The organism is Rhodococcus koreensis (assembly GCF_017068375.1).
Classification (GTDB): Bacteria; Actinomycetota; Actinomycetes; order Mycobacteriales; family Mycobacteriaceae; genus Rhodococcus_F; species Rhodococcus_F koreensis.
In genome coordinates this window covers 6,603,950-6,661,620 of the sequence record NZ_CP070609.1, presented here as the reverse complement: position 1 = coordinate 6,661,620, position 57,671 = coordinate 6,603,950, and the positions used below count along the sequence as shown (strand labels likewise).

Genomic DNA, 57,671 nt, shown 5'->3' with positions numbered 1-57,671 from the left:
AGCGCATCGCGTCGCGTTCGACGCACTCAAACACAGCTACGAGAAGGTCGGCGACCACTGGGAGGCCAAGGCCGAGAAGGGCCCCTCCGACGAACGTGCGGAGAGCGGCGGCCCGAACCCGTCCGGCGAGACCGCCGAGGGCGTCGACGCCAACGCGAGCAAGGAGCACCTGATGCACCTCGCGCAGCGACTCGACATCCACGGCCGCTCGACCATGACCAAGGACGAACTCGTCGAGGCCCTCGTGAAGGCGAACCGGAGAGCGCGATGAAAGCCGTCACCTGGCAGGGCAGGCGGAAGGTCAGCGTCGACACCGTGCCCGACCCGGTGATCGAACAGAAGACGGACGCGATCGTCGAGATCACCACCACCAACATCTGCGGTTCCGACCTGCACCTGTACGAGGTGCTCGGCGCGTTCATGAGCGAGGGCGACATCCTCGGGCACGAGCCGATGGGCATCGTCCGCGAGGTGGGGTCCGAGGTGACAGACGTGAAGGTCGGTGACCGGGTGGTCATCCCGTTCCAGATATCCTGCGGCAGTTGCCACATGTGCGACCGGAAACTGTTCACCCAGTGCGAGGTCACGCAGATCCGGGACGAGGGCATGGGTGCCGCACTGTTCGGGTACTCGAAGCTGTACGGGAGCGTCCCCGGCGGCCAGGCCCAGTATCTCCGGGTGCCGCACGTGAAGAACACCCACATCAAGGTCCCGGAGGGCCCACCGGACTCGCGGTTCGTGTACCTGTCCGACGTGCTGCCGACGGCATGGCAGGCCGTCGAATACGCGAACGTGCCCGAGGGCGGCTCCGTCGTCGTTCTCGGGCTGGGACCGATCGGCGACATGGCGGCACGCATCGCCGCGCACAAGGGTTTTCGTGTCATCGGCGTGGACCTCGTGCCCGAGCGGCTCGCCCGCGCGAAGGCGCGGCAGATCGAGACGGTCGACCTGAACGACGCCGGGAGCGAACTCGGCGGCGTGATCCGCGACATGACCCACGGCCGCGGTCCCGATTCCGTCATCGACGCCGTCGGCATGGAGGCGCACGGCTCCCCCACCGCGAAACTCCTGCAACAGGTCACCTCGTTCCTTCCCGACGCCGTCGCGGCCCGGCTGATGTCGACGGCGGGAATCGACCGCCTGCACGCCCTGTACTCGGCCATCGACATCGTGCGGCGCGGCGGCACCATCTCGCTCAGCGGGGTGTACGGCGGGATGGCCGACCCGATCCCGATGCTCACGTTGTTCGACAAGCAGATTCAGCTGCACATGGGGCAGGCCAACGTCAAGCGGTGGGCCCCGGAGATCCTGCCGCTACTCACCGACGCCGACCCTCTGGGTGTGGACACGTTCGCCACTCACGAACTGCCCCTGGACCACGCACCGCACGCGTACGAGATCTTCCAGAAGAAGCAGGACGGCGCGGTGAAGATCCTCCTGAAGCCGTAACACCTTCTCGTCGAAAGGAATTGCCCAGCGTTCTGCGCGAAGATCGTCGAGGAATTCGCCGAGGGCCGCCACCCGCAGTGAACTCGGCGGGCGTCATCGTCAGGGATCCGGGACCGTCACCACCACCCGGGTGCCCGATCCGGGCGAGGACGTGACGTCGAAGGTGCCGCCGAGACTCTCGACCCGCACGATGTGCGACGCCAGTCCGATGTGTCCCTGCGCCACCCGTTCCGGGACGACGGCGGGATCGAATCCGGTGCCGTCGTCGGCGACCGTCAACGTGGTCTGCCCGCCGGCGCGGGTGAGTGCGAGTTCGACCTTCGTGGCACCGGCGTGTTTGGTGACGTTGGTGAGCAGTTCCCGCGCCACCCGGTAGAGCAGCTCCTGACAGTCGGGGTGACCGACGTCGTCGAGGCTCACCGACATCTCGATCTCACCGCGCCGGGAGAACAGGTCCGCGAGTTCCCGCAGCGCCGCGGTCAGGCCCAGCTGCGCGAGTACCTGCGGATGCAGGGTGGTGACGGTCGAACGCAGTTGCGCCGCGGTCTCGCGGAGCGCGGATTCGGCGGCGTCGAGCTGCGCGTCCGGGTGCCGCTCCAGCGCCTCCTCCACGTCCAGCCGCGCCGCGAGAACATTCTGCAGGGGCCCGTCGTGGAGGTGCTCGGCGAGTTGCCGCCGCTCACGCTCCTCGGCGCCCATCGATTCCGCGATCAGCTGCCTGCGCACATCCATCAGCGAGATGACCGTCGCGGAACGCCGCACCAGCACGTACGACAACGCCGTCGTCGCGGCCGCGAGCCACAACAGGAACCCGAAGTAGAGGTACACCTCGTCGGGGAAACCCACGAGGTCGTCGCGTTTCGAGTAGACGATCCACACCACCTGGTACCCGACGGCGGTGCAGACCCCGACGATCGCCGTCAGCCGCGGCCGGTACTGGAACGCCACCGAGATCGGCAGCAGGAAGAACACCGGCAACAGCACCGACGTCGCGCCGCCCGACGCGATGCACAACGCCACCACCGCGGAGACGTCCGCGGCGGTGGACACCCAGCCCGCCCACGGTCCGACGTCCCGGACGAGGACGAAGATCAGCCAGCCGGCCGAGAGCAGCGCATATCCGATCAGCAGCCCCGCGAACACGTCGGGCTGCCAGTGCGTCACGCTGATCACCGGCCCGAGCAGCGCCATCAGCCCGATCAGCGGTAACCGGAGAATGGCGGTCACCCGGACCGCCTCGGTGGTGTAGCGGCGGACTACGCGACTCTGCGACGTCTCGCGCACGTCACTCCAGCAAACCGCGTCGCATCGCCTCGGCCACGGCGGCCGCGCGGTCGCTCACCCCGAGTTTCTCGTACAGCCGCTGGACGTGGGTCTTGACCGTCGACGGCGCCAGGTACAGCTCGCCGGCGATCGTGGGGATGCTCTGGCCGCGCGCGATGAGCGCCAGCACCTCCTTCTCCCGGCCGCTCAGCACCGGCCCGACCGGTTCGCTGCGGCGCCGCACCTCGCCGGCCAGCCCGACGGCGAGGGAGGCGGGCAGGACGTCGCGTCCCTGAGCGCAGTCGAGGACGGCCTTCACGATCTCCGCCCGCGTCGACTCCTTCGGCAGGAATCCCGCCGCCCCCTCCTGCAACGCGTGGTAGACGATCGCGGACTCGTCGTGCGCCGACAACAGCAGCACACGGGTGGCGAGTTCGGCACGCCGCACGGCCGCCGCCACCTGCGAACCGTCCAGTTCCGGCATCCGGTAGTCGAGGAGCGCGACGTCGGGGGCGAGTTCGCGGATCAGGGCGAGCGCCGCCGCACCGTCGTCCGCCTCACCGACCACCTCGATGTCGCCGCTGGCGAGGAGGGCACGGACGACACCGTCCCGGAAGATCGGGTGGTCGTCGCCCACCACGACCCGCACGGCGGTCACGGCGCGGTCCGATCCGTGTCGACTCCGGCGAAGTCCATTGCTCACTTTCTCACGTGAGCGGGCCCGCGCGGAGCACTTCGCGGCGCCGGTGTCCCCCGATCGGGGGACACCGGATTCATCCCGCCCTCGGTCCTGTCGGTGGACAGACTGCGGCGCGCATTCGCGACATAGTTGGTGCACACCGGAAAACGGGGAGATCGGAAAACGAAACCCCCACGGCCCCAGACGTTCCCCCTCAGAGCCACAACTCAGGAGAAGCCATCATGCGCACCAACGCCCGCCGCCGCGTCGCCCTCTTCATCGCACTGCCCGCCACCGCACTGGCCGTCACCGGATTCGCCGTCGCGGCCGCCGGAGTCGCCACCGCAGGCACGATGCCGACGTCGGGACCGACGATCGCGATGACGATCAGCAACGACACCGACCTGCCGATGGTTCTCGCCGGATCGTCGAACCCGTACGGGCAGTGGATGCAGGCGCCGTCGGACTACCTCGCCCCGCACAGCAGCCAGATCGTGAAGGCATACTCCAACGACCCGAACGGCGTCGAGGTGGACGCCACCTACGCGCTGCCCGGTGGTGCGCAGGCCGTGTTCCGCGCCGACAACTACAACAACATGACCGACGTGGACGGGACCCGCATCGACGGCAACTTCGGCCACGGCTACGGCATCAGCAGCTGGATCGACTCGGGCTACCCGAACATGAACGCCGGCTACCACCTGTACGGACAGCCCTGATCGACGACCACAACCATCCACCGAACACTCGCCGAAAGACCGAGACCATGATCATGCACGTCACCCCCACCCCCACACCCACCGTCTCCAAGGCACTGTGGAGCACCGAGGAGATCAAGGCACGACTCGAGCAGATGGACATTCCACGCTCACACACCCGCCGCGGGCCCCGCTGGGGCAGCCGCGACCGATAAGCCGGGGGCCGGGGGCCGCGGGCCGGGGGCCGGGGGCCGGGGGCACGATGTCGCACTGATCCACTCCGACAGGATCAGTGCGACATCGGTTCCGGTTCACACGGCGGAACGCCCGGTCAGCGCTGGTGCCGCGGCTTCCACACGACGAGCGCGTTGCTCCGCGGAATCGGCACGAGGTCGCGCCGGTAGCCGGCGTGGACCTTCGAGATCTCCTCCGCCAGCTCGCGAACCCGGTGCTGCAGAGCCTCCACCTGGTTGGTGAGTTCGATGATCCGCTTGATCCCGGCGAGATTGACACCCTCGTCCTGGGAGAGGCGCTGCACCTCGCGGAGCAACGCCACATCCCGCGGCGAGTAGCGTCGCCCGCCACCGGATGTGCGGTGCGGGGTGACGAGCCCGAGCCGGTCGTAGTTGCGCAATGTCTGGGCGTGCATGCCCGCGAGTTCCGCGGCCACCGAGATCACGAAGATCTGGGCATCCGGATCAACGGCGGTTTCGCGTGGATCCCCGGTCGTGTCGCTCATCAGGCACCAGCCCACCCGGCCCTCGGATCGAATCCGCTGGCCTTCTCTGCTTCCAGATAGGTCTTCAGTGCTTCGGTGGCCGGGTCGTCGAGCTTCTGCGGAACCGCGACCTTGACCGTGACCAGCAGGTCACCGGCGCCACCGGCACGCTTGGGGACTCCCCGACCGCGTACGCGCAGGATCCGGCCGTCGGCCGTGCCCGCCGGAATCTTCACACCGACCCGACCCTCCAAGGTGGGGACGGAGACGGTGGTTCCGAGCACGAGCTCACCGTAACTGACGGGGACGACGAGGGTGAGGTCGTCGCCGTTGCGGCCGAACACCTTGTCGGGACGCACCCGGACCGTCACGAACAGGTCGCCGGACGGCGCGCCGCGCAGGCCCGCCTCGCCCTGGCCTGCCAGCCGGATCTTCTGTCCGTCACTGACACCCGCGGGGACGCGGACGGTGATGGTGCGGGTCCGGTTGGTGACGCCGTTGCCGTGGCACACCTCGCACGGCGAGTCGATGATGGATCCGGTGCCGCGGCAGTCGTCGCACGGCTCACTGAACCCGAACGCGCCCTGGTTGCGGCTGACGATCCCGGTCCCGTTGCAGCGCGGGCAGACTCGCGGGCTGGTGCCCGGCTTGGCGCCGCTGCCGTGGCAGGTGGTGCACGGCGACGGGCTGGTCAGCCGCAGCGGAACCGTTACACCCAGCGTGGCCTCGCGGAATTCGAGGGTCGTCTCCGTCTCGACGTCGCTGCCCCGGCGGGGACGGTTGGTGGTGCGGGTTGCTCCGCCACCGGCGCCGGCGCCCCGATTGAACAGGCCGCCGAAGATGTCGCCGAGGCCGCCGTCACCGGCCGCCGCGCCGCCGCCGCCGAACAGGTCGTTGATGTCGAATCCGCCCTGGCCGAAACCGCCGGCTCCGGGGTTGAATCCGCCGCCGCCCTGACCGAAGCCGCCGCTCGCGAACAGCCGACGGGCCTCGTCGTATTCCTTGCGCTTGGCCGGATCGGACAGCACGGCGTGTGCTTCGCTGACGGACTTGAAACGCTCCTCGGCCTTCGTGTCGCCGGGGTTCGCGTCGGGGTGCAGGTCGCGGGCGAGCTTGCGGTACGCCTTCTTGATCTCGTCCGCGGATGCGTTGGACGAGACGCCCAGCTCCTTGTAGAAGTCCTTTTCGATCCACTCCCGCTGGCTCACTGGGCGTCTCCTCCTCTCGCTCTTACTCTTGTTCCGACGCGGCGGGCTTCGCCGCCCCGTCGGGGGTGTTCGCGTCGGCATCGCCGGCGCGGTCGATCACAGCTACCATCGCATGCCGCAGGACGCGATCACCGAATTTGTAGCCCTTTCGCATCACCGTGCCGAGAACGGGGTCGTGACCCTCGCCCTCGTGCTGCACTGCCTCGTGCAGCGCCGGGTCGAATGCGTCGCCCTCGGCACCGAACTCGCTCAGACCGAGCGAGGTGAGGGTGCCGGTGAGCTTGTCCGCCACACCCTTCAGCGGCCCCGAGTCGAGGTCGCCGTGGCTGCGGGCGCGGTCGAGGTCGTCCAGCACCGCGATGAGCTCACCGACGACGGACGCTTTCGCGTTCGCGATGTCGGCCTGCTTGTCGCGCTGGACGCGGCGACGGTAGTTCGCGTACTCCGCCTGCAGTCGCTGCAGGTCGGCGGTGCGCTCCGCCAACTCGTCCGTCTCCGGTGCCGCCGTCTCCGACAGGGCCCCTTCGTCCACCGAGCCGGGCTGCGGAGCGGCAGCGGCGCCCGCGAGGGGCTCCACTACCGGTTCCGCGTCCCGTGTGAGACCGGTCTCGGGGTCGATCTTCCGCTTGTCCACGAAAGTGACCGGTTCCTGCTCGGTGTTGTCGGACGTCACTTCTTCTCCGCGTCGGACGGCTCGTCCACGACCTCGGCGTCGACGACGTCATCGGCACCGCTCGCGCCGGAGCCGTCGGTGTTGGCGGCTTCCTCGGCGGCACTGGCCTCGTAGATCGCCTGGCCGAGGGCCTGCGACTCGGTGGCCAGCTTCTCGACCGCAGTCTTGACGGCCGCGATGTCGGTGCCTGCGAGAGCGTCGTTGGCTTCCTTGATGGCAGCCTCGACCTTCTCCTTGACGTCGGCGGGCACCTTGTCCTCGTTGTCCTTGATGAACTTCTCGGTCTGGTGCACCAGCGACTCGGCCTGGTTGCGCACCTCGGCCTCCTCACGGCGGGCCTTGTCTTCCTCGGCGTGCGCCTCGGCGTCCTTGACCATCCGCTCGATCTCTTCCTTGGACAGACCGGAGCCGTCCTGGATCTTGATCGTGTTCTCCTTGCCCGTGCCCTTGTCCTTCGCGGTCACGTGCACGATGCCGTTGGCGTCGATGTCGAAGGTGACCTCGATCTGCGGCACGCCACGCGGGGCGGGCGGCAGGTCGGCCAGCTCGAACGAGCCGAGCAGCTTGTTGTGCGAGGCGATCTCGCGCTCACCCTGGAACACCTGGATCTGCACCGAGGGCTGGTTGTCGTCAGCCGTGGTGAAGGTCTCGGACCGCTTGGTCGGGATGGTGGTGTTTCGCTCGATGAGCTTGGTCATCACGCCACCCTTGGTCTCGATGCCGAGGGACAGCGGGGTGACGTCGAGGAGCAGCACGTCCTTGACCTCGCCCTTGAGCACGCCGGCCTGCAGGGCGGCGCCGACGGCGACGACCTCGTCCGGGTTGACGCCCTTGTTGGGCTCACGACCACCGGTCAGCTCGCGCACCAGGTCGGAGACGGCGGGCATACGGGTGGAACCACCGACGAGCACGACGTGGTCGATGTCCTTGACGGCGATGCCGCTGTCCTTGATCACGGCCTGGAACGGCGCCCGGGTGCGGTCGAGGAGATCGGACGTGATCTTCTGGAATTCGCTGCGGGACAACTGCTCGTCGAGGAACAGCGGGTTCTTGTCCGCGTCGACGGTGATGTAGGGCAGGTTGATCGACGTGCTCTGCGACGAGCTCAGTTCGATCTTCGCCTTCTCGGCAGCCTCACGGAGACGCTGCAGGGCCATCTTGTCCTTGGTCAGATCGATGCCGTTCTGAGCCTTGAACTTGTCGACGAGCCACGTGACGATGCGCTCGTCCCAGTCGTCACCACCGAGGTGGTTGTCGCCGGACGTGGCGCGGACCTCGACGACGCCGTCGCCGATCTCGAGCAGCGAGACGTCGAAGGTGCCGCCACCGAGGTCGAAGACCAGGATGGTCTGTTCCTTGTCGCCCTTGTCGAGGCCGTAGGCCAGTGCGGCCGCGGTGGGCTCGTTGACGATGCGCAGGACGTTGAGGCCGGCGATCTGGCCGGCTTCCTTGGTGGCCTGACGCTGGGCGTCCTCGAAGTACGCGGGGACGGTGATCACGGCGTCCGTGATGTCCTCGCCCAGGTAGGCCTCGGCGTCGCGCTTCAGCTTCATGAGCGTGCGCGCGCTGATCTCCTGCGGCGTGTACTTCTTGCCGTCGATCTCCACGTTCCAGTCGGTGCCGATGTGGCGCTTGACGGAGCGGATGGTGCGGTCGACGTTCGTGACGGCCTGGTTCTTGGCGGGCTGGCCGACCAGCACCTCACCGTTCTTGGCGAAGGCGACGATCGACGGGGTGGTGCGTGAACCTTCGGCGTTGGCGACCACTACGGGCTCGCCGCCTTCCAGTACAGACACGACCGAGTTCGTTGTACCGAGGTCGATACCGACGGCACGAGCCATAGTGTTCCTCACTTTCGTTTTGCAGTCCTGTGGGCAGGTTGTTCAGTACTGAACTGCGATGTCGGCGCTTAGTGAGCGCCCTCCGCTCAAGTTTGCACTCCGACACCGTCTGGAGTCAATTCGAACTTGAGTCTTGCACGCTCAACCTTGTCGTAAGGCTCAACGGAGGGGTGCGAAGATTTGTTCCCGGGCGCCCAGATCTTGTTTCGGCACCTTGTGTCGGCGCCACCGCCCGGATTTTGTGTCGGCGCCGCCGCCCGGATTTTGTGTCGGCGCCGCCGCCCGGATTTTGTGTCGGCGCCGCCGACGTGGCCCGTGCGCGTCGGCCAACCTACACGCGGCCGCTCGATAGGATCGCAGCGTGACGACACCCGAACAGCCGCCACGCCGGCCGGAACCGCCGCGACCCGTACCGCCGCGTCCGGAGTTCGCGGTCACCCCGCTGCGTGCCGCCCCCACCGATGCCACCCCGAAGGCGGTCGCGGTGTCGCTGTCCGCCTGGGTGGGGTCGTTCGTCGTCCTCGCCGGAATCGCCGGGGCCATCGCGCTCGACCTCGGCGCCGTCCGCGACGCCCTCGAGGCGTCGGTCGCCGCGGACAATCCCGGAGACTCGGCGACGGACATCACCGACACGGTGAACCTCACGCTGATCGGCAGCGGCGCCATCGCCGTCGTCCTGATCCTCCTCGGACTACTGGGGATACAACTCCTGCGCGCCCGGAAACCGGCGGGCCGGATCACCCTCGCCGTCGTCGGCGTCCTCAGCGCCGCCGGCGGGGTGGGCCTGTGGACCCTGCTGTCCGACGCCGGGGACGCGACCGCCGGAGTGCTGCAGTGGGCGCCGCTCGCCTACAGCGCCCTCGTCGCGGTGGGAGTGCTCGCCCTGTTCGCTCCCGGCGTGTCTCCGTGGCTGCGCCGGAGCCGCTGAGACTCTCACTCGGCACTCGTCGGTGGCCGGGAAAGTGTTCCGGGCACGTTGACGTCCGGTGCGAGTAAGGGAACCGTCAGCGCTCGCCTGGATTCCATCTGCCCGCCGGTGTCGATCTCGGCGGCGGTCGAGGCGTACGCGACCGTGCCGACTCCCACCGTGACGGCGACGAGAACGGGCGACACCATGCCCGCGAGAACGCGGGGCCATCTGCGTCGGCGCGAAGGCCGTGGCGCCGGCCTTGGAGAGTCGAGGTTCATACCGAGAATCCTTCGCGGCGGCCGCTTTCCGCACATCCAGGAAGGCACCCAACTTGGACCCCGAGAAAAACCCTGAGAAGACCTTGCTAATTGAGGACCGTTTCTGACCTCAATCGCTTCTATCGTTCTTCTCATGACCACTTCGCAGAAGTCCCCCGTCACCGGTGAGCGCGCCGACCTCCTCCAGATCCTGCAGGAGCAGCGATCCACCCTGTTGATCACCGTCCGCGGCATCGACGACGAACAGGCACGGCAGCGCTCGACCGTCAGCGACCTGACGCTCGGCGGACTGATCAAGCACGTGTCCCACACGGAAAAGCACTGGGTCGAAACCATTCTCGAACCCGACGAGAACGCGGAGTTCGACATGGAGTGGGCCATGGAGAAGTACTACATGCGGGACGACGAAACCCTCGAGGGACTGCTGGCCGAGTACGCCGAGGTGGCCCGCGCGACGGAGGCCGCCGTGGCCGGCCTCGACGACCTGGATGTGCTCATCCCCCTTCCCACCGCACCCTGGGCACCCGAGCGGCAGTGGTGGACGATCCGCCGCACCCTGCTGCACATCATCCGGGAGACCGCCCACCACTCCGGTCACGCCGACATCATCCGGGAATCCCTCGACGGCGGAAACACCACGATGCAGATGGGCGCCGACGCGGGCATGGAGTTCTGACCCACCCGCGGCACAGACGAAAACACCTCACCGGCTTCGGGTTCCGGTGAGGTGTTTCTCGTCCTGTGGCGGGTTCGGGTGTTGACTGACGTCCTGCGGTTCAACGTTTCGCCGACTGGTGAGAACTATGGTGCCCCGGTGCGTGGGCACCGGCTACCACCCCCAGGGTGAATGTTGCCCACCTGGTTCTGCGGCTACGCCTCCGCCGTGACGGAGAGCACGACCACGTCGTCGGGGAAGGACGCGGGTGTCTGCAGACCCACGACGGCGAGGGCTCGTCCCGTCATCGACACGCCGGGAACCTCGCTGCCCGCGGACAGTCCGTCGGCTCGTCCGCCGCCGGGCGGGGTGGTGACGGTCGGCTGATGCTTCGGTGGCACGTTGAACCACGCGGGCGGTTTCAGGCCCTCGTCCGGTTCACCGGCGAAGACGGGACGCACCCGGTAGCGTCGGTCCGGGTCGAGCCCGGGCAACGTGAACCGGCCCCGCGGCGACACGTCGGACCGCCCCACGTACGCGAGGAAGAACAGTGCCTCCGCCCGGTCGTCCGCGACCGCACCGTAGACCAGCAGGGTGGGGTCGATCTCGTCGGCGCGCACCATCGTTCCCGTGTGCAGCAGTTCCCGCTGCCGCTTGTACAGGTCGATCCACACGGCGAGCTGTGCGTTCTCGTTTTCGGTGGCGGTTGCGAGATCCCACTCGATCCCGAGATGCCCGTACAGCGCCGTCCCCGCCCGGAACGACAGTCGGTGGTACCGGCCCGTCGTGTGAGAGATGCCCGACGCGATGTGCGAACCGAGCAGCTCGGGCGGAAGCAGCTGCATCGTCCACCGGTTCATCTGCTGGCGTTCGAGCGGATCGATGCAGTCCGAGACCCAGACGCGGTCGGTGCGCTCGAGGATGCCGAGGTCCACCCGCGCGCCACCCGACGAGCAGGATTCGATCTCCAGTCCGGGGAACCGGCGCTTCAGCTCGTCCATCAGCCGGTACGTCGCGAGGGTCTGATCGTGGACGCCGGCGCGCCCGTGCGGAGCGGTGCCCGCGTCGATCAGGTCTCGGTTGTGGTCCCATTTGATGTAGGCGATGTCGTACTCGCCGAGAATCGCGGACATCCGCTCCAGGATGTGGTCGTACGCCTCGGGGATCCCCAGATTGAGCACCTGCTGGTTCCGGGACGGCACCGGCGTGCGCCCGCCGGTCGCCATGACCCACTCCGGATGCTCCCGTGCGAGATCGGAATCGAGGTTGATCATCTCCGGCTCGAACCACAGGCCGAACTCCATGCCGAGCGAACGCACGTGATCGATGATCGGGTGCAGACCGTCCGGCCACACCGTCTCGTCGACGTGCCAGTCCCCCAGCCCCGCCAGATCGTTGCGCCGGTACCGGAACCAGCCGTCGTCGAGCACGTAACGCTCGACGCCGAGCTTCGCCGCTCGATCCGCCAGGTCTTTCAACCGGGCCAGGTCGTGGTCGAAGTAGACGGCCTCCCACACGTTGATCGTCACCGGGCGCGCGCGCCGCGGGTGCGTGGGCCGCGACCGGAGGTAGTCGTGGAAGCGATGCGCCTGGGCGTCGAGTCCGTCGCCGTACGCGCCGTAGATCCAGGGCGTTTCGTAGCTTTCGCCGTCCGACAGCCGAATCTCGCCCGGCAGGAGCAGTTCTCCGCCGCCGATCACCTGGAAACCGGTGAAGAGACGTTCGGCGTAGTGCCGGTGGTTGCCGCTGAACGCGACGTGGGCGCCCCACACCTCGCCGCTGCCGAAACCGAAACCGGGCACGCCGACGGACAGCACCGTCGCGGCGTCCGGGCCGGTGCGTCCCTTCCGCCCCTCGCGCTCGTGGATCCCGACGGTCAGTTCGCTGCGCTGCGGGGTCCGTTCCTTCCCCCACCGGCCTGCGAAGTCGAGGATCTCGCGGGCCTGCGGCGGGACCGGGAACGCGAGCTGGAGGTCGTCGAGGACGTAGAACGAGCTGCCGGTGTTGGTGACCTCGGCGCGCGCCCGCAGGAGACCGCTCGGCAGCAGTTCGATGTCGAGGACCAGCCCGAGATCGGCGACGGCGTCGTGCGCGGCGACCCGGACCTCACCGGCACCGACTGCGACGAGTTCCGCGTGCGGGGACGACCGGTGCTCGGCCCCGTCGACAGTCAGCGTGGTGGTCGTGAACAGCGGCGACCAGTCGGTGCCGTCTCGGTGGCCCGCGATCCCGGGTTTGCCCACCCACCCGGTGTGGTGTTCGGGGAGTATCGACAGCCGCACCGGGAGGTCGACCACGTTGCCCGCCGGGGGCTCGATGTTCGCCCGCGCCAGGGCCTCGACGTCGGCGAGGTGCAGGTCGCCGAGCGCCGCACCCCAGTGCACGATCGCCGGCAACCTGCCGCCGGTGAGGTCGAGCACGACGGACACGCCGCCGGCAGTGAGGTGGATGTACGCATGCGGTGGGGCGGTGTCACTCACTTGTTGGCTCCCATCGTGAGTCCGGAAACGAAATGCCGCTGCAGCGCGACGAATACGAGCACCGTCGGCAACGCGACGAGGACCGATCCGGCGGCGAGCAGGTTGGTGTCGGTGAAGAAGCTGCCCTGCAGATTCTGCAGCGCGGTGGTGACCGGCAGCTTGTCGCCGCTGACCATCAGCGCCAGCGCCCAGAAAAAGTCATTGTAAATCCAGGTGATCATGAGCGTCGCGAGCGCGGCCAGCGCCGGACGGCACAGTGGGAGCACCACCTGCCAGTACTGGCGGAACAGTCCGGCGCCGTCCACGGTCGCCGCCTCGAGCAGTTCCGGCGGGACCGTCTTCATGTAATTGCTCAGCACGAACACGCAGAACCCGGTCTGAAATGCCACGTGCACGAGGATCAGTCCCCAGTAGCTGTCGTAGAGCGAGCCCGACGAACTCATCCAGTACGGCAACGGAATCGCGTTGTACAGGCGGAACAGCGGGGTCAGCAGCGTCTGCTGCGGCAGCAGATTGCCCGCGATGAACACCGCCAGCATGATCACGTTGAACTTCCACGGGAACCGGGCGAGCACGAACGCCGCCATCGACCCGATGAACAGGATCAGCAGCACCGCCGGGATGGTGATGATCATCGAGTTGAGGAAGTAGTGTGGGATTCCGCCGACCTCCCACGACTCGGTGTAGTTGCTCAGCGTGAATCCGCCGACGGACAGGTAGCCGTGGGTGAGGACGTAGTCGTAGTCGCGGAACGAGTTGTAGAGCGCCCAGAGCAGCGGGAAGATCCACAGCAACGCGAGCGCGGTGAGCAGGAGGTACATCGCCGCGTGCGCGGCACTGAGCCGGCGCCGGTTGGCCACCGCGGCCTTGTTGCGGGGCCCGCTCCGATCGGCGGGCGCACTGCGGTCGGCGAGGGGTGTCGTCATGGTCATCAGTCGTCGCTCCGCATCACGATCCAGAGATAGAGGGCTATGAACACCAGCGAGATCACGAGCATGATCGTCGCCAGGGCCGAACCGAATCCGACGCGGCCCGCTTCTCCCACGACGTTGGCGGTGACGAGGGCGGAGATCAGTTCGAGTCCGTTGCGGCCCTTGTTGATCACCCACACGAGGTCGAAGGCGCGCAGTGCCTCGATGACGGTGATGACGATGATCAGCAGGTTGGTGGGTTTCATCAGGGGGAACACGATCCGGAAGAACGTGCGGATCGGCCCGGCACCGTCCATGAGGGCGGCTTCGCGCACCGACGGGTCGATGGCCTTGAGACCCGCCAAGTACAACAGCATGATGTAGCCGGTGTGCCGCCAGCTCGCGGCGACCATGACGGCCCAGATGTTGATGTCGGGGTTGCCGAGCCAGTCGACGTCCGTGCCGAGGATGGTGTTGAGCACGCCGCCGTCGGTGGAGTAGATCAACTGCCACACGAACCCGACGAGGGCCATCGACAGCACCACGGGGATGTAGAAGATGCTCTGGTACAGCCGGCTTCCCTTCAGGCCCCGGTCGAGCAGCACGGCGAGGAAGATGCCGAGGATCGTCGGGAAGACGAAGAGGAACGCCAGCCAGAGGACGTTGTTGTGGAGGGCCTGCTGGAACGGTGGGTACGCCTGGACTGCGTCGACGTAGTTCTGCGGGCCGATCCACTCGATGGTCGATGTGCCGCCGATGCCGTCCCAGCGGGCGAACGACAGGATCACCGTGAAGACGGTGGGAATCCACACCAGCCCGATCACGATTGCGGCGGGCAGCCCGAGCATGACGGCGATGGTCCACCGGTCGCCGCGGCTGCGTCGGATCTTCGGGGCCGGGATCCGGGGTTCGGTTCCGGCCTGGGGAGGAACTGTGCTGGTCATGAATTCACCTGACCTGTCGGGACCGTGATGGTGGTCGTTGTCTTCTCGTGTGCGCTCATTGCCCGAACACCGCCGCCTTCTGCCGCTCGATGCTGCGGACCAGGCCGTCGACGTCGTTCGGGTTGCCGAGGAACTGCTGCATCGCGGGGATCATCACGACGGACGCGAAGTCGGGGCGGGTGTCCCGGTCGAGGAACTGGGTGATGGACCCCGCACCCTGGACGAGGGCGGCCGACTTCTGCACGAGGGGAGGGAAACTCGACAGGTCGGCGTCGCGGTGCGCCGGGATCGCCTGGGGATCCTGTTTCGCGTACGCGACGGCGGCGTCGGCGTTCGTGAGGAAGGAGAGGAACTGTTGCGCGCCGCCGAGGTTGCGCGGGTCCTTGCGCATCATGAATCCGTCCATGGGCGCCTCGACCGCCGACGTGCCGACGGCGGAGTCGAGTTCGGGGAAAGCGAAGAAGTCCAGGTCCTCCCGGTCGGGCCCCGCGGGGAAGCTCTGCGCGACGAACATGCCGGCCACCAGCATGCCGACTTCCTTGTTGAGGAGTGCCTGTTGCGCCTCGGACATCTTGCGGCCCAGCGGTTGCGGCTGGTGGAACGGGAGGATCTCACGCCAGGTGTCGAACACCGACCGGACGCGGTTGTCGGTCCAGCTCACGTCGCCGGCGAGCAGGGAGCGGTGGAAGTCGACGCCGTTGAGGCGCAGATCGAGGTAGTCGAACGTGCCGAACGGCGGCCAGCCGTCGCGGACCCCGAATCCGATGGGGGTGAGCCCGTCCGACTGCATGCGTTTCGACAGGGCCACCCATTCGTCGAACGTCTTCGGCGGCGCGTAGCCGCGCTGCTGCCAAAGGCTGGGGCGGTAGAACACGGCCCACGGGTAGTAGAAGAACGGGACCAGATACTGCCTGCCGTCGGTTCCGGTGGACGCCTCGCGGAAACTGTCGCTGAAACCGCTGCCGTGCGCTTGCCACACCGAGGTGACGTCGTCGACGAGGCCCTTGTCGGCGAAGTACTTCATCCGGTACCCGGACATCCAGGTGAAGACGTCGTCCGGGGTGCCCTGCAGGTAGTTGTTGACATTCTCCTGGAACGAGGTGGAGTCGACGGAGTTGATCCGCACGGCGGCGCCGGTCTGCTGCTGGAACATCCCGACGACGTCCTGCACGCCGAGTTTGGCGTTCTTGTCCGACAGCCGCGATCCGAGGGTGATCACGTGGGGGTCTACGCCGCCCGTGCACCCGGACAGCAGGCCGGCTGTCGACAGGGCGCCCGCGGCGGCGAGCGCGGCCTTGAGAAAGGTGCGCCGGGAGGGTTGCCACGGGTGCGGCAGCTCGTTTCGGTTCATGGTGCCCTTTTCGCTCGAGTAGCGGGGTGGGGCGGAGTCGCTCACCATCTGATCGAAATCGAACAACTTCGATCACATTTCGTTGGTGTCGCCTCACGCCGTTACGTGATGCACGTTACAAAATCACGCCGCGCTGCGCATTGTCAACCGGATGGAAGTGCCTTCACCTGCGGAAGTGCAAAAATGTTCATTCGTGTTGACTTTTGAGCATCGATCGGACAGATTGTGAGCATGCACACAGCGATCGATTCCCGCGGACGGCACCTGCGGTGGCCGACCCGGGGCATTTCCTTCGGCGGTGACTACAACCCCGAACAGTGGCCGGAAGAGGTCTGGCAGCGCGACGTCGAACTCATGCGCGAGGCTTGTGTCGACTTCGTGACCGTCGGCGTCTTCTCCTGGGCCCGGCTGCAGCCCACCCCCGAGACGTGGGACTTCGGCTGGCTCGACCGCGTCCTCGACCTCCTGCACGACGGCGGCGTCCGCGTCGACCTGGCCACCGCCACCGCGTCCCCACCCCCCTGGCTCACGGCGGCGCATCCCGAGGTCCGGCCCGTGGACGAACGCGGTTACCGGTACGAGATCGGCAGCAGGCAGACGTGGAGCCCGAGTTCCCCGATCTACCGCGACCACTCCCTCACCCTCGTCGAGAAGATGGCCGTCCGCTACGGCGGCCACCCGGCACTCGCCCTCTGGCACGTGTCCAACGAACTCGGCTGCCACAACTCGCGCTGCTACTCCCCCGACAGCGCGCGGGCGTTCCGGCGGTGGCTGCAGCGTCGCTACGGCGACCTCACCGAACTCAACCGGGCGTGGGGCACGACGTTCTGGAGCCAGCACTACAGCGCCTGGGACGAAGTGGTGCCGCCCGCCGCGAGCACGACGTTCGGCAACCCCACCCATCTGCTGGACTGGCGCCGCTTCTGCTCCGACGCCCTCCTCGACCAGTACCTCGCGGAGCGGGAGGTGTTGCGGCGCATCACGCCCGACGTCCCGGTGACGACGAACTTCATGGTGGGCATGGGCTCGCCGCAGTCCCTCGCCGGCGACATGAACTACGCGCAGTGGGCGCCCGAGCAGGATCTGGTCTCCACCGACCACTATCTGGTCGGACCCGCGACCGGTGACGGCGCCGCCCACCACCGGCTGTCGTTCTCCGCCGACCTCACCCGCGGCATTGCCGGCTCACAGCCGTGGCTGCTGATGGAGCATTCGACGAGTGCCGTCAACTGGCAGCCGGTCAACCGGGCGAAGACGCCCGGCGAGATGCTGCGCAACTCCCTCACCCACGTGGCTCGCGGCGCGGACGGTGTCGCGTTCTTCCAGTTCCGCGCGTCGCAGGCCGGAGCCGAGAAATTCCACTCCGCCCTCGTGCCGCACGCGGGCACCGACTCCGCCCGGTGGCGTGAAGTCGTCCAGCTCGGTGCCGTCCTGCGCCGGCTCGAACCGGTCGCCGGCAGCCGCGTCGAGGCCCCGGTCGGCATTCTGTTCGACTGGGAGTCGCAGTGGGCATGCGAGCAGGACGGGCACCCGTCGCGGTTGATGCAGCCGATGACGATCGCCGAGCAGATGCACCGCGCGTTCGCCGGGGTGACCTGCGACGTCGTCCCCTCGGACGCCGACCTCGGCCGGTACTCGGTTCTGGTCGTGCCCGCGATGTACCTGTGCAGCGACGAGGAGGCGGACCGCATCTCGGCGGCGGCCCGCGCAGGCGCGCAGGTTCTGGTGACGGCGTTCTCCGGGATCGCGGACCGTGACGACCACGTCCGGCTCGGCGGCTACCCGGGGGCGTTCGGAGACCTGCTCGGCGTCCGGACCGAGGAGTTCTTTCCGCTCGGCGCCGACGAGACCGTCGCCCTCGACGACGGCACGACGGCCCGCGTCTGGACCGAATACCTCACGGTCGCCGAGGACGTGGACGTCCTCGCCCGCCACACCGAGGGACACCTGCAGGGCGTGCCCGCAGTGACCCGGCGTCCCGTCGGCGACGGTGCCGCCTGGTATCTCGCGACCGTTCCCGACATGCGGGGCCTGGAGCGGCTCGCCGAGACGATCTGCGCCACAGCCGGTCTCGACCTGCATGCGGGGCAGCACTCCGACGTCGAGATCGTGCGCAGGCGGGGCGAGAACGGGTCGTGGCTGTTCGTCCTCAACCACACGAACGAGAAGGTGACCGTCGACGTGTCCGGCACCGACCTCGTGACCGAACGGGTGGTCGACGGACCGCTCACGCTGGAACCGGGCAACTGTGCTGTGATTCGCGAAGACAGCGCCGGCATCGGCGCCCCGACACGGAAGGCGGACGCATGATGCTCGCACGTCAGCGCCAGCAGGTGATCCTCGACGAGGTCACCGCGCACGGCGCGGTGAAGGTCGTCGACCTCGGCGCGACGCTCGGGGTCTCCGACATGACCATCCGCCGCGACATCAACGAACTCGTCGAGCAGGGTCTCGTCGAGCGGGTGCACGGCGGGGTGACGCTGCCGCGCTCGGCGAGCGTCCACGAACCGGGATTCTCGGCGAAGTCCGAACTCGACCGTGAAGCCAAGCGGGCCATCGCCCGCGCCGCGGCCAGGCTGGTGCGGCCGGGCACGTCGGTGGGCATCTCCGGCGGCACCACCACGCACGCCCTCGCCCGCGAACTCCTCGACGTCCCCGACATCACCGTCGTCACTAATTCGCTGCCCGTCGCCGACGCCTTCCACGAGGGCGGCCGCGACGACCAGACCGTCCTCCTCACCGGAGGTCAGCGCACCCCGTCGTTCGCTCTCGTCGGACCGCTCACGGTCGCCGCCCTGCGCGGCATTCACGTGGACATGCTGTTCCTCGGAACGCACGGCATGGGGATCGACTCGGGGCTGACCTGCCCCAATCTGATGGAAGCACAGACCAATCAGGCGCTCGTCGCGTCTTCGCGCCGCGTCGTGGTGCTCGCCGACCACACGAAGTGGGGGGTGACCGCGCTGGCGAACACGATCCCACTGTCCGACGTCGACATCCTCATCACCGACGCCGGGCTCGAGCGCGCCGCCCAGGAAGCCCTCGCCGACCACGTCGGCGATCTCGTGGTGACACGGGAGAACCGGGAAGGACTTGACGATGACCGTGCGTGACGAACAGGAGGCGCGGGAGGCCCCCGCGCGGGTCCGGATGCGCAAGACCCGGACAACTCTCGCGGACGGCCGCGAACTCCTCTACTTCGACGACTCCGAGCCGTACGTGTCGGGCGGCGCCACCCGGGAACTGGTGGATTCGCGTCCGCTGCCGCCCGCGGTGTCGCAGTCGCAGATGCGTTTCGACGTGCTCACCGGGGAGTGGGTGGTCATCGCCGCCCAGCGGATGGACCGCACGTTCCTGCCGCCGCCGGACGCGTCGCCGCTCGCGCCGAGCCGGCCGGGCAAGGCGCCCACCGAGATTCCGGCCGATGACTACGACGTGGTGGTGTTCGAGAACCGCTTCCCCTCGCTCGCGACGGCCGCCGCCGAGCAGGACCTCCCCGACTGTGTCGACGGCGAAGCGTTGTGGCCGCTGGCACCGGGAGCGGGCAGGTGCGAGGTGGTCTGCTTCACCAGCAACCCGGATGCCGCGTTCTCCACGCTGAGTGTCGACCGGGTCCGCACCGTCGTCGACGTCTGGGCTGACCGCACCGCCGAACTGTCGGCGCTGCCCGGGGTGCGGCAGGTGTTCTGCTTCGAGAACCGGGGCAAGGAAATCGGTGTCACCCTCACCCATCCGCACGGTCAGATCTACGCCTACCCGTATCTGCCGCCGCGCACGGACGCGCTGATCCGGCGCTCCCGCGAGCACTTCGAGAGCACCGGCCGGCTGCTGCTCGCCGACGTCCTCGACGCCGAAACACGCTCCGGCAGGAGGGTGGTCCTGGCCGGCGCACACTGGACCGCGTACGTTCCCGCCGCCTCGCGCTGGCCGCTGGAGGTGCACCTCGCACCTCACCGCGACGTCCGTGACCTCACCGAACTGACCGACGACGAACGCGACGAACTCGCGCAGGTGTATCTCGAACTGCTGCGGCGGGTCGACCGCTTCTTCGACGGAGTCGACGCCGTCCCGTACATCGCGGCGTGGCACCAGGCGCCCGTCGGCGAGGACCGCCTGCTCGGACGGCTTCACCTCCAGCTGTTCTCGATGATGCGGTCGCCCGGCCGGATGAAGTACCTGGCGGGATCCGAGTCCGGGATGGGGGCGTGGGTCAACGACACCACCCCCGAGCGCATCGCCGACCGGCTGCGGGAGGTGGCGTCGTGAGTGCGGCGCAGTGGGTCGAACCCGTCGACGTCCACGCGGTCACCGGCACCGCGGAAGCGTTGTTCCGCAGCACGTTCGGCGGCGACGCGGACGGTGTCTGGGCGGCACCCGGCCGCGTCAACCTCATCGGCGAGCACGTCGACTACGCCGGCGGGCTGGTCCTGCCGTTCGCCCTCCCCTACGTCACCGTCGTCGCCGTCCGCGTGCGGGACGACGCGATCCTGCACGCCGTGTCGACACACACCGGCGAGTCCTGGCAGGGTGCGCTCGCCGACGTCGCCGCGGGCCACCCGTCCGGCTGGGCCGCATACGTGGCCGGGGTGGTGTGGGCGCTGCGCCGGTCCGGACATCTCACGGCGAAAACGGGTTTCGATGTGGCGGTGCATTCGACGGTCCCGGTCGGCTCCGGGCTGTCGAGTTCGGCCGCGCTCGAGTGCGCGTTCGCGCTCGCCGTCGCCGACCTGGCCGGACTGCCCACGGACGAGTCCGGCCGCCGGCCGCTGATCGACGCGTCCATCCGCGCGGAGAACGAGATCGCCGGCGCCTCCACCGGCGGCATGGACCAGTCGGTCGCGATGCTCGCCCGCCCCGGCCACGCCCTGCTCCTCGACTGCCGGGACGGCGCGAGCAGGCACGTCCCGCTCGACTTCGACGCCGCAGGCACCCGGCTGGTGGTCATCGACACCAACGCGCCGCACCGGCTGGTCGACGGCCAGTACGGCAACCGGCGCGCCACCATCGAGAAGGCCTGCGCCGACCTCGGCGTCGCCACCCTGCGCGACGTCGCCGACGCCGACGCGGCCGTCGCGGCGCTGAGTTCCCCGGCAGCGCAGCGGGCCCGGCACGTGCTCGGCGAGATCCGCCGCGTCTACGAGGTCGCCGATCTGCTCGACCGCGGCCGGATCGCCGACATCGGCGACGCACTGAACCGCTCCCACGCCTCGTTGCGCGACGACTACGAGGTCAGCTCCGTCGAACTCGACTCCGCCGTCGACGCCGCCCGCGAGGCCGGCGCCTGGGGCGCCCGGATGACCGGCGGCGGCTTCGGCGGCTCCGCGATCGCCCTCGTGCCCACCGACCGGGTCGACGCCGTCGTCGAGAACGTCGCCCGACGCGCCGACACCGCGTCCCTGCCCACACCGCAGTTCCTGCACGCCGAGCCGTCGGGTTCGGCACACCGACTCTGAGATCCCCTTCCACGACCAGGAGAACACCATGGCACGAGTCACGTACGACGCAGCCACCAAGATGTACCCCGGTTCCGATGTGCCGGCGGTCGATTCGCTGAACCTCGACATCGAGGACGGCGAATTCCTCGTCCTCGTCGGCCCGTCCGGGTGCGGCAAGTCGACGTCGCTGCGGATGCTCGCCGGCCTCGAGGACGTCGACTACGGCGCCATCCGCATCGGCGAACGCGACGTCACCGCCCTCGCCCCGAAGGAACGGGACATCGCGATGGTGTTCCAGAACTACGCCCTGTACCCCCACATGACGGTCGCGAAGAACATGGGATTCGCCCTCGAGATCGCCGGCATGGACAAGGCCGAGATCGGCCGCCGCGTCGAGGAGGCCGCCAAGATCCTCGATCTCGGCGACTACCTGAACCGCAAACCGAAGGCACTGTCCGGCGGGCAGCGACAGCGAGTCGCGATGGGCCGGGCGATCGTCCGCAACCCGCAGGTGTTCCTCATGGACGAGCCGCTGAGCAACCTCGACGCGAAACTCCGGGTGCAGACCCGTACCCAGATCTCACTGTTGCAGCGCCGACTGGCCACCACCACCGTGTACGTCACCCACGACCAGGTGGAGGCCATGACCATGGGCGACCGCGTCGCCGTCATGAAGGCGGGCGTCCTGCAGCAGTGCGCGAGCCCGAAGACGTTGTACGAGAAGCCGGTCAACAGCTTCGTCGCCGGGTTCATCGGATCACCGGCCATGAATCTGTTCGAGGTCGACGTCGTGCACGGCGACGCCCGGATCGGTTCGCTGTCGACGCCGATCGAGCGGTCGGTGCTGGGCGCCCTGGACACCGGGCGGGTCGTCGTCGGCGTCCGCCCGGAGGCGTGGACCGTGTCCGATCAGGGCACCGCGGTGAAGGTCGACGTGGTGGAGGAACTCGGCGCGGACGCCTACATCTACGGACGCCTCGTTCGCGACGGTGACCTCGGCGGACACGACATCGTCGCCCGGGTCAGCGACTCCGCCTCCCCGGCCAAGGGCGACGTGATCCGGCTGGCACCGGACCCGGCCCGCCTGCACTTCTTCTCGCCCACCACCGGCGCCCGGCTCGGCGACTGACCGGGGGGAAACAGTGAAACTTCTCGTCACCGGCGGTGCCGGTTACGTCGGCAGCGTCTGCGCGCAGCGACTGCTCGAGTGCGGCCACACGGTCGTGATCGTCGACGACCTGTCGACCGGCAATGCAGACGCGGTCCCGGCGGGGGCGGAGTTCGTCGAGGACGACGTCGCGATCGCAGCCCACCGCGTTCTCGGCGCCGGGGATGTCGACGGCGTGTTGCATTTCGCCGCCCGCTCACTCGTCGGCGAATCGGTGGAGACCCCGGAAACGTACTGGCAGGCCAACGTCGTCAAGACGCTGACGCTGCTGGAGGCGATGCGTTCCTCCGGCACCGGCCGGCTGGTGTTCTCCTCCACCGCGGCGACGTACGGCTCGCCGGATTCCGTGCCGATCACCGAGGACGCACCGACCCGGCCGACCAACCCGTACGGTGCCACCAAACTGGCGATCGACCACGCGATCACGTCGTACGCGCACGCCCACGGGCTGGCGGCGTGCAGCCTCCGGTACTTCAACGTCGCGGGCGCGTACGCCGGTCTCGGCGAGAACCGTCGCGTGGAGACCCACCTGATCCCGCTGGTGCTGCAGGTCGCGGCCGGGGACCGCGACGAGATCTCGGTGTTCGGCACCGACTGGCCCACCCCCGACGGCACCGCCGTCCGCGACTACATCCACATCCGCGACCTGGCCGAGGCGCACGTCCTCGCGCTCGAATCCGCCCAGCCCGGAACGCACCGGATCTACAACCTCGGCACCGGCACCGGGTTCAGTGTGCGGGAGGTGATCTCGTCCTGCGAACGCGTGACGGGCCGAACCATCGCCACCCGGGACGCCCCGCGCCGCGCCGGCGATCCGGCGGTGCTCGTCGCGTCGGGTGCCCGTGTGCAGGCCGAACTGGGCTGGCGGCCGAGCTACACGGACCTCGATGCGATCGTGGCCGATGCGTGGACGTATCTGCAGTCGCTGGGGGCGCGGGAACGCTACCGTGGTTCCGTGCGGTCGTGACCGGTCGCCGCGAGAAGGAGGCTGCTGTGGACGTCGACGATTCCACGAGGCAGGGCCGGATCGTGGAGGTCCTCGTCGAGGCCTTCGCCGGTCTGATGGAGGCGGACCCGAGCGCGTTTCGCACGAAGTTCCGGAAGATGGCCGCCGATCCGTTCGCCTTCTACCGGGGCAGCGCCTGCCTCTTCTACGACGATCTGCGTGACTTCGACGATCCGTGGGCGGACGAGCGCACCGGCCGCGTGTGGATTCACGGCGATCTGCACCTGGAGAATTTCGGCACGTACATGAATTCGGAGGGCACCCTCGTCTTCGACGTCAACGATTTCGACGAGGCGTACGTGGGGCCGTTCAGCTGGGATCTTCGCCGGTTCGTCGCGAGTCTCGCACTGATGGGCTGGCAGAAGGCCCTCCCCGAGAGTGATGTCCGGGCACTCGCCGACACCTATCTGCGCAGTTACGTCGCGCACGTCCTGCAGTACGTGCAACGGGAGGCGGACGAGGCGTACGCACTGCGCCTGGACAATTCGCGCGGCGCAATCCAGGATCTGCTGCTGAGCGCGCGCCTCGCCACCCGGGTGGACCTGCTCGAATCCGTCACGGTGATCGAGGACTACGACCGGCGTTTCCGGCGGGGCCGCGGAGTCCGCGAACTCGACGAGGACGAACGCACGACCGTGTGCGAGGCGCTCGAGACGTACATCGAGAGGGTGCCCCGCAGCAAACGATCCGCGCGACCGGTGTTCTACCGGGTCAAGGACGTGGTCGGGCGGAAAGGTTTCGGGATCGGCAGCGCCGGCCTCCCGGCGTACAACGTGCTCATCGAAGGGGCGACGCAGGCGCTCGAGAACGACATCGTGCTGTCCCTCAAGCAGGGCAACGTCGCCGCGCCCAGCCGCGTCGTCGACGAACCCCGTGTCCGCGACTACTTCGAGCACGAAGGCCACCGCACGGTGGTGAGTCAGCGGGCTCTGCAGGTCCACACCGATCCGCTGCTCGGCTACACCGAGATCGGTGACACCGGTTTCGTGGTCGCCGAACTCTCCCCGTACGAACTGGACCTCGACTGGTCCGACCTCACCGAACCGGAGGACATCGTGCCGGTGCTCGAGGACCTCGGCCGGGCGACGGCGAAGGTGCACTGCGTCTCCGACGAAGACAGCGATCAGACCCTGGTCACGTTCCAGACCGAGGACGCGATCCAGAACGTCGTCGACGGCAGGCTGGACGAGTTCGTCGGCGAGATCATCGACTTCGGCATCGCGTACGCCGAGGTGAGCCGCAAGGACCACCAGCTGTTCGTGGACGCGTTCCGGGAGGGTGAGATCGCGGGCGTGTCCGCGACCTGACCCGCCTACAGGCGGACCGTGTTCAGTTCCTCCAGAACACCTTCCGCGCTGCGGGCGGCGACGGTGCAGGCCCTCGCCGTGAACTGGTCGAGCAACGGGTGCCGTGCGCGTTCGCGCCACTTCCGTACCGCGGCGAGTGCCCGCATCCGCTGCAACTCCACGGAGTCGTCGCCGTCGGTGCCCAGCCGTTCCGGGATCTGGATGCCGAACCCGCCGATCAGGCGCTGCAGTTCGGCCACGTCGTCGGCGGGCAGCCCCACCTCGGTGGAGCGCAGCCGCCCGAGCAGGCGCAGTTCCTGGAAACCGTGCACGTCGGACAGCAGTCGTTCGGCCGATATCAGGATCTCGCCCGCCCCCGGCACCGGATGCGCCGTCAGGACCCGCTTGAGTGCCACCAGCGCCGAGTGGGTCTTCAGCTGATCGGCCCGCTGCCCGAACTGGATGTCGATCACCTGGCGCAGTTCGTCGAGACCGCTGCGTTCCACCAGTTCGGCCGCCAGCGTCGGCGAGTCCTTGGTGCCCAGCCGGATCAGGGTGACGGCCATCCGGATCCCGAAGAGCCCGAAGCGATCCGCCAGCTGGGCCCGCATCCGGGCGTCCACGGGAAGCGGACTGTCCTCACGGGCGAACCGGTCGGCCGACAGCATCGCCAGGTTCAGGTCGTCCACCGGGACCTCGGCGAGATGCTGGAACGCGGTGAACTCGGCCTGACGCATCGTGCGGGCACCGAGCGCCAGCAGACCCGCGACGGGGACGACGGCCTGGCACAGCCCGGTGCGCTCGAGTTCGCCCGCGAACCGGGACGCCACCTCCTTCGCGGACATCATGGCGTCCAGGCGTCCGGCCCCCACCTCGTCGGCCCGCGACACGACCCCGACCACACCGAGCGGTCCCGATTCGTCGCCGACGTGGTCGCCGATCTGACCGAGGAACTGGACGTCGGTCGCGTTGAGGGTGCGCAGCAGGTAGACCACGGCGTCGGCGCCGGACGCCTCGTTGTCCGGGGTGAGCATCTCGAGCGTGCGGGCCGAGACGTCCCGCGACAGCGAGGACGTGCCTGGGGTGTCGATGATCGTGGTGTGCGCCAGCGCGGACGACGGCCACTCCACGTCGAGGCGGTCCACCTGATCGGCGGTGAGATGACCGAGGTCGAACGTGAGATGTCCGTCCCGGCGCAGCACCGGGACGTTCGCCGAACGCTGACCGCCGGTGCCCGGGTCCGGCTGGTACCAGGCCGTCACGGTCGGCGTCGACCCGCTGCGATACCAGGTGACGACGCGGGTGCACTCGGTCGCGTCGGTGGGCGCGATGTCCTGCCCCACCAGGGAATTGAGCAGAGTGGACTTGCCGGCCTTCAGCGAACCGGCCAGGGCCACCCGCAGCGGTTGTTCCAGTCGCCGGGCGCATTCGGTCAGCTGATCCCGGATCTCGGGGCGGCCGGCGTACAACTGCCGGGCCGAGGCGATGAGTGCCCGGGCTTCCTGGAGCGGAGCGGCGGTCATGCCGTGACCGCTCCCACATCGCCTGCGACGAGTTGCGCGGCCTGCTGTTTCAGCTCGGAGGCGACGTGCAGATCCTTCTCGAGTTGCGCGATGCGGCGGGTCCGCTCGGTGGACTCGAGGTTCGCCGCCTCCTGCGCGGCCCGCAGCGACTCGTTGATCGACCGCAGCGCCTGCTCGGCGATCGCGGTGAAGTGGTCGCGCAGCAACCGTTGGATCGACCGGAGCCGATCCTTCGACTCCTTGCCCACCTGGAAGCTGGCGTCGTCCGCGAACCGGCGGATCGCGGTCTTCGCCTCCGCCCGCCGCTTCAGGATCCGGCTCTCCCGGTCTTCCCGGTATGCCTTGGTGCCCAGCAGGACTCCCGCGCCGATCGAGATCGGATTGACCAGGGCCATCCCCATCATGGTGGTGATCAGACCGAACATGAGGACGCCGCCGTAGGAGCCGCGCATCCCGACGAGGACCTTCTGCGTGATGCCGATGCGTCCGGCCTCGAGGTCGGCGAGCGACGCCACCGGTTCGAGGACGCCGTCCACGTTCGCGACGTCCAGGTGCGGCAGTTCGACGGCACCCGTCTCCGCGAAGTGCTGCGCCACCACCTCGGCCAGCCACAGCGCGCGGTCGTGGGCCCAGACGAAGTTGTCGCCGATCGCGGTGGCGAATTCCTGCTCGAGCCACTGGCCCAGCGCGTCCCAGTCCTTGCCGGGATCGCCCTCGTCCACCGTCTCCTCCGCCTCCCGGGTGACGCGGCGCAACCGGTCCCGGAGGTCGTGGTCGATGTCCGCGGCCAGGTCGGCGATGCCGTCGCCGAGCGTCTGCTGCCACAGCGACGTCTTCTTGTGCAGTTCCTCGGCGGCCGCCTTCGCCTTCTGCAGTTCCGCGACCGCGGCGACGCCCTTCGCCGGATCACGCAGGGCGGCAAGCTCACTGCCGATCCCCAGGGTCAGATGCTCGGCGGCGGAGGACACGTCCAGCGACACGGCCCGGCGGGTATTCGCCTCCGCACGCGCCACCACCCGGTCGCGCAGGAACGCGTACAGCTCGACGAAACCGGATTCGGTGTTGAGTTCCTCGTCCTGCAGTCGCAGCGCGTGCGAACGCAGCACCGAGGAGATCGGGATCAGGGGAACGTCCAGACCTGCGCGCGCGAGATGCCCGCGATCCGCCTCGACGATCTCGCGCCAGTGCGGGTACAGGTCGGTCTTGCTGATCAGGCAGGCCACCGACGGGCACAGGCTCGTGACCTGGCGGATGAAACCGAGCTCCGGCTCGGTGAATTCCTGGCTGGCGTCCGACAGGACGAACACGGCGTCCGACGCCGGAATCAGTCCGAGCGTGCTCGCGGCGTGCGGGTTGCCTGCACCGCCCACCCCGGGGGTGTCGACGAGGACCAGCCCGTCGGCGAGCAGCGGGCTCGGGACGTTCACCTCGACGCGCAGCACCTCCCGGCCCCCGGCGCGGGGTGAGGCCGGGGTGATGCCGTTCAGCTCGTCGAGTGGCAGCGGCACCCGGATCGGGTCGGCGCCCGGATCGGCGAGGACCAGCTCCACCGACGCCGTCTCCGCGTTCTGGACGACGGTGGGGATCGCCGTGGTCTCGTCGTCGCCCACCGAGCACACGGTGAGATTGAGAAGCGAATTCACGAACTGGCTCTTGCCCTGCTTCAGCGGCCCGACCACCACGATCCGCATCCGCGGATCCTGCACCCGGCCCCGGGCGGAATCCAGGCGCTGGGCCAGGTCGCCGCGACCGAACCGCTTCGCCACGTCCAGGGCCTGCTCGAGCAGCGCCGTCATCGACTGGGATCGGGCTGGACTCTTCTCGGCGGCTGCACTGTCCATGAGCTTCGTTGACCCGCAATTCTTCCGACCTCGTGCGGGCACCTGTTCGGTGCCCCGACACCCGACTGTGAAACAGCCCCGCACGCATAACGCGTCCGGGGCTGATTTCGTTACATCGTACGGCGGTCCCGGCCGCCCCGTCTGGGGGATGCCGGAACCGCCGGCTCATCACGGCTCGAGGTGATCGACCACGCCCGTGACGTCGTGCGAGAGGTCCACCGAGGAGTCGGTGTCACCGAACAGCGAACCGTCGGTGTCGGCGTGCAGGCCCGAGTCGGCGCCGAACGCGTTGTCCGCGTCGATCGACGACCAGGTGTCGGCCCCGGTGTCGACGGCACCGCCCAGGGTGGATCCGAGGCCGCCGGCGATCGAACCGGTGGTGTCGACGACGGCGCCGCCGACCGCTCCGAGGTCCGCGGAACCGTCCGCGGCGGCGGAACCGCCTGCGGAAGCGCCACCCGCGACCGATCCACCGGCGGACGCTGCGCCGTCGAGGGCGCCGCCCACTGCCGCTCCGCCGTCGACCGCTCCACCGACGGCACCGTCGAGGGCGCCGCCGACCGAGGTGCCGAGCGATCCGAGACCGCCCACGCCACCGGACAGTCCGGCGCCGAGATCGGCGGCCGCGTCGGTGGTGGCGTCCAGGCCCCCGGTCAGACCTGCGGTGGCGTCGACGGCGCTGTCCACGCTGCCTTCCAGTCCGCCGGCCACGTCACCGCCGATTCCGGCAGCGGCGTCCACGGTGCCGCCGAGGTTCGCGTCCAGGCTCGCACCGGCGTCGGCGACCGCGCCGACCGAGGCGCCTGCCTCACCGACCGCATCGACGGCACCGCCGACGCTGCCGGTCAGTGCGGAGCCGAGGCCCGCACCGGTGTCGAAGATTCCACCCAGACCACCGGTGAGGCCGCTGGTCAGACCGGCGCCCAGGCCACCGGCCGTGTCCAGTCCGCCGACCAGGTTGGTTCCGAGGCTGCCGCCCAGGTCTGCGCCGGCGTCGGCAACCGCACCGACTCCCGCCGCGACACCGGCACCGATGCCGGCCGCTGCGTCCGCGCCGCCCGCCACACCGCCGCCGACGGCGCCGCCCACGTTGCCCGTGACGTCAGTGCCCACGTCGAGCAGCCCGCCCAGCGCGCCGTCGATGCCGCTCGTCAGGCCACCCGCGAGACCGGTGCCCGCGTCGAGCGCACCGTCCAGGGCGCCGCCAACACCGGCCGCGGCGTCGAGTCCGAGGTCGGCGTCCAGAGCGGAGTCGAGATCGAGCCCGCCACCGGCCTCCAGTGCCGTCTCCAGTGCGGAACCGAGGGTCGCGCTGAGGCCGCCGTCCGCGCCGAGGACGCCGCCGAGAGCGGTGCCCAGCGTGCTGCCGATGCTTCCCTCCGCGCCGAGGACGCTGTCGAGGTCGAGGGCGCCGCCGGTCTCGAGCGCACCGCCGAGCACACCGCCGAGGGCCGCGCCGAGATCGGCGCCCGCGGCGCCGCCGGCACCGAACGCACCGCCGAGCAGACCACCCAGGTCGGTCGCCCCGCCGAGGTCGACTCCGCCGTCCGCGCCGAGCACCGCGTCGAGCGCCGCGCCGAGGCCCGCGGTGGCGTCACCGTCGACTCCGAGCACTCCGCCGAGCGCGCTGCTGATCGTGGTTCCCAGATCGGCACCGGTGTCGAGGACGCCGCCCAGCCCGAGACCGCTCTCCAGTGCGCCGCCCAGGACCGTGCCCAGGTTCGCGCCTGCGTCGCCGCCCAGACCGAGGGCACCGCTCAGTGCCGTGGTCAGCTCGGAAGTCAGTTCTCCGCCGAGGCCGAGGTCGCCGCCCAGGCCGAGGTCCAGTCCGCCGTCCAGCAGGCCGCCCAGGTCGATGCCCGTCACGCCGCCGGCACCGAGCGCGGCGTCGAGAGTGCTGCCCAGTTGGGTGGCCAGGCCACCGTCCAGGCCGAGGGCGCCGCCGAGGACCGTGCCGAGTGCGGCGTCCAGTCCCAGTCCGCTGCCGAGTGCACCGGACAGTGCGCCGCCGAGGCCGCCGTCCAGATCGAGGGCGCCGCCGAGCAGACCGCCCAGGGCTCCACCGAGGTCACCGCTGACGTCGCCGCCGGCGCCGAGGACGCCGCCGAGGATGCCGCTCAGCGCGCCACCGAGGCCGCCGTCGGCACCGAGCACGGCACCGAGGTCGAGTCCGCCGCCGGCACCGAGCACCGCGTCCAGTGCGGTACCCAGACCGGCCGTGAGGTCGCCGCCGACTCCGAGTTCACCGCCGAGCAGCCCGCTCAGGGCACCGCCGAGGCTGCCGCCCGCACCGAGGATCGCGTCGAGGTCCAGTCCGCCGCCCAGGTCGGCGATCGAACCGAGCGTCGCGCCGAGGGCGCCACCGAGGTCTGCACCGAGGTCACCGCCCGCACCGAGGACACCGCCGAGCGCGCCACCGAGGACCGCGCCGAGGTCGGTGCCGAGGACTCCGCCGAGCGAACCGGCGACGTCGCCGAGCAGGTCACCGCCGAGCAGGCCTTCGAGGGTCGCGCCCAATCCGCCGCCGGCGCCGATCGCCGCGTCGAGGGCGCCGCCCAGCGTGCCACCGAGACCGGCGTCCACACCGAGCACGCTGCCGAGGGTCGTTCCGAGCACGCCACCGAGGTCGAGGCCGGCACCGACTCCGGTGAGGATGTCGCCGTCCACGCTGCCACCGAGGTCGACGACGCTGGCGAGGGCGGCACCGAGAGCCGCACCCAGCTCGGCGCCCAGGTCGCCGCCGATCGACAGGGCCGGCGCGAGGATCCCGGTGAGACCACCGGCGACGTTGACCACCGGCAGGGCCGTGATCGCCGCGGTGAGGGTGGTGGCGAGCTGCGCGGTCAGGTCGGCGCCCAGCCCGAGCGCTCCTCCGAGGGCTCCGCTGATCGTGGCGCCGAGGTCGAGTGCACTGCCGAGGTCGACGCCACCGGTGAGAGACAGTGCCGCGTCGAGGGCCGCACCCAGCGCGGCACCGAGCTGTGCACCGATCTCGCCGCCGATCTCCAGTGCGGCACCGAGCGCGGCGCTCAGGCCGGCCGCCAGTTCCGCGGCGAAGTCGAAGTCGCCGCCCAGGCCGGCACCCAGGCCGAGGCCCGCGCCGGCTCCGAGACCGACCGCACCGCCGAGGCCGCCGCCGAGACCGAGGCCGGCGCCCAGGCCGCCACCGAGACCGCCGCCGACACCTGCGCCGATACCGCCGGCGACGTCACCGGCGACGTCGGCACCGGCGTTGACGATCGCTGCCAGGTCGGCCCCGCTGCCCGCGAACAGTCCCGACTCCGCGACCAGCGGAGCGACGGAGACGATGTCCGCGTGGCTCACACCCTGCAGACCGGCAGCGCACAGCGCGTCGGTCGGGTTGGCGCAGTAGGCCGCCGCAGCCTGCTCGTCGCGAAGAAGGCCGAGGATGAAGTCGAGGACGGCGTTGGTAGCCATGGCAATCTCTCCTGTGGTCGAGGTTCGGGGAGTTCGGGTGGCCACCACAACTGCTGTGACGGCGAGTGAAATACACGTTATGGATCGGCGGCCCCCTTCCCAACGGGGCGGCGCCCCCTACTCGCGGACCCCGGTATCGGGGATCTCCCACCGGGGGTCGGAGCCTCGCCGTTAGGGGATGAGGGGGCATTAGGGGATCGGCCCCGTAACTGCCGTCGACCTGCGCATCGGCGTAACGAAACGGCCGCCGCACGCGACAATTCGAGTGACCACGACGGCCCCGGCCGTCACATACGACGGCGGCACCGTCCGCCTGACACAGGCGGCGTGACGCCCGCCCGGACCACAGGAGTGGAACATGGCTGCAGCGCTCGGCATCGGTGTCGGATCGGTCAATACGGTGGCCGCCGTCGACACGGACGGGGCGAGCGTGACGGATGCCGCCGACCTCACCGTCCTGTCCCGCGCGAGTGTTCTGCACCTCTCCCCCGACCGCGCACCCGTACTCGGCGCCGACGGCGGCGAACCGGATGCGGTGACGGTGTCCGACTTCGCGAACCGCGTCGGCGACCCGGTCGGGATCCTCACCGACGACGGCTCGACCTACTCCGGCGAAGACCTCGTGGCCACCGCCGTGAGCTGCATCGTGCACGAGGCGGCATCCGGCAGGCACGGCCTCCCGGCCACCGTCGTCGCCCACCCGACCGTCTGGCCGCCGTACACCGTCGGCGTCCTCGCCGACGCGCTCGAGCAGGCCGGCGTCGCGGACGCCACCCTCGTGTCGGAGGCGCAGGCGGTGATGACGTGGCTCGAACGGACCCGCGGCACCCTCGGCGACGCGTTGACCGTCATCTACGACCTCGGCGGCACCTCACTCGACATCACCCTGTTCCGTTCGGACGCACATGGCACGGAAACCGGGGTCCTCGGCAAGCCGGTGCGGTCCGAGGACTTCGGCGGCGCCCACTTCGACCACGCCGCCATGCAGTACGTCCTCGGCAACGTCGCCGACGAGTTCGGCGACATCGACCCGTTCGCCCCCGACACCGTCGCCGCGCTGACCCGCCTGCGGACCCGGTGCACCGCGGCGAAGGAGGCACTGTCCTCCGACACCGAGGCCACCATCGGCATCGAACTGCCCGGCATCTCCACCGATGTGCGGCTGGTGCGCTCGGAACTCGAAGACCTCATCCGCGAACCCCTCCAGGACTCGGTGACGCTGGTCCGCGAGAGCATCCACGCCGCAGGCCTCGAATCCAGCGACGTCACCCAGGTGGTACTCACCGGCGGCAGCGCCGCGATCCCGCTCGTCGCCGAACTTCTGTCCGCGGAACTGCGGGTTCCTGTCGTCGCGGCCGAACGTCCGGGCCACACCGCCGCCCTGGGTGCCGCGCTGCTCGCCGCCGACCGGGATGCGGGACGCGCCGCCGCCCCGACCGTCGCGCGGATGCCGGTCGTCGTTCCCACCGCCGCGCCTGCCACGGCAGCGCCCGCCGCCGTCCCGGCCGTCGAATCGGACGCCGACACCGTCGTCCTCGCCGCCCGGCCTCCCGCACCGAGACCCGTCGACCCCGCCCCCACCGGGATGTCGCGCAAGAAGAAGGCCGGGATCATCTCCGCATCCGTCGCCGCCATCGCCCTGCTTGCTGCGGGCGGGCTGTCGCTCGGCACGGTCTTCGACGTCGCACCGGCGTCCACATCCAGTTCGGGTTCGACCACCTCGCAGTCGTCGGGCACGTCGGCGGGCGCCGCCTCCACGTCCGGTCTTCCGGCGGAGGCCGCCGCGACAGGCGCCGTCGCACCCGGCACCGAGGCTGCGGGTGTCGCCGCCGCAACCGGTGTCCCCGGCACCGCGGCCGGCGTCGCGACTCCGGTCGCCGCACCCGGCACCGTCCCACCCGGCACCGTCGCACCCGCCGCGGCCCCACCGGCTGTCGCGGCGCCCGGCACGGCCCCGGCCCCCGCCGCTGCGGCGCCTGCCCCCGCACCCGCACCCGCACCGGCACCCGCACCCGCCCCCGCGCCGGCACCTGCGCCCGCTCCGGCACCGAGCGTTCCGTCCGACGGCGGCGCCGCGATCGCCAACACCATCGTCGGCGGTGCCGGCGCGGTGGGTAACACCGTCAACGGCGTGGGCGACACGGTCGGCGGCGTCGTCGGCGGAGTCACCGGCCTGGTGCCCGGCGTCCTCGGCAACGGCGGATAGGGCGACGTGTCCACGCTGCCCTCACCGCTCCCTCCCACGGAACTCGCGGACCTCGACAGCCCGCAACTCTCCGCTCTCGCACTGGTTCTACTCGGCAGCGACCTCGACGAGACCGTCGTCGCCCGGGTACTCGACGTCGAACCCGACCGTGCCCGCGCGGCCGTCGACGCGCTCCGTTCGGACGGCTGGGTCGACGAACGGGACACGCTGGTTCTCGCGGACCACACGCGCCTCATGACCACGCTCGGCGAGAACCGCCTGCACATGCTGGCCCGCCGCCTGCTCGCCCATCACGTCGACGGCGGAACGCTCACGCTTCCCGTTGCCCGCGCGGTGGCCGCGACCGGCACACCCAGCGAGGAATTGAGCCAATTCCTCTGTGCCCAGGCCGAACTCGCCGAACCGGCCGTCGCCGTCGCGCTGTACGCCGAAGCGGGCCGGGTCGGCAGGCTCCGCGACACGGCCGTCGTGGCGTACGCCGAGGCGAGCGCCCTGAACGGTGACCTCGACACCGCGGTCGGGCTGGCCGATTCCGTCCTCGAACGATCCGCGACCGTCGACGGCCCGGAACTCGCTGCGGCCGTCCGGATTTCGGCCGCAGGCGCCGCGTTCTGCGGCATGATCGACCGCAGCGCCGAACTGTACGCCTGGCTCGGCGCGGACCGGGCGGGCGCCGACGCCCCCCTCGCCGCCTCCGTCCTCGTGGTCGCGGGCCGACTCGACGACGCCGAAGCCGTTCTCACGACGAGCGCGGGCGCACCCCCCACCGCCGCCACCGCCGGCGCCGCCCTCGTCGCGACCGGACTCGTGCAGTCGGTGACCGCGTCCGCGAATGCGGCACTGAACTCACTGACCCGCGCCCTGTCGCTGCCCGGCCGCGCGTCGCGGCCCCGGATGCTGCCCGACTCCCCCGCCGCGATCACCGCCCTCGCCGCACTCCACTGCGGCGAACTCGCCCACGCGGACGCCGTCCTCACCCGGGCCCGGGAAGCCGAGCGCCCCGGCAGTGTCACCGCGAACCGGCACCAACTGCTCACCGCGTGGACGTCGATGGTCCGCGGCGACCTCACGTCGGCGCAGTCCCGGCTCGACGGTCTCGACGCCGCGTCGATGCACCAGCGCGATCTGCTGTTCGTCCACGGCCTGCGGGTCGGGCTGGCGCGGCGCACCGGAGACAACGCGGCCCTGCTCCAGGCGTGGGCGGGTGCGCAGGGCGTGCTCGCCGAGTACTCGGTGGACCTGCTGAGTCTGCTGCCGCTCGGCGAACTGTGGCTCACCGCGATCCGGGTCGGCGAACCCGGGCGGATCACCCACCTCGTCGAGGACGCCCGGTCGTTGCTGCGGACCCTCGGCGAACCGGCGATGTGGGGGTCGGCGCTGCACTGGTACGGCGTGCAGGCCTCGATCCTCGCCGAATGCCCCGCCGATCTGATGCCCCACGCCCGCGCACTCGGCGAGGCCGCCAAGGTCAGCACGTACGCGTCCGGGCTCGCCGCCGCCGGTCGCGCCTGGCTGCGCGTGCTGCAGGGCGACATCGACGCCGCCACCGTCGAGGACGCGGCCCGCACCCTCGACCGGATCGGCCTGCCGTGGGACGGCGCGCGCCTCGCCGGTGAGGCCGCGTTGCGCGCCTCCGACACCCGGGCGGCGACCACCCTGCTGCAGGTCGCCCGGGCCCTGCGCCAGCCGACGTCCGCCGGCAACGGCACCGACTCCGCGGTCGTGCCGAGCCCGAGCACGCCGGGGTCGCTCACCGACCGCGAGGCGGAGGTCGCCGAACTGCTCGTCCAGGGGCTGACGTACCGGGAGATTGGGTCGCGCCTCTACATCTCCGCGAAGACGATCGAGCACCACGTCGCCCGGATCCGCCGGCGGCTGGGCGCCGGGTCGCGGTCGGAACTGCTGTCGATGCTGCGTGCGATGGGCCACGGGTCTGCGGCTCCGCCACCTGTGAGTGCTTGTTAACCGCCGGCGGTTAACAAGCACTCACGGGTGCCGTATGTAACCATTCGGCATCGGCGCGCGACACACTGTGCACGTGGTGCGATGACGCACCTCTCGAACCGTGCCAGTAAGGATCTTCCATGACCACCGGAGTCGGACTCACCGTCGGCGATTCGGTTTCCACGGCGGTGGTGACCGCTTCCGGAACCGACGTGAGGACGATCGAACACCCGTCCGTGCTGTTCACGGCCCCGGACGGCACTGTTCAGCTCGGCGACCCCGGCACGGAGTCGACCGGCGCCGTCCGCGACTTCCTCGCACGCGTCGGTGAGCCCGCGGGCATCGAGTACGCGGGTTCCCTGACCCGCGCCGAGGACCTCGTCGCGACGGCGATGTTCTGCCTGTTCCGGGAGGCGTCGGACGGACTGTCCGGCACGGTGAAGGTCACCGCGACCCATCCGTCGGACTGGGCGCCGGAGATCGTCACGAAGCTGCGTGAATCCCTCGACTACATGGGTCTGGGCGACGCAACTCTCATCCCGGAGTCGGTGGCGCTCGCCGCGTCGCCGGAGTCCCCGGCCCACGGTGCGGCGCTGCTGGCGGCCGGGCTGGCCCTGACCGACGAGGACACGAGCGCCGACACCGAGTCGATTCCCGTCGTCGAGGCCCCGTTGCACACCGCGTACTCCGCTGTGACGGCGGTGCCCGCGGCGGCGGCTGCGTCCGCCGACGCGTCTCCGCCGGCCGAGACCGAGGCGAGCGCACCGACCGCAGCCGCCAAGCGCCCCGACCGTCGGCCACTGATCATCGCCGGTGTCGCCGCGGCCGCACTGGTGGTGGCCGGTGGGGCGGTCGCGTTCGCGCTCACCGGCAAGAACAGCACCGCGGTCCCGTCGATCCAGGACGCCCAGACCGCGTCGGTGACGACGTCGACCGCGCGACCCACACCGGTCGCACCCGCGGTCTTCCCGACGGCGAGCACGCAGGAGGTGGCCGTGACGACGGAGTTCGAGGCCCCGATCCCGGTCGCTCCCCCGCCCGCCCCGGTGGAGAGGACGTCCGTGTTCGTGCCGCCGCCCCCGCCGACGACGACCACGACGACGACGCCGGTGATCACCCTTCCCTCGATCACCACGGTCCCCCAGACCACCACGACGACCACCGCCGCGACGACCACGACGACACCGCCGGAGACAACCACCACCACCACGACGACGAAGGAACCGCTGGCCGCGACCACCACGACGACTCCGGTGCTGCCTGCGCTGAAAACGCCAGGTCAGTGAGGCTTCGGTCGCACCTCCCCGACGGGTCGACCCGTCCGTAGCTTAAGGTGGGGCGCTGATACCCACCCCAGAAGGAATCCCCAGTGAACGGATTCCGTGCAGAAGGGATTTCATGCGTAACGTGCTGGCGCACCGCGCCGCTGTTGTAGGCGCCTCGGCAATGCTTCTTCTCTTTCCGTTTTCCACTGCCGCCCAGGCCGACCCTGTTACGCAGCCCGACACCACGCAGCTGAGCGCCGACAAGTTGCCGGCCGAACTCGTCGAGGCCATTACCCGCGACCTGAAGATCAGCCCGCAGGAATACCTCGACCGCGCCGCGAAGGCACAGGAGCTGGGTAGTTACGCCGAGGATTTCCGGGAGCAGCATCCCGACGACTTCGCCGGGGCGTGGATCGGCCTCGACGGCAAGCCCGTCGTCGCGGTCACCACGAACGAGGCCGCCGACGCCGCAGCCAAGGCCGGGTACGACACCCGCATTGCGCCGGTGTCCGCGAACGGCCTGGAGAAGACCCTCTCCGACGTGAACGGCTGGATCGCGGGACTGCCGAAGGACGTGGCTTCCCAGGTCAACTCCGCGTCGATCGACGTTCTCGACAACCGCGTCGTCATCGACGTCGTCAACAGCCCCGTCGGCCAAGCGCTGAACCTGCCGACGCTGCTCGCCAACGTCAAGGTGATGCTGAGCCCCGGCGGCGGCGGTCCGGTGGAGCGGGGTCCCCTCGCCGGCGACACGTACATCACCACCGCGGGCGAACTGCCGAAGACGCCGATCTCGGAGATCTCCGTCTGCTCGCTCGGCTTCAACGCCGTCGACGACAGCGGCCAGGCCGTCAACATCAGCGCCGGGCACTGCAACCCCGCCGAGGGTCAGCAGTCGCCGGTGTTCCTCCCCAATCACCAGAACGTCGACGACAGCCAGCAGATCGGCGTGTTCTCGAAGTCGTCGGTGGGTAACCCGGCCGACAAGCTCGACTACTCGGTGATCAAGCTGAACGACGCGGGTGTCAAGGCCGGCCTGGACCGTCCCGCGGTGCGCGGCGCGAACGGCACCACCCTGGAGATCACCGGCACCGCCCGTCCCGTCGTCGGCGCCCCGATCTGCAAGTCGGGCCAGACGTCGTCGTTCACGTGTGGTGTGGTCGCCGCCGATCACGTCGAGACGCAGTTGTTCGTGGCCGACGGTTCGAGCCGCGTGATCAACGGTTTCGCGGGCACCGCCTGCACCCTCGCGGGTGACAGCGGCGGTGCCATCGTCACCGGCACTCTCGCACTGGGCATCACGAGTGGTTCCAATGCCAGCGGCGCCCCCAACTGCACGGAGGCGAACCTGGTGCTGGCACCGGAGGGTGGCACGGCCAGCCTCGGCATCCCGGTCGCGGACATCGTGGACACGGTCGGATCCGGGATGCGCGTGCGCACCATCTCCGACTAGTTCGCCACCGCTTTCACCCTGCGCCCGGTGCCCGTTTCGTCTCGGACACCGGGCGCAGGTGTGTGTACGGCAGAAGCGCCCCGGCTGTCCGGTGTCCGCTTTGTCCAGCGGCGTCGTCCGCCGAGAGTGTTACAGGTGGGAATAGACGGGGCGAACCCATATAGTCGACTCCGACTGTGTACGGCCTTACCTGTCAGGGGGGTCGTATTCGCGTGCGCCCGCGAGGCAACTGCGAACAAACAACATAGAAAGGCCCCCATGCGAAGCTCCATCGCACGTCGTGCCGCCGTGTTCGGCTCCGCCGCGCTGCTGCTCCTCGGTCCGGTCACCGCCTCCGCTCAGGCCGATCCGGTCGAGCCGGGAGTGTCCGGCCAGGCCGCCAAGCTGCCCGCGGAACTGATCGACGCAATTTCGCGTGATCTGTCGCTGAGCCCGGACCAGTACCTGGAGCACTCCGAGCTGGGCCAGAAGCTGGCCGAGTTCGCGAAGATCGCCCGCACCCAGTTCCCGGACGCCTTCGCCGGAACGTGGCTCGACAACGCAGGCACCCCGATCGTGGGGCTCGCCGACGGCGCCGACAAGGAGGCTGCGGTCGCCGCAGCCGAGAAGGCCGGCTTCCAGGTGAAGGATGTGGCGCAGAGCGAGAGCAGCCTGCAGCAGCAGGTGAAGTCGCTCGACGGTTGGCTCGACACCCAGCCGCCCGCCGTCGCCGATCTCGTTCGCGGCGTCGCCATCGACATCGTGAACAACGATCTCGTGCTCCGCGCCGACAACGTCGGCGGGTTGCAGCTTCCGGACTTCCTGAAGGGCGCCCGCGTCGTGCAGTCGCCTGCGACGGCCGCTCCATTGCCGTCCACCGATCTCACCCCCATCGCCGAACCGCTGCCCGCCGACGCCCTGCTGGGCGGCGACGCGTACGGCTCGCTCGGCGGCGGAGTCGGGCTGCGCTGCTCGCTCGGGTTCAACGGCACCGACGGCTCGGGCAGGCCGGTGAACATCACGGCAGGGCACTGCGACCCCAACCGGGCCGCTGCAGGCACCGCGGAGGCGTCGGAGGCGTTCTCCCTGGTCCCGGGTGGCACCGGTCCGCGGATCGGCACGTTCGCCAAGACCAGCCTGGACATCCACGACTACTCGATCATCCGGGCCGACGACGACGCCGCCCGCCGGTTCGAGAACAACGGCGTCCGGGTGCCCGGTGCGGCGCCGGTCGCGATCACGGGAACCGCCGACCCGGTCGTCGGCGCCCCGGTGTGCAAGTCGGGTCTGACCACCGGCTTCACCTGCGGTCGCGTCACGTCCGTGGCGCAGACCGTCTCCGTCGGTGAGCGCACGCTGGCCGACAGCTTCTCGACGAGCATGTGCGCCCTGCAGGGCGACAGCGGCGGCACGATCGTGACCGGCACGCTGGCCCTCGGAATCTCGAGCGCCTCCAACGTCGGGCAGTACCCGATCTGCCAGGTCGCGGACGTCGTCACGTTCGTCCTCGGCGAGAGCCCCGAGTTGTTCGCCACGCCGATCAACGAGGTGCTGGCGGAGAATCCGGGTCTGCGCGTCCGCACCTCGTAACGCAACGCCTACCGACGACGACGGCCCGCTTCCCTTCGGGGAGGCGGGCCGTTGTCGTCGGCGCACTGGTGGGCTGCGTACGAACCGATCAGGCGGTGGGTTCCGGCGCGGGCGGAACGAACGGCGTGTTGATGGTGATCAGGTACTGGATTCCGAGGATCACGAGCGCGGCGCCACCGACGAAGATGGTTCCGGCGAGCCCGCCGGCGGCGAATCCCGCCATGAGGCCGCCGAGGCATCCCACGGGAGTGCCGATCACGGTCACGGCGAGTAGCCCGCACCCGACGGCGAGACCCACGACGCCGAAGATCACCCCGAAGATCAGGCCGCCGATCAGCGTCGCGTAGCCGAGATAGCTGTTGAAGTCGGCCAGCGCGACGTCGTCGCGCTCTTTCTGTGTGTCGAATCCGTCCTGCGCCACCGATTTCAGTGACGCCGCAACGTCGTCGGGAATCTGCGGGGTGAGTTTCACCGTGCGGCCGTCGAGATCGGCGTCGATCGGATACACGACATCACCGAGCCGAATCGTGAGCGGCAGCGCAGCAACCACCTTGCCGCTGCCGTCCACCACCTCGATCGCTTCCCGGGTGTCGGTGATCCGGAACGCGCCCGCGTCGATCGACGTGATCACGGACTCACCCTCGGCGTGCGCCTTGTACCCGATGTCGGGCGAATCCTGCTGCGTCAGCGGCGCTGCATGTGCCGTCCCTGCGGAGATGCCGAGGGAGGCGACGACGAGGAACGCTGCTCCGGTGACGGCCCGCAGGTTCCGTGCAAACCGGCCGCTCATGCCGCGGGTGCCGGTGCGACGAACGGGCTGTTGATGGTGTTGAAGTACTGGATACCCAGGACGACCAGGGCGCCGCCGCCGACCACGATGGTGCCGGCGAGCGCGACGACGGGCGCCACGATCAGCGCCCCTCCGATGCATCCCGCCACCGGCCCGGCAAGACCGAGGAACGGAATCACCAGCGCCGCCGTGCCGGGGATGATGCCGACCGCGCAGCCGATCGCCCCGCCGATGATGGCGGCGACGATCGCGGTGATCGCGGTCGTGATTCCGAGTTGCTGCTGGAAGTCGTCGAGTGCGCGCTCGTCGCGTTCCTGTTTGTCCTGGGGTGCGGCGACGTCGTCGAGGGTCAGCCGTTCCGACACGGGGACGGGTGTCGCTGCGGAGGGATCCATGTTCGGGACGAGTCGCAGGACACGCGCGGACTCGTCGACCGCGACGGCGAAGGGATGCTGCAGGTCGTCGACCCGGAAGAACGTGGGAATGGACGCTACGACGCGGCCACCGTCGTCGACGACGTCGACGGTGTCGTTCGCGGCGTTGATCGAGAAGGCGCCGGCGTCGAGGGTGGCCACAGCGGCGTCGCCGTCACGAGCGGTCTGGTAGTTGATGTTCGGGATGCCCTGTTCCGCTGCCGGCCGGGGTGCGGCGGCTGGATCGGCGTATGACGTGGCCGCCCCGACTCCCATCGCCGCGACGACGAGCATGGATGTGGCAGTAAACCGTCGGAGGTTCATCGAGACCCGTTTCAAGAGCAGCGCTGTGACGGACGAAGGTTAGCCTAAGCATTGGCAAATCCGGCAGGCCAGCTCCGCCGCTGTGACGAGGTTCACTTTCGGAAAGTGCATACGACGACGAACCGCCCGCCTCCGGAAGGAGGACGGGCGGTGTCAGGGGTGCTGCAGCCGTGCGGCTACTTCACCCATTTCGTGGTGCCGGAAAGCGTGCAGACTTCTCGCGAAGACATCAGAGCAGCTTCGGACCGACAGTCACGATCGTGATCACGTAGCCGAAGATGTCGGCCAGGATTCCGAACAGTTCCGCCATGAATACTCATACCTCCCCTGGGCGCACGCGCCTCTGCAACCAGCTACTTCGAACCTTTGTCGTTCTTTGCCCAGACCGTGGTGCCATCGGGCGCCGTCAGAGTCTGCGCAAGCTGGATCCCCGCGACGACCAGGGTCGGACCACCGACGATGACGGTTCCGGCAATCGCACCGACCGCCGCGAACACCGGGACGGTGGCCAGCGCGACGGGCCCGGCAATCAGGCCGACCAGTCCGATCGCGCCGCCGACGACGGTGCCGGCCAGTCCACCGACCGCCGAGGCCAGTGCAAGCTGCTGACCGAAATTGGCCTGGGCGCGCGTGTTCTCTTCGACCGAGGCAACGTCGCTCAGCGGAAGATCGGCGTCCGCGATCGGCGTTGCCTTCGCGCGATCGATGACGGGAGTCAACGTGAGAGTCTTGCCGTCCTCGCTGACCTTCTCGTCGAACGGGAACTGCAGACCGTCGAAGCGGTACGCGAGGGGCAGCGAGAGGACGGCGTTTCCAGCGCCGTCCTCGAGTGAAACCGATTTCCGATCCGACGACACCACGAATGCGCCTGCGTCGATCTTCGTGACGACTGCCCGATCCTCCACCCGGGTCTCGTATGCGATGTCGGCTCCGGGCTCGGCCACGGGTTCCGCGATCGCCACCCCGGATCCGGCCGCGAGTGCACCCACCAAAAGTGCCGAAGTCGTAACGAAACGACGCAACTTCATTCCATCCCCTTAAGGTTCCAACCCCATCCGTTGCTAAACAGTAACTTGCCGCTGTGACAGATCCCAATTGAGTTTCGACTCGAGAAAAGCCGCTTCACCAATAGTCGACGAGGGGTTATGGAATTTCGGATCAGGAGCGGGGCCGGGACCGAATTCCAAGAATGGCACCAGTCGTCCATTCAGTAATTGCGACAGAAAGCGGGGAACCGGTCGGTTTCTTCGCGGAGGCGGCCCGCACACGACCCGGCCCCGCCGTGCATGACACGACGGGGCCGGCGGATCGAGACGAGGGCCCTACTCGTCCCTGTCCGCGTAGATCGACGTCCCCGGGGCGGCGTTGTACGTCTCCCACAACTGGTATGCACTGACGCCGAGAGTGGGGCCACCGGCGACGATGGTTCCCACTACCCCACCGATGCCCGCCCCGGTGACGAGACCCGCGACACATCCGGCGGGAAGTGTTGCGATACAACCGATTCCGGCACCGGCAATGGTTCCGATCAGGCTCCCGACCGTGACGGCGATACCCACCTGCGCACCGAACTGGCCGAAGGCCCTGTCGTTCTCCTCACGGGACGCGACGTCGTGGAACGGCAGCGGGAGTACCGCGGGTGCCGACGCGGTCGGCGCGGGCGCCACAGGGGCGGGTGTCGAAGCCGGCCCCGCGTGGGAAACTCCGGCAGCAAGACCCATGGCGGCAACCGCCAGGCCTGCCGTTACTGCAGCTCTTCTCACGATCATTGATGCCTCATTTCAGGACCGACGCGACGAAGTACTGATGTGATCGAAGTGCACTGCACGACCCCCGTTTGCGACCGCTGACCAGGGCCGGAAAACACGCTCAGAGTAACAGTGAAATCACGGCCGAAATGTTCATTGACGAAAAATTCATCGGGTATCGAGGCACCGGTCGGCAGTTGGCCGATCACAACGCAATTCGCATGAATTACATGGTGTGAATTACGTTCGGAAGGCGGATTTTCGGCAGCGGCGACATCGACGCTTCGGATTATTTGCCCGTCGTTATCCCGCCGCAACGCAACCGCGTCGAATTCGTGACGCAAACTGCGGCTGGAGCAGCCCTCGAGGGCTATTGGACGGCCCCGCGAGGCCGTCGGCCGAAGTTAGGGCGACCTTGGGTGAACGCCGCAAATTCGACCCTTTAACGTGGCGAACAGAAAGTCCGATTGTGGCATGCGCCACATGCCGCATCGGCGCCCCAGCTGCAGAAATGCCCCTGAACAGGGCTAAGTTACCCATAGGTAGGATAGATAAGTTACCAATGGGTAACTTAGCAAGCGTTAGGATCACGAGCAGTCCCGAGGTGGCCGCCCTGCCGCCCTGAAACGAAAGGCCGCGACATGAATGCCCTGACGATCACGTTGGGCACCATCGGCGTGCTGCTGAGCCTCATATGTTGGTTCTCCTTCATCACAGGCGCATTGAAGATGGTCAACGTCGTCCGGATCGGCCAGTCGGCCCCGGATCGATGGCACCCCTTCTTCCCGCGCTTCAAGCAGATGTGTGTCGAGTTCATCGCCCACACGCGCATGAGCAAGTTCCGCACCGTCGGCTGGGCCCACTGGCTGGTCATGGTCGGCTTCATGCTCGGAGCCGTCGTGTGGTTCGAGGCGTACGGCCAGACGTTCGACCCGGAGTTCCACTGGCCGCTGGTCGGAAACACCGCCGTCTACCACTTCGTCGACGAGATCCTCGGCCTCGGCACGGTCATCGGTATCACCACGCTGATCGTGATCCGCCAGCTCAACCACCCCCGCGTGCCCGCGCGGCTGTCCCGTTTCGGTGGTTCCGACTTCAAGGCCGCGTACTTCGTCGAGGCCGTCGTCCTCATCGAGGGCCTCGGCATGATCTTCGTGAAGGCCGGGAAGATCGCCACCTACGGCCACTCCAACCCGTGGACCGACTTCTTCACGATGAACCTCGCGAAGCTGCTTCCCGCGAGCCCGAACATGGTCGCGTTCTTCGCCTTCGTCAAGCTGATGTCGGGCATGATCTGGCTCTACGTCGTCGGCCGCAACATCACCTGGGGTGTCGCCTGGCACCGGTTCGCGGCGTTCGCGAACATCTACTTCAAGCGTGAGGACGACGGCGACGTCGCACTCGGCGCCGCCAAGCCCATGATGTCCGGTGGCAAGCCCATCAACATGGAGGACGCCGATCCCGACACCGACACGTTCGGCGCCGGCAACATCGAGGACTTCTCCTGGAAGGGCTGGCTGGACTTCACCACCTGCACCGAGTGCGGGCGCTGCCAGTCGCAGTGCCCCGCATGGAACACCGGTAAGCCGCTGTCCCCGAAGCTGCTCATCACGTCGCTGCGCGACCACGGTTACGCCAAGGCTCCGTACCTGCTCGCCGGTGGCCGCAAGGACATGGGCGGTGACGAGGTCGGCCTGGTGAACGGCGAAGGCGCCGTCGACGACGCCAAGCTGGCGGCGATCCCCGAGGCGGCCCGCCGGGAGGCCGAGCGCAAGCTGGTCGGCGAGACCGTCGAAGGCGAGCTGGCCCCGGTCATCGACGCCGAGACGCTGTGGAGCTGCACCAACTGTGGCGCGTGTGTCGAGCAGTGCCCCGTCGACATCGAGCACGTCGACCACATCATCGACATGCGCCGCTACCAGGTGTTGATCGAGTCGGAGTTCCCGTCCGAGCTGGCCGGCCTGTTCAAGAACCTCGAGAACAAGGGCAACCCGTGGGGTCAGAACTCCAAGGACCGTCTCAACTGGATCAGTGAGATGGACTTCCAGATCCCCGTGTTCGGACAGGACGCGGACAGCTTCGAGGACTACGAGTACCTCTTCTGGGTCGGCTGCGCCGGCGCCTACGAGGACCGGGCCAAGAAGACTACGAAGGCCGTCGCCGAACTGCTCGCCACCGCGGGCGTGAAGTTCATGGTTCTCGGCGCCGACGAGACGTGCACCGGCGACTCCGCTCGCCGCGCAGGTAACGAATTCCTGTTCCAGCAGCTCGCCATGCAGAACATCGAGTTGCTGAACTCGGTCTTCGACGGCGTCGAGCAGCGCAAGCGCAAGATCGTCGTCACCTGCGCCCACTGCTTCAACGCGCTCGGCAACGAGTACCCGGAGGTCGGCGGCGACTACGAGGTGGTTCACCACACTCAGCTGCTCAACCGCCTGGTCCGCCAGAAGAAGCTGATTCCGGTCGCCTCCGTCGGTGAGGACATCACCTACCACGACCCCTGCTTCCTCGGCCGTCACAACAAGGTCTACGACGCTCCCCGCGAGCTGATGGAAGCCTCCGGCGCGAAGCTGAAGGAAATGCCCCGTCACGGCGAACGGTCCATGTGCTGTGGTGCCGGTGGTGCCCGCATGTGGATGGAAGAGAACATCGGCAAGCGCATCAACATCGACCGGGTCGACGAGGCGCTCAGCACGGATCCGAAGAAGATTGCGACCGGCTGCCCGTTCTGCCGCGTCATGCTCACCGACGGTGTCACGGCTCGCCAGGAGTCCGGCCAGGGTGAGGGTGTCGAGGTCGTCGACGTCGCTCAGCTGATGCTCTCGTCCATCACGCGTCTCGAGCCGGAGAAGCTGACCGAGAACATCAAGGTCGTCCCCCGCGAGAAGCCGGCCGAACCGGCGGCAGCCGAGGCCAAGGCAGCGGTGGTCGAGAAGGAGCGCGCCGAAGAGGCCCCGGAGGCCGCTGCAACTCCGGCCGCCACGGAAGCTCCCGCGGGCAAGGGCCTGGCTATGAAGGGTCTGGCCAAGGCACCCGGCGCGAAGGCTCCCGGCGCCAAGGCACCCGGTCTCGGCATGGCGGGCGGAGCGAAGGCTCCCGGCGCGAAGGCACCCGGCAAGGGTCTCGGCATGGCCGGTGGGGCGAAGGCTCCCGGCGCCAAGAAGGCTGCTCCCGCCGCGACGGCTGACGCCGGCTCCGACGCTCCGGCAGCGGAGGCACCCAAGCCGAAGGGCCTCGGGCTCGCCGGTGGCGCGAAGGCACCGGGTGGCAAGGGTCTGCAGATGAAGGGTGCCGCCAAGGCACCCGGCGCGAAGGCCGCCGCTCCGGCCGCCGCCGCACCGGCCGCGGAGGCTCCCGCCGTCGAAACGCCCGCTCAGGACGCGCCCGCAGCGAAGCCGAAGGGACTCGGACTCGCATCCGGCGCCAAGGCACCGGGCAAGGGCCTGCAGATGAAGGGCAAGGCGAAGGCTCCCGGCGCGAAGACTGCCCCGGCCGAGCCGGCGGTCGCCGAACCCCAGGCTGCCGCATCCCCGGCAGCCGAACCGGAGGTCGCCGACACCTCCTCCGCTTCGGAGGCTCCCGCGGCCGAGGCTCCGAAGGCTCCTCCGGCGGCGAAGGCCGGTGGACTCGGTTTCAAGAGCGGTGCCAAGGCTCCCGGGGCCCGCAAGGCCGCGGCGCCCAAGGCCGCAGCACCGAAGGCCGAGGCACCCGAGGCTTCCCCTGCTGAAGCACCGAAAGCCGAGGCACCCGAGGCCGAGGCTCCGAAGGTGGAAGAATCGAACGGCGACGGGTCCAACGGCAAGGCACCGGAGACGGGGCAGGCCCCGCCGCAGGCCAAGCCCGGTGGACTCGGTTTCAAGGCCGGCGCGAAGGCACCGGGCCGGAAGAGCTAGCCGACAGCAGTGAACAGCGACGCCCCCACCAGTCACGGTGGGGGCGTCGCTGTTCTCTACCGCGGTCCGGCGCCGCCGCGTCCCGGAGTTCCGCCGCCCATCGGCTGAGCGGGCGCCGGGTTCTGCACGGTGTATTCCTGCGCGGTGTCGTCCTGCGCGGTCTGGTCGGCGGACGATGCCTGTTCGACGGACGAGGTGGTGGTCGTCGTCGCCGAGGGCGTGTCGTCCTGGCCGATCAGTTGAGTCGCTGCCGCGCCGCCGCCCAGGAGGACGAGAGCGGCGGCACTCGCCGCGACCATCCAGCCGCGGATGCCCGACTTCGGTGCCTTCGCGACCGGGACAATTGTCGGCGTGACGACTGTTGTGGTCGACGCAACGGGCCTGGTCGGCACCCCGGCGGATGCGGAGGGAGGCAGCACACGCGACGCTGCCGCCGCGATCGGACGCGGCGCCGCCGGTGGCCGGACCCGCGGTCCCGGCGCCGACATCACCCGGGAACCCGACTGCCGGAGCGATGCCCGCTCGGCGATCACCGCCGCGCCGCGGGCGGACGCCGTCGCCGGGTCGGGCGAGACGACGAGGGGAACGCCCACGGCTGTCGACAGCACTTCCGTCACGAGTGGAACCGCCGCTCCGCCGCCGAGGAGCACGACGGCGTCGACGGGGGTTCCGGTCTCGGCGAGTCGTTCGAGTTCACGTGCCACCGCATTCGCGGCGTGGGTGAGTGACTCGCGGATGACGTCCTCGAATTCGGAACGCATGACACGTATCTGGCGGCGGATGCCGGGGAGCTCGACGGTCACCGCGGCCGAGGTGTCCTGCGACAACCGCTCCTTCGCGATCCGGCAGCGGGCCGCGAGTTCGGCCAGCGCCGCGCGGTGCGCGGGATCGTCGACGTCGAAGTCCGGGTTCGCGTTCTGCACCAGTGCGACCACATGGCCCATCAGTTGTCGGTCGGCGTGATCCCCGCTGAAGTCGGTGCTCCGCGTCGACGGAAGAACATCGAATTCGTCGCCGCGCCGGGTGCCTACGGTCAGGTCGAGGGAGTGGGCTCCGACGTCACACAGCAGCACGGTGTCGCAGTCGTCGAGTTTCTCGATCCGGGCGACCCACGTGAGTGCCGCAGTGGTTTCGGGGATCACGGTGACGGTGCGGTTCTGCAGCAGACCCCAGCGGCGGATCTCGTCCTCGAGTTCGTCCACCGCATACCCCGACCAGCCCGCCGGACCTGCGACCACCACATGGTCGGGCGCCGGGGTGCGGCCCCGAATCAGACAGTCGAGCGCCGTGGTCACCAATTGCACGGCCGGGGTGCGGGTCCCGTCGTCACCGATCACCGGAACGGGGTCACCGACTCTGTCGATGAAGTCACGAAAGACGATGCTGCCCTGAGGAAGCGGACCGGCACGGTGCGATCCGAGGGTGGGTGCGCTGCTGGACGACAGCGCGAGTTCGGCGGAGTGCCGCACCACCGTGAATCCGTCGTGCTCGTGGTGCGCCTGCGATTCACCGTGCATCTGTGCGGACACGAACGAGTCGGAACCCATACTGATCCCCATCGATGTCCGCATGTCGTGATCTCCATTCCGTGGTACGGCAGGCGACTTTCCTGCCGATCGAAACGCTAGACCGCCTTCCTGTACCGACCGCTGTGCGCTTCCTGCGATGTTCCTGTGTGCTCGGCGGCGCACGCCCCTAGGGAAGGTGCAGCGTCCTCCCATGGTCTTCCCAGGAATGGCCCATAACGTCGTCGGCAGTCGCCTCGAAGGGGCAAACCCGAGATGAAGGAGCACTCATGACGAGAAGCGAAATCCACCCGTCGGCCGTCCTCGAACACGACGTCCCCGCCCCGCACGCCGCGATCGACGCACGGGCACCGCAACCCGACCTGGGCGGCGCGCCCCGTGCGGCGGACCTTCTCCGCGACGGACTCGACGGACTCCTGCGCGACCTCCGCCCGGCGAACCCCAGCGGCGGACATCCTGCTCAGCACACTGAGCCGCAACAGAATTCGCACAACGGTCCCCGCGAGAACGACGGTCGTGCGTTCGAGAACACCAGCCAGCAGAACACCGGCGGCGACGAGACCAACCACCAGGACAATGCCGGCCACCGCGACGACGCAAGCCACCACACCACCGACACCGGCAACCAGGCCCACGCGAACAACGCCACCGACCACGACGGACGCACCGACGGCCATAACGTCGCGAGCCACGAGAACGCCCAGTCCGGACCGTCGGCGTCGTTCTCCAACCCGGGCCGCGGTGAGTCGGCCGTGAACTCGGGCGCCGCGTCCGCGTCCCAGCCCGCATTCGGCCAGGGCAACCCGGTTGCGACGCAGCCGTCGAGTCTGGCGCCGACGTCGCCGATTTCCGCGCAGACGTCGCCGGCCGTGCAGCCCGCCACGTTCGGTCCGGCGACGAGCGCGGCGCCCGCAACGGCGGCGTCCGCGGCCCAGCCGATCACGGCGACCCCGGTGTCGACCCATTCCGATGCGGCGGTGACGTCGCAGCCTCTCGCCACCACGATCCGGCAGACGAACACCGAACCGGCCTCGGTGACGACGTCGTCCGAACCGGACCGGAATCAGAGTCAGAGTCAGAGTCAGGTTGCGGACCAGCAGAACACGCGGAGCGCGGAGGCTGCCTCGGTCACCGGCGACGAGGGAACGCGAGCAGCATCGACGGACACCACCCCGACCGACTCCACCCCGACCGACTCCGCCACGCAGAACGCGACGGCACCCACCGCTGATCTCGGACGAACCGAGGCGACAACGGCAACGACCGGCAACACCGACAACCATGCGACGACCACCGCGACCCAAACACCGGACGCGACCACCACGACAACCCCGGCGACCGCGCCGGCCGCCGACCTCGGCCACGCCCAGACGGCCACCCCGTCCACTGCGACCACCACCACCACGACGGCGAGCAGTGACCTCACGTCGACGGACCACGGTTCCGCGGTCAGCACGCTCACGGACACGGCGTCGGACACCGGTCTCAGCCATGACACCGCAGCCACCGACACCGCCACCACGGCAACCACCGACACCGCGACGGCGTTCGACGCGACGACCTCGCACGACACCACTACCTCGTACGACGCGAGCACCACGTACGACTCGGGCACCGCGCTCGACACCGGCACGTCGCTCGACGCGACGAGTGCGACGAGCCTCTCGTCGGGGTTGACCGCCGATTCCGGCAGCACTCTCGACACCCACGATCAGAGCGTGACTGCGACGACGACCGTCGACCAGCACATGTTCTGACCTCGACGTGGCGGGACCGCCTACTCCCCTGCAGCGGTCCCGCCACTCCCCTCGCTCGAATGCCCGTCACCGACTCTTGCGGAGATCATGAACGCCACCCTCGAATCCTCAGCCGCCACCGCCCCTGTGCACCCGAATCTTCCCGCCGAGACCACTGCGTCGATGACGGCTCTGCTGTCGCAGTTGGCGGCACTGACCCGGACTGCGGGTCGCGGTGATCTCCTGACCCGGCTGTCGCACACCGAGTCTCGTCTCACCGATCCGCGGACGCGGGTGGTGGTGCTCGGCCTGACCGACAAGGGTGTCAGTTCGGTGGCGGGTGCGCTCGTCGACGCGGACGTGTCGGCGACGGCGCGGTCCCGGAACGAACCGGTGGTCGTCGAGTACGGACCTGTCGCGTCGGATCCGGATTCGACGGTCACCCTCCCCCACGATCTGCTCGCGGAGGGTCTGGTGCTGGTCGACGCACCCGGTTTCTCCGGTCATGCTCCGGCCCGCGCGGCGGACACGCTGGCACTGGTCCCCACGGCGGATGCGGTGCTGTTCGTCTCCGATGCGAGTCAGGAATACACCGAACCCGAGGTCGCCCTGCTGACACAGGTGCACAAGCTGTGCCCGATGGTGATCTGCGTCGTCAACAAGATCGACTTCTATCCGCGGTGGGCGGACATCCAGAAGGCCAACCGCACCCACTTGCAGAATGTGGATCTCGCGCTGCCACTGCTCCCGGTGTCCGCAATGATGCACGCGGACGCTCTCGAGGCGGGCGACGACGCGCTCGACGTCGAATCCGGCATTCCGCAGCTGGTCGACTATCTTCGCAGTCAGGTCGTCGCGAAAGCGGATGTTGTGCTCCGTAATTCGGTGATCGCCGACGTGCGCACCGTGACCGACCACCTGTCGCTGTCGTTGAGCTCGGAACTGGACGCGTTGCGCGATCCGCAGCGCGGCGCCGCGCTCGTCGAGCAGATGACCCGGGCCCGCGCGGCGGCGGATCAGCTCCGCCAGCGGTCCGCGAACTGGCAGTACACGCTGGCCGACGGCGCAATCGAGTTGATGACGGACATCGAACACGACCTGCGTCATCGTCTGCGCACCGTGATCCGCGCGGCGGAGGAGGACATCGGCAAGTCCGATCCGGCACCGCGGTGGGAGGAATTCGGTTCCTGGCTCGACAGCGAGATCGCGACGTGTGTGCGGGAGAACTTCGTGACGGCTCACACTCGTTCGCAGGCCCTCGCCCTCTCGGTCGCGCAGCGTTTCGCCGAGGACGGCAGGGTCCCGGTTCCCGCGCTGCGCATCGACAATGTGGATCACGTGCTCGAACCCGTGAACACTCTCGAATCCCTGGAAAGTGCACAGGGTTTCACACAGCGCGTGCTGTCCAGCATGCGCGGGTCGTACGGCGGCGTGCTGATGGTCGGTCTCGTCACGAGCCTGGCAGGCCTGGCCCTGGTGAACCCCTTCTCGATCGGCGCGGGAGTGCTGCTCGGCGCCAACACGTATCGCGAGGACCGCAAGGCGCGCACCGCCCGCAGGCAGGCGGAGGCGAAGGTGGCGGTGTCGAGACTGATGGACGACGTGATCTTCCAGGTGGGGAAGGAATCGAAGCAGCGGCTGCGGGAGGTGCAACGCGTCCTGCGCGACCACTTCACCGATCTGGCGAACGAGATGCTCCGTTCCGTCGACGATTCGCTGCGCGCGGCGACGGACGCGTCGAAGATGCACGACGATCACCGTGCCACGCGGTCGGCGCAGATCCGCACGGAACTCGACACGTTGCGGCAGATCCGCGTGCAGGCCGCCGGCTTCGCGGGGCCGGTGGCGGCATGAGCGTCACTCGCCTGGGCGTCCAGACCCGCCAGCTGATCGATGCCGCCCGGCACGAACTGCGCGGCGACCCCGCATCCGTCGACGTACTCCGGCACTGCGGGGCCCGCCTCGAGGAACCGCTGCGCGTCGCCCTCACCGGCACGCTGAAGGCCGGGAAGTCGACGCTGCTCAACGCCCTCGTCGGCGAGGAGATCGCACCCACCGACGCCACCGAGTGCACCCGGGTGGTCACCTGGTTCGAGCAGTCCGCCACGCCGCGAATCGATCTCACCCACGACTCCGGACGCCGCACGCGACTGCCCGTGCACCGGGACGAGGGCCGGCTCTCGCTGGACCTGGGCACGGTGACCGCGGATCGGGTGGAGCGGCTGCAGGTGGGGTGGCCGTCGGCGCTGCTCGGCGAGTTCACGCTCGTCGACACGCCGGGAACGTCGTCGAACTCGCGGGACGTGTCGGCGCGGACCCGGGCGCTGCTCCTCCCCGAGGAGGGCCCGTGCGACGTCGACGCCGTCGTCTACCTGACTCGGGGCACCGACGGCGCGGACGTGCGGTTGCTCGACCAGTTGCAGACCCGGGTCGGCACGGCCGCCGGTCCGCTCGGCATCGTCGGTGTGCTGTCGCGGGCCGACGAGGTGAAGGGCGGCCGCGAACGCACCCTCGACGCGGCCCGGGCCGCCGCCGACGATGCCGGTCGCCGGGTGCAACGCAGCCTGCTGCCCGTGTCGGGACTTCTCGCGCTGCGCGGTCGCACTCTGCGTCAGACCGAGTTCGACGACCTCGCGGTGCTCGCCACCGTTCCGGAGGGCACCCTCGAGTCCGCGCTGCGTTCGATCACCCGGTTCACGGCGGCGGACACCGATCTCGTGCTGTCGCCCGGTCAGCGACGCGACCTCCTCGAGAGTTTCGGCCTGTTCGGTATCCGGTTCGCGGTCATGCTGATCCGTGCGGGCGCGACCGACGCTCCGGCGCTGGCCCGCGAGCTGACGGCGCACAGCGGCCTCGAGGATCTGCGCCGCACGCTGCACCTGCAATTCGGTCAGCGCAGCACCGAACTGAAGGCGCACTCGGCGCTCCGCACACTGAAGGCCGTGCTGGCCCGGACCCCGTCGTCGGCGAGCCGCAGCCTGAGCCGGGCGGCGGATCGCCTGCTCGCGGACACCCACGTGTTCCGGGAACTGCGGGTGCTGTCGGGCCTGCGCTCGAGCGGTCTGCAGCTCCGGGACTCGGACGTCGTGCTGCTCGAGCGGGTGCTCGGCGGTGAGGGCATGTCGCCGCACACCCGCCTCGGCATGCCCGCCGACGCCGCCCCGGAGCAGATCTCGCGCGTCGCGCTGACGGCCCTGCGGTTCTGGCGGTCCCAGGCGGGGCGCCCGACCATCGACACGGCGACGGTGCAGGCGTGCGCGTGTGCGGCGCGTTCCTGCGAGGCCCTGCTCGCCCGATGAACGCGTCTACCCCTCGGGTTGCCACAGTTCGAGTCGCGGAATGTCCGGCGGCTCGAATCCCAGTACCTGCCCGTAGAAGGACAGTTCGGCGTTACGGGAGCTGATGAGGGTGGCCAGCTTCCGGAATCCGTGCGACTCCCCCTCGTACTCGAGGTACGCGTGCGGGATGCCCTTCTCCACGAGCGCATCCCGGAACCGTTCCGCCTGCGACGGCGGCACGATCGGATCGTCGAGCCCCTGCAGCAGCAGGACCGGGCAGTTCAGCCCGGCGACGTTGTTCAGCGGCGCCCGCTCGGCGTAGAGGTCGGCGGCCTCGGGCAGCGGGCCGATCAGGCCGTCGATGTACCGGGACTCGAAGTCGTGCGTCTCTTTCACGAAACCGTCGAGTTCGGCCACACCGAAGTAGGACGCACCGCAGGCGAACACGTCCGACGTCGTCAGTGCGGCGAGCACGGTCCAGCCGCCGGCGGATCCGCCTTCGATCGCCAGCCGGCGGGGGTCCGCCATCCCCGCCTCGGCCAGACCGGTCACCGCGGTCACCACGTCCTCGACGTCGACGACCCCCCACTGGCCCCGTAGCCGGTTGCGGTATTCGCGCCCGTACCCGGTGGACCCGCCGTAGTTCACGTCGACGACGCCGATGCCGCGGCTGGTGAAGAACGCGAACACGGGATTCAGCGACGGTGCGACCCGTGACGTCGGTCCGCCGTGCACGAACGCCACGTACGGCGGCAGTTCCCCGTCCTCGCCCCGGTACCGCGGGTGCCGGGGTGGGTAGGCGATCACATGGACTTCGCGGTCGGCGCCCTGGAACGTCAGCTGCCGGGCTTCGGGAAGGTACGCCGCCTCGGGCAATTCGGTGACGGACAGCCTGACGGTGCGGAGTTCACCGGTGTCGAGGTCGAGTTCGCGCAGGCCCGACGGGGTCTGGGCGCCGCCGGTGAGCAGCAGGATCCGGTTGCCGTTGCGATCCCCGAGACCGATGCTGGTGAGTCCGTCGAGCGGGATGTCCACCAGCGAACCACTGGCCGGATCGAGCACGGCGAGGGTGTCGGTGCCGAACGTGCGCACGGTCAGCAGTGTGCCGTCGTCGCGGCGGGTGTGCCAGCGGCCGCCGAGCATCCACAGGGCACCGCCGAAGTCGGCGTCCATCGGGCACAACGCCACCGGTTCGGGGTCGTCGATGCCGACCCGGTAGAGATTCCACCAGCCGCTGCGGTCGCTGATCGTGTACAGCTCGGTGGGCCCGACCCATTCGGGTTGCAGCACCGATTCCTCGGTACCGCCGAGAAGTGTCCGCACTTTTCCGGTGACGCGGCCGCCCTCGACGGCCACGACCCTGAGCTCGGTGCCGTCCCACGGCATCTGGGGGTGGTCCCATGCGATCCAGGCGAGGTGTCTGCGGTCCGGAGACAGCCGCGGATTGGCCAGGAAGTCCGAGCCGGCGACGACGGACCGCACCCGATGCGGGTCGTCGGCCGCCGACCCGTCCAGCGGGACGACGCAGATGTCGCGGGAGACGCCGCCCTCGGTGTCGTGCGTTTCGCGGACCGCCCACACCTCGCCGTCGACGACCGACAGGTCGCCGTACCGCAGCGAGCAGGTTTGCGGCGGTTCCGGTGTCAGCGGCGCCGGTGTCCCGCCTTCCAGCAGGTACAGGCGCTGGTCGCTGAATTCGGCGAACACGAGGCGGCCGGCGTCGGTGACGGTCCAGGCGCCGCCGCCGTACTCGTGGACGCGGGTGCGTGCGTTCCACGGCGCGGGCAGGACGTCTTCCGGTTCGCCGTCGAGGCCGAGGCGCCGCACCGCGACCCGCCCGCCTTCGCTGGGCCGCAGTTCCGACCACCACACGTCGTCGCCCACGTACCGGCCACCCTCGACGGGGTGGCCGCTGGAGGCGAGGTCCGCCGCCGCGATCGGAGAGGGCCAGGAACCGTAGGGCGCAGAGGTCATCCGCCGAGGATATTCCGCCGCCCGCTACTCCGCAGGCAGCCACGCGCCGTGAAGGCCCGCCGGAACCCGAATCGGTAGCCGCACCTTCCCGATCGGCCCCGACCCGGGGTCGTCGGCGGGCAGCACGAAGAACCAGGACGACATGTCGCTGCGGTCGGTGCCGATCATTCCCCAGTACTCGCGTTCGGCGCCGGGCATGAAGATCGGTTCGCCCACCGACACACTGCCCGGGTCCCAGTGCGTCTCGGTGCCGCGGGCGGTGTCGAAGAACCACAGCGAATCCTGCCGTCCCTGGCTGCGGTCGAGTTTGCCGACCGTCGCCACCGTGCGGTGCCCTCGGGTCAGCTCACGGTCGTCGACCCGCGGGAACTCGACGTCGCGGTCGCACACCACCTCTCGCGTCACCCGTCCACTGCCGGGGTCGACGACGGCGCGGACCAGCGAGCCCATCGACGGCTCCGGGGCCTTCGCGAACCCGCCGGGATACGTCCATTCCACGTAGTCGACGCTCACCCTCCCGTCGGGCAGGTCGAAGGCGTTCGCGAAATGCCACACCCAGTACGCGTCGTGCGTCGTCCACCGCACCGGACCGCCGTCGCGGGGTATCAGCGCGATCCGCGTGCCGTCCTCGGGCCGCCAGTCGAGCACGGACCCGCCGGTCAGCACCGCGGCGATGTCGAAGACCAGCGGGCACAGCATGAGCACGATGTAGTGCTGGGTGAGCGCCATGTCGTGGACCATCAACGGCGTGTCCACGCCCTCGACCGCCGTCGGGGTCCGCGCCACCGAACCGTCGGGGTTCACCACCGACCACGTCAGATACGGGGATTCCAGCATGTAGTTGAACAGCACCATCTGCCCGGTGACCGGGTCGATCTTGGGGTGCGCGGTGCTCCCCACGCCCATGGCGCCGTCGCAGTTGTCCCGCCCCAGCGTGCTCAGGTCGGCAGGCTCGAGGCGGAACGGCAGCGTGGTTTCGGCCATCGCGAGCAGTCGCCCGCCGTGCCGGACGATGTTGATGTCGGGCAGTTCCCGGGACGTGCCCGCCAGGTCGGGTCCCACTTCGTCCTCGGTCGGCGTGTACAGGTCGGTGACCCCGGGCCAGATGACGTGCCCGGCCTTCTCCTCCGCCTGCACCATCGGGGTCCGGACGAAGCGGTTGGTGTACCGGGCGGTGCCGTCGGCCAACTCGATCCGGTGAACCATGCCGTCGCCGTCGAGCGGATACACGTAGGTGCCGATCGGGTCGAACCGCGGATTGGGACCGTTGCGCAGGTAGGTGCCGTGCAGATCGGCGGGCAGTTCGCCGATCACCTCGAGATCCCGGACGTCGACCTCCTCCCGCTGCGGCGCGAACACCCCGACGAGGTGGCTGTGATGCGCGACGTCGACGGGTCCGGGACGACGGGTTACCGGTGCTGACATGGGCGTCCTTCCCTCCGCGCGCGGTGAACACGACCCCCTCTCGAGGGTACGACGGGCTCCTGCGCGGGCGGCGTGTTTCGACGACACGACGACGGTCCGATACCCACCAGTAGAAATCGGGTTGCCCGGGAGTGGGAGAATGACCGTCGTGAGCAACCCAGACCACGGCCACCACCGCATGCCGCATCGCAAGCTGGAGCAGTCCACCAAGCTCCAGAACGTGCTCTACGAGATTCGTGGACCGGTACATGCCCACGCCGCCCGGCTGGAGGCGGAGGGACATCGGATCCTCAAGCTCAACATCGGCAACCCCGCGCCGTTCGGTTTCGACGCGCCCGACGTGATCATGCGCGACATGATCGCCGCGCTCCC

The 57,671-nt window shown here is 69.3% G+C and carries 44 protein-coding genes (2 of these 44 running past the window's edge); 23 read left to right on the top strand and 21 right to left on the bottom strand.

The window, feature by feature from the left end:
• Together JWS14_RS30175 and JWS14_RS30170 are read left to right on the top strand one after the other, a co-directional pair.
• Positions 1-271, top strand: the 3' portion of a protein-coding gene (locus JWS14_RS30175; RefSeq protein ID WP_095861290.1) for a ChaB family protein. 137 nt of this gene lie to the left of the window's left edge; the window shows 271 of its 408 coding nt (coding positions 138-408); its start codon lies beyond the left edge, outside the window; the stop codon is at positions 269-271.
• The gene (locus tag JWS14_RS30170; protein ID WP_072937395.1) at positions 268-1,449 is read left to right on the top strand and encodes a zinc-dependent alcohol dehydrogenase; all 1,182 of its coding nucleotides are present in this window, start codon (positions 268-270) and stop codon (positions 1,447-1,449) included. Before JWS14_RS30175 ends, JWS14_RS30170 begins: the two co-directional genes overlap by 4 nt.
• Before the next feature lie 99 nt (positions 1,450-1,548).
• Here JWS14_RS30170 and JWS14_RS30165 read toward each other — a convergent pair whose 3' ends face one another.
• Positions 1,549-2,733, bottom strand: a complete 1,185-nt coding sequence (locus JWS14_RS30165) for a sensor histidine kinase (RefSeq protein WP_095861291.1) — start codon at positions 2,731-2,733, stop codon at positions 1,549-1,551.
• A gap of 1 nt (position 2,734) precedes the next feature.
• Positions 2,735-3,370 carry a response regulator gene (locus tag JWS14_RS30160; protein WP_072937397.1) on the bottom strand — a complete coding sequence of 212 codons (636 nt, stop codon included), beginning with the start codon at positions 3,368-3,370 and terminating at the stop codon, positions 2,735-2,737.
• A gap of 263 nt (positions 3,371-3,633) precedes the next feature.
• Here JWS14_RS30160 and JWS14_RS30155 point away from each other — a divergent pair, with 263 nt between their 5' ends.
• Together JWS14_RS30155 and JWS14_RS30150 are read left to right on the top strand one after the other, a co-directional pair.
• The gene (locus JWS14_RS30155) at positions 3,634-4,110 is read left to right on the top strand and encodes a hypothetical protein (RefSeq protein WP_072937398.1); all 477 of its coding nucleotides are present in this window, start codon (positions 3,634-3,636) and stop codon (positions 4,108-4,110) included.
• Between the two features lie 47 nt (positions 4,111-4,157).
• Positions 4,158-4,304, top strand: coding sequence for a hypothetical protein (locus tag JWS14_RS30150; RefSeq protein ID WP_167372165.1), 147 nt, complete (start codon positions 4,158-4,160; stop codon positions 4,302-4,304).
• 116 nt (positions 4,305-4,420) lie between these two features.
• Here JWS14_RS30150 and JWS14_RS30145 read toward each other — a convergent pair whose 3' ends face one another.
• Genes JWS14_RS30145 through dnaK form a run of 4 tightly spaced genes read right to left on the bottom strand, consistent with a single transcriptional unit; the run spans position 4,421 to position 8,529 of the window.
• Positions 4,421-4,828, bottom strand: coding sequence for a heat shock protein transcriptional repressor HspR (locus JWS14_RS30145; protein ID WP_072937428.1), 408 nt, complete (start codon positions 4,826-4,828; stop codon positions 4,421-4,423).
• Positions 4,828-6,015, bottom strand: a complete 1,188-nt coding sequence (dnaJ, locus tag JWS14_RS30140) for a molecular chaperone DnaJ (RefSeq protein ID WP_095861292.1) — start codon at positions 6,013-6,015, stop codon at positions 4,828-4,830. Before dnaJ ends, JWS14_RS30145 begins: the two co-directional genes overlap by 1 nt.
• A gap of 22 nt (positions 6,016-6,037) precedes the next feature.
• Positions 6,038-6,688 (bottom strand): nucleotide exchange factor GrpE, encoded by a 651-nt coding sequence (grpE, locus tag JWS14_RS30135; RefSeq protein WP_072937400.1) that lies wholly within the window; start codon positions 6,686-6,688, stop codon positions 6,038-6,040.
• Complete coding sequence (gene dnaK / locus JWS14_RS30130; RefSeq protein WP_072937401.1) at positions 6,685-8,529, bottom strand: molecular chaperone DnaK; 1,845 nt, start codon at positions 8,527-8,529, stop codon at positions 6,685-6,687. Before dnaK ends, grpE begins: the two co-directional genes overlap by 4 nt.
• 361 nt (positions 8,530-8,890) lie before the next feature.
• On the opposite strand from dnaK, the gene JWS14_RS30125 reads away from it, so the two are divergent.
• A complete protein-coding gene (locus JWS14_RS30125; protein ID WP_072937402.1) occupies positions 8,891-9,457 on the top strand; it encodes a hypothetical protein in 567 nt (188 codons plus the stop codon).
• Positions 9,458-9,462: 5 nt separating this feature from the next.
• On the opposite strand, the gene JWS14_RS50265 is transcribed toward JWS14_RS30125, so the two are convergent.
• Positions 9,463-9,645 carry a hypothetical protein gene (locus JWS14_RS50265; RefSeq protein WP_241031513.1) on the bottom strand — a complete coding sequence of 61 codons (183 nt, stop codon included), beginning with the start codon at positions 9,643-9,645 and terminating at the stop codon, positions 9,463-9,465.
• 205 nt (positions 9,646-9,850) lie between these two features.
• On the opposite strand from JWS14_RS50265, the gene JWS14_RS30115 reads away from it, so the two are divergent.
• Entirely contained in the window at positions 9,851-10,393 is a 543-nt protein-coding gene (locus tag JWS14_RS30115) for a DinB family protein (protein ID WP_072937403.1), read from the top strand.
• Positions 10,394-10,587: 194 nt separating this feature from the next.
• Here JWS14_RS30115 and JWS14_RS30110 read toward each other — a convergent pair whose 3' ends face one another.
• From JWS14_RS30110 to JWS14_RS30095, 4 genes are read right to left on the bottom strand one after another with little or no spacing between them, the layout of a single operon-like run.
• Positions 10,588-12,852, bottom strand: a complete 2,265-nt coding sequence (locus JWS14_RS30110; RefSeq protein ID WP_206015033.1) for an alpha-galactosidase — start codon at positions 12,850-12,852, stop codon at positions 10,588-10,590.
• A complete protein-coding gene (locus JWS14_RS30105) occupies positions 12,849-13,784 on the bottom strand; it encodes a carbohydrate ABC transporter permease (RefSeq protein ID WP_072937405.1) in 936 nt (311 codons plus the stop codon). Before JWS14_RS30105 ends, JWS14_RS30110 begins: the two co-directional genes overlap by 4 nt.
• Entirely contained in the window at positions 13,784-14,707 is a 924-nt protein-coding gene (locus JWS14_RS30100) for a carbohydrate ABC transporter permease (protein ID WP_206015032.1), read from the bottom strand. Before JWS14_RS30100 ends, JWS14_RS30105 begins: the two co-directional genes overlap by 1 nt.
• A gap of 55 nt (positions 14,708-14,762) precedes the next feature.
• Entirely contained in the window at positions 14,763-16,058 is a 1,296-nt protein-coding gene (locus tag JWS14_RS30095; protein WP_206015031.1) for an ABC transporter substrate-binding protein, read from the bottom strand.
• 231 nt (positions 16,059-16,289) lie between these two features.
• Here JWS14_RS30095 and JWS14_RS30090 point away from each other — a divergent pair, with 231 nt between their 5' ends.
• The 7 genes from JWS14_RS30090 to JWS14_RS30060 are packed head-to-tail and all read left to right on the top strand — an operon-like array spanning position 16,290 to position 24,974.
• Positions 16,290-18,368 (top strand): beta-galactosidase, encoded by a 2,079-nt coding sequence (locus JWS14_RS30090; RefSeq protein ID WP_206015030.1) that lies wholly within the window; start codon positions 16,290-16,292, stop codon positions 18,366-18,368.
• Positions 18,365-19,171, top strand: a complete 807-nt coding sequence (locus JWS14_RS30085) for a DeoR/GlpR family DNA-binding transcription regulator (RefSeq protein WP_083395591.1) — start codon at positions 18,365-18,367, stop codon at positions 19,169-19,171. The genes JWS14_RS30090 and JWS14_RS30085 overlap by 4 nt, the downstream gene beginning before the upstream one ends.
• On the top strand, positions 19,158-20,324 hold the full coding sequence (galT, locus tag JWS14_RS30080; protein ID WP_206015029.1) for a galactose-1-phosphate uridylyltransferase: 1,167 nt from the start codon (positions 19,158-19,160) through the stop codon (positions 20,322-20,324). Before JWS14_RS30085 ends, galT begins: the two co-directional genes overlap by 14 nt.
• The gene (gene galK / locus JWS14_RS30075; protein ID WP_206015028.1) at positions 20,321-21,511 is read left to right on the top strand and encodes a galactokinase; all 1,191 of its coding nucleotides are present in this window, start codon (positions 20,321-20,323) and stop codon (positions 21,509-21,511) included. Before galT ends, galK begins: the two co-directional genes overlap by 4 nt.
• Positions 21,512-21,539: 28 nt before the next feature.
• Positions 21,540-22,622, top strand: coding sequence for an ABC transporter ATP-binding protein (locus tag JWS14_RS30070; RefSeq protein ID WP_095861299.1), 1,083 nt, complete (start codon positions 21,540-21,542; stop codon positions 22,620-22,622).
• A 13-nt stretch (positions 22,623-22,635) separates the two neighbouring features.
• Positions 22,636-23,628, top strand: coding sequence for a UDP-glucose 4-epimerase GalE (gene galE / locus JWS14_RS30065; protein WP_095861300.1), 993 nt, complete (start codon positions 22,636-22,638; stop codon positions 23,626-23,628).
• A gap of 26 nt (positions 23,629-23,654) precedes the next feature.
• Positions 23,655-24,974, top strand: coding sequence for a DUF2252 domain-containing protein (locus JWS14_RS30060; RefSeq protein ID WP_072937412.1), 1,320 nt, complete (start codon positions 23,655-23,657; stop codon positions 24,972-24,974).
• 5 nt (positions 24,975-24,979) lie between these two features.
• Here the strand turns inward: JWS14_RS30060 and JWS14_RS30055 are convergent, their stop codons facing one another.
• The 3 genes from JWS14_RS30055 to JWS14_RS30045 form a co-directional block, all read right to left on the bottom strand.
• Positions 24,980-26,476 carry a dynamin family protein gene (locus tag JWS14_RS30055; RefSeq protein WP_072937413.1) on the bottom strand — a complete coding sequence of 499 codons (1,497 nt, stop codon included), beginning with the start codon at positions 26,474-26,476 and terminating at the stop codon, positions 24,980-24,982.
• Entirely contained in the window at positions 26,473-28,317 is a 1,845-nt protein-coding gene (locus JWS14_RS30050) for a dynamin family protein (RefSeq protein WP_095861301.1), read from the bottom strand. Before JWS14_RS30050 ends, JWS14_RS30055 begins: the two co-directional genes overlap by 4 nt.
• A 168-nt stretch (positions 28,318-28,485) precedes the next feature.
• Positions 28,486-31,755: an IniB N-terminal domain-containing protein gene (locus JWS14_RS30045; RefSeq protein ID WP_095861302.1), complete on the bottom strand. Its 3,270-nt coding sequence runs from the start codon at positions 31,753-31,755 to the stop codon at positions 28,486-28,488.
• 358 nt (positions 31,756-32,113) lie between these two features.
• On the opposite strand from JWS14_RS30045, the gene JWS14_RS30040 reads away from it, so the two are divergent.
• The 5 genes from JWS14_RS30040 (at position 32,114) to JWS14_RS30020 (ending at position 40,192) form a co-directional block, all read left to right on the top strand.
• Complete coding sequence (locus JWS14_RS30040; protein WP_095861303.1) at positions 32,114-33,961, top strand: Hsp70 family protein; 1,848 nt, start codon at positions 32,114-32,116, stop codon at positions 33,959-33,961.
• Between the two features lie 6 nt (positions 33,962-33,967).
• Complete coding sequence (locus JWS14_RS30035) at positions 33,968-35,926, top strand: LuxR C-terminal-related transcriptional regulator (protein WP_206015027.1); 1,959 nt, start codon at positions 33,968-33,970, stop codon at positions 35,924-35,926.
• Positions 35,927-36,045: 119 nt separating this feature from the next.
• Entirely contained in the window at positions 36,046-37,191 is a 1,146-nt protein-coding gene (locus tag JWS14_RS30030; RefSeq protein ID WP_095861305.1) for a hypothetical protein, read from the top strand.
• Positions 37,192-37,303: 112 nt separating this feature from the next.
• Positions 37,304-38,623: a S1 family peptidase gene (locus JWS14_RS30025; RefSeq protein ID WP_072937433.1), complete on the top strand. Its 1,320-nt coding sequence runs from the start codon at positions 37,304-37,306 to the stop codon at positions 38,621-38,623.
• A 258-nt stretch (positions 38,624-38,881) separates the two neighbouring features.
• Complete coding sequence (locus JWS14_RS30020) at positions 38,882-40,192, top strand: S1 family peptidase (RefSeq protein ID WP_095861306.1); 1,311 nt, start codon at positions 38,882-38,884, stop codon at positions 40,190-40,192.
• Positions 40,193-40,280: 88 nt separating this feature from the next.
• Here JWS14_RS30020 and JWS14_RS30015 read toward each other — a convergent pair whose 3' ends face one another.
• From JWS14_RS30015 to JWS14_RS30000, 4 genes are all read right to left on the bottom strand, one after another.
• The gene (locus tag JWS14_RS30015) at positions 40,281-40,982 is read right to left on the bottom strand and encodes a DUF8020 domain-containing protein (protein WP_095861307.1); all 702 of its coding nucleotides are present in this window, start codon (positions 40,980-40,982) and stop codon (positions 40,281-40,283) included.
• Complete coding sequence (locus JWS14_RS30010; RefSeq protein WP_241031512.1) at positions 40,979-41,689, bottom strand: DUF8020 domain-containing protein; 711 nt, start codon at positions 41,687-41,689, stop codon at positions 40,979-40,981. Before JWS14_RS30010 ends, JWS14_RS30015 begins: the two co-directional genes overlap by 4 nt.
• A 383-nt stretch (positions 41,690-42,072) precedes the next feature.
• Complete coding sequence (locus JWS14_RS30005) at positions 42,073-42,747, bottom strand: DUF8020 domain-containing protein (RefSeq protein ID WP_072937437.1); 675 nt, start codon at positions 42,745-42,747, stop codon at positions 42,073-42,075.
• A 294-nt stretch (positions 42,748-43,041) separates the two neighbouring features.
• The gene (locus JWS14_RS30000; protein ID WP_241031511.1) at positions 43,042-43,386 is read right to left on the bottom strand and encodes a hypothetical protein; all 345 of its coding nucleotides are present in this window, start codon (positions 43,384-43,386) and stop codon (positions 43,042-43,044) included.
• 722 nt (positions 43,387-44,108) lie between these two features.
• On the opposite strand from JWS14_RS30000, the gene JWS14_RS29995 reads away from it, so the two are divergent.
• Positions 44,109-47,360 carry a (Fe-S)-binding protein gene (locus tag JWS14_RS29995; protein ID WP_206015026.1) on the top strand — a complete coding sequence of 1,084 codons (3,252 nt, stop codon included), beginning with the start codon at positions 44,109-44,111 and terminating at the stop codon, positions 47,358-47,360.
• A gap of 56 nt (positions 47,361-47,416) precedes the next feature.
• Here JWS14_RS29995 and JWS14_RS29990 read toward each other — a convergent pair whose 3' ends face one another.
• Positions 47,417-48,931: an Hsp70 family protein gene (locus JWS14_RS29990; RefSeq protein WP_241031510.1), complete on the bottom strand. Its 1,515-nt coding sequence runs from the start codon at positions 48,929-48,931 to the stop codon at positions 47,417-47,419.
• 224 nt (positions 48,932-49,155) lie between these two features.
• Between JWS14_RS29990 and JWS14_RS29985 the strand changes: the two genes are divergently transcribed.
• From JWS14_RS29985 to JWS14_RS29975, 3 genes are all read left to right on the top strand, one after another.
• Positions 49,156-50,643 carry a hypothetical protein gene (locus tag JWS14_RS29985; RefSeq protein WP_095861311.1) on the top strand — a complete coding sequence of 496 codons (1,488 nt, stop codon included), beginning with the start codon at positions 49,156-49,158 and terminating at the stop codon, positions 50,641-50,643.
• A gap of 87 nt (positions 50,644-50,730) precedes the next feature.
• Positions 50,731-52,476: a P-loop NTPase family protein gene (locus JWS14_RS29980; protein ID WP_179377548.1), complete on the top strand. Its 1,746-nt coding sequence runs from the start codon at positions 50,731-50,733 to the stop codon at positions 52,474-52,476.
• Complete coding sequence (locus tag JWS14_RS29975; RefSeq protein WP_095861312.1) at positions 52,473-53,921, top strand: dynamin family protein; 1,449 nt, start codon at positions 52,473-52,475, stop codon at positions 53,919-53,921. The genes JWS14_RS29980 and JWS14_RS29975 overlap by 4 nt, the downstream gene beginning before the upstream one ends.
• A gap of 6 nt (positions 53,922-53,927) precedes the next feature.
• Here the strand turns inward: JWS14_RS29975 and JWS14_RS29970 are convergent, their stop codons facing one another.
• Positions 53,928-55,874 (bottom strand): S9 family peptidase, encoded by a 1,947-nt coding sequence (locus tag JWS14_RS29970; protein WP_095861313.1) that lies wholly within the window; start codon positions 55,872-55,874, stop codon positions 53,928-53,930.
• 24 nt (positions 55,875-55,898) lie between these two features.
• Positions 55,899-57,299 carry a carotenoid oxygenase family protein gene (locus tag JWS14_RS29965; RefSeq protein WP_095861314.1) on the bottom strand — a complete coding sequence of 467 codons (1,401 nt, stop codon included), beginning with the start codon at positions 57,297-57,299 and terminating at the stop codon, positions 55,899-55,901.
• 139 nt (positions 57,300-57,438) lie between these two features.
• Between JWS14_RS29965 and JWS14_RS29960 the strand changes: the two genes are divergently transcribed.
• Positions 57,439-57,671: the 5' end (the start) of a pyridoxal phosphate-dependent aminotransferase gene (locus JWS14_RS29960; RefSeq protein WP_005253480.1), read on the top strand. 1,030 nt of this gene lie beyond the right edge of the window; the window shows 233 of its 1,263 coding nt (coding positions 1-233); the start codon lies at positions 57,439-57,441; the stop codon falls past the right edge of the window.

What these genes read in the sequence shown, in the direction of transcription:
- JWS14_RS30070 (WP_095861299.1), top strand. Translation starts at nt 21,540, where the DNA reads ATGGCACGAGTCACGTACGACGCAGCCACCAAGATGTACCCCGGTTCC.
- JWS14_RS30100 (WP_206015032.1), bottom strand. Translation starts at nt 14,707, where the DNA reads ATGACCAGCACAGTTCCTCCCCAGGCCGGAACCGAACCCCGGATCCCG.
- JWS14_RS30095 (WP_206015031.1), bottom strand. Translation starts at nt 16,058, where the DNA reads ATGAACCGAAACGAGCTGCCGCACCCGTGGCAACCCTCCCGGCGCACC.
- JWS14_RS30040 (WP_095861303.1), top strand. Translation starts at nt 32,114, where the DNA reads ATGGCTGCAGCGCTCGGCATCGGTGTCGGATCGGTCAATACGGTGGCC.
- JWS14_RS30085 (WP_083395591.1), top strand. Translation starts at nt 18,365, where the DNA reads ATGATGCTCGCACGTCAGCGCCAGCAGGTGATCCTCGACGAGGTCACC.
- JWS14_RS30145 (WP_072937428.1), bottom strand. Translation starts at nt 4,828, where the DNA reads ATGAGCGACACGACCGGGGATCCACGCGAAACCGCCGTTGATCCGGAT.
- JWS14_RS30150 (WP_167372165.1), top strand. Translation starts at nt 4,158, where the DNA reads ATGATCATGCACGTCACCCCCACCCCCACACCCACCGTCTCCAAGGCA.
- JWS14_RS29975 (WP_095861312.1), top strand. Translation starts at nt 52,473, where the DNA reads ATGAGCGTCACTCGCCTGGGCGTCCAGACCCGCCAGCTGATCGATGCC.
- JWS14_RS30005 (WP_072937437.1), bottom strand. Translation starts at nt 42,747, where the DNA reads ATGAAGTTGCGTCGTTTCGTTACGACTTCGGCACTTTTGGTGGGTGCA.
- galT (WP_206015029.1), top strand. Translation starts at nt 19,158, where the DNA reads ATGACCGTGCGTGACGAACAGGAGGCGCGGGAGGCCCCCGCGCGGGTC.
- JWS14_RS29965 (WP_095861314.1), bottom strand. Translation starts at nt 57,299, where the DNA reads ATGTCAGCACCGGTAACCCGTCGTCCCGGACCCGTCGACGTCGCGCAT.
- JWS14_RS29970 (WP_095861313.1), bottom strand. Translation starts at nt 55,874, where the DNA reads ATGACCTCTGCGCCCTACGGTTCCTGGCCCTCTCCGATCGCGGCGGCG.
- JWS14_RS30015 (WP_095861307.1), bottom strand. Translation starts at nt 40,982, where the DNA reads ATGAGCGGCCGGTTTGCACGGAACCTGCGGGCCGTCACCGGAGCAGCG.
- JWS14_RS30010 (WP_241031512.1), bottom strand. Translation starts at nt 41,689, where the DNA reads ATGCTCGTCGTCGCGGCGATGGGAGTCGGGGCGGCCACGTCATACGCC.
- JWS14_RS29985 (WP_095861311.1), top strand. Translation starts at nt 49,156, where the DNA reads ATGACGAGAAGCGAAATCCACCCGTCGGCCGTCCTCGAACACGACGTC.
- JWS14_RS29995 (WP_206015026.1), top strand. Translation starts at nt 44,109, where the DNA reads ATGAATGCCCTGACGATCACGTTGGGCACCATCGGCGTGCTGCTGAGC.
- JWS14_RS30155 (WP_072937398.1), top strand. Translation starts at nt 3,634, where the DNA reads ATGCGCACCAACGCCCGCCGCCGCGTCGCCCTCTTCATCGCACTGCCC.
- dnaK (WP_072937401.1), bottom strand. Translation starts at nt 8,529, where the DNA reads ATGGCTCGTGCCGTCGGTATCGACCTCGGTACAACGAACTCGGTCGTG.
- JWS14_RS30170 (WP_072937395.1), top strand. Translation starts at nt 268, where the DNA reads ATGAAAGCCGTCACCTGGCAGGGCAGGCGGAAGGTCAGCGTCGACACC.
- JWS14_RS30090 (WP_206015030.1), top strand. Translation starts at nt 16,290, where the DNA reads ATGCACACAGCGATCGATTCCCGCGGACGGCACCTGCGGTGGCCGACC.
- JWS14_RS30055 (WP_072937413.1), bottom strand. Translation starts at nt 26,476, where the DNA reads ATGACCGCCGCTCCGCTCCAGGAAGCCCGGGCACTCATCGCCTCGGCC.
- JWS14_RS30105 (WP_072937405.1), bottom strand. Translation starts at nt 13,784, where the DNA reads ATGACCATGACGACACCCCTCGCCGACCGCAGTGCGCCCGCCGATCGG.
- JWS14_RS30115 (WP_072937403.1), top strand. Translation starts at nt 9,851, where the DNA reads ATGACCACTTCGCAGAAGTCCCCCGTCACCGGTGAGCGCGCCGACCTC.
- JWS14_RS50265 (WP_241031513.1), bottom strand. Translation starts at nt 9,645, where the DNA reads ATGGTGTCGCCCGTTCTCGTCGCCGTCACGGTGGGAGTCGGCACGGTC.
- JWS14_RS29980 (WP_179377548.1), top strand. Translation starts at nt 50,731, where the DNA reads ATGAACGCCACCCTCGAATCCTCAGCCGCCACCGCCCCTGTGCACCCG.
- JWS14_RS30030 (WP_095861305.1), top strand. Translation starts at nt 36,046, where the DNA reads ATGACCACCGGAGTCGGACTCACCGTCGGCGATTCGGTTTCCACGGCG.
- JWS14_RS30045 (WP_095861302.1), bottom strand. Translation starts at nt 31,755, where the DNA reads ATGGCTACCAACGCCGTCCTCGACTTCATCCTCGGCCTTCTTCGCGAC.
- JWS14_RS30020 (WP_095861306.1), top strand. Translation starts at nt 38,882, where the DNA reads ATGCGAAGCTCCATCGCACGTCGTGCCGCCGTGTTCGGCTCCGCCGCG.
- JWS14_RS29990 (WP_241031510.1), bottom strand. Translation starts at nt 48,931, where the DNA reads ATGCGGACATCGATGGGGATCAGTATGGGTTCCGACTCGTTCGTGTCC.
- JWS14_RS30050 (WP_095861301.1), bottom strand. Translation starts at nt 28,317, where the DNA reads ATGGACAGTGCAGCCGCCGAGAAGAGTCCAGCCCGATCCCAGTCGATG.
- JWS14_RS30025 (WP_072937433.1), top strand. Translation starts at nt 37,304, where the DNA reads ATGCGTAACGTGCTGGCGCACCGCGCCGCTGTTGTAGGCGCCTCGGCA.